The organism is Rhodobacter capsulatus (assembly GCF_005144475.1).
Taxonomy (GTDB): domain Bacteria; phylum Pseudomonadota; class Alphaproteobacteria; order Rhodobacterales; family Rhodobacteraceae; genus Rhodobacter; species Rhodobacter capsulatus_C.
Genome location: NZ_SWJZ01000050.1, coordinates 1 through 56,575, shown reverse-complemented (window position 1 = coordinate 56,575; position 56,575 = coordinate 1). Strand labels below are relative to the sequence as shown.

Genomic DNA, 56,575 nt, shown 5'->3' with positions numbered 1-56,575 from the left:
CGCTGGTTTTCAAGACCAGAGCCTTAAACCACTCGGCCACACTTCCTTCGCCCCTGCCCTAACCGCTCTCACGCGATTCTGAAAGCATCCGGCCGATGAAATCCGCAGCCGCCGCCCGCACGCGCTTTTCTTGCCGCGACGAACCCGCTACAGTCGGTGCGAAACGCCGGGGCGGCGGCGCCTGACCCCGGTTTGGGACGGTCCCGCCAAGGGGCTGCGGCAACAACGGCCGAGGCCGGACGACGGGCCGAGACGGCCTGCGGTCGGGACTGGCGGAACGAACGGGCAGGGGCAGACGGGCATGACAGGATCGATGCGGTGGGTCTTGGCGCTGGGAGCGGCGCTGACGATGGCAGGATGCCAATTGACGGGGGACGGCGCCGACCCGGCCGAAGCCCCGAAAGACGGCGCGACACCCGCCGCCACCTCGGCCCGCATCGTCGAGCGCGATGTCGAAGCCCCCGAGGTGTTTTCCGCCAATGATGCGGGGCTTTGGGACGGGCGTCCCTCGCTTGGCGGGGTCTGGGTTGCGCATCCGACGGTGAAAGACCCCGAACGGGTGATCATCCGCAACCCGGCCAATGGCAAGTTCGTCATCGGCGCGCTGTTCCGCCGCGAGCGCGAAAACCCGGGGCCGAAGCTGCAGGTCTCCTCGGATGCCGCCGCGGCGCTGGACATGCTGGCGGGGGCGCCGACGAAGCTCTCGGTCGTGGCGCTGCGTCGCGAGGAACAGGCCGATCCGGCCGCCACCGCCGCCCCGGTCAAGGACGCCCTGCCCCCGGCCGAGGATATCGCCGCGACGCCGCTGGCCAGCGCGCCGCCGCGACCGGGCGCGAAACCCGCGGCCACGCCGCCGAAGGGCGCGGGCAAACCGGGTGCCGAGATCGCCGCCGCGGCAGGCGCTGCCATCGCCGCGACCGCGCCCGCGCCGCAAAAACCCGCCGCAACCCCGGCCAAGCCCGCCGCGGCGGGCAAGGGCTTCGTGCAGATCGGCATCTTCTCGCAGGAGGCGAATGCCAAACGCGCCGCCGACCAGCTGAAGAAATCGGGCATCGCCAGCACGATCCGCACCGAGACCGCCAAGGGCAAGACCTTCTGGCGCGTGGTCGCCGGAACGACCGGATCGGCCGCCGACAAGGCCGCGCTGCTTGCCAAGATCAAGGGCCTCGGCTTCCCCGACGCCTATGCCGTCTCAAGATAAGGACGCAACCGCCATGTCGCCCCTTCGACTGCTTGCCCTTGCCGCGCTTGCGGCGCTGACCGCCCTGCCCGCCGCGGCCTTCGACACCCGCGCCCGCACCGCCTGGGTCTATGATCTGACGACACAGACGGTGCTTTTGGAGAAGGACGCCGGTATCGCGGTGCCGCCCGCCTCGATGTCGAAGCTGATGACGCTGAACATGCTGTTCGAGGCGCTGTCCGAGGGGCGGGTGACGCTGGACACCACCTTTGCCGTCTCGACCAAGGCCAAGCAGATGGGCGGCTCGACGATGTTCCTCAACGAGATGGACCGGCCGAGCGTGCGCGAGCTGATGCAGGGCGTGGTGATCAATTCGGGCAATGACGCCTGCGTCGTCGTGGCCGAGGGGCTGGCGGGCTCGGAAGGCGCCTTTGCCGCGGCGATGACCGAACGGGCGAAGATGCTGGGCATGACGCGCTCGACCTTTGCCAATGCTTCGGGCTGGCCGCATCCCGATCAGCGCATGTCGATGCATGATCTGGGCATTCTGGCGGTGCGGCTGATCACGCAATTCCCGCAATATTACCCGCTGTTTTCGGAAACCCAGTTCAACTACAAGAACCGCGCCCCGGCCAATGCCCACAACCGCAACCCGCTGTTGAAGATCGCCGCCGCCGACTGGCATGCCGACGGGCTGAAGACCGGCCACACCGAAGAGGCGGGCTATGGCCTTGTCGGCTCGGCGGTGATGGGCGATCGGCGCATCGTCTTCGTGATCTCGGGGCTGGCGTCGGAGGCCGACCGGGCGTCCGAAGCCGAAGCGGTGGCGAACTGGGCGTTTCGGCAATTCGTGATGAAGACGGTGGCGCAAAAGGGCACGCGGCTGGCCGAGGCGCCGGTCTGGCTGGGCACCGACGACCGCGTCGGGCTGGTCCCTGCGGCCGATGTCGCGATGCTGATCCCGGCGGGCGCGGCCGAGGGGGTGAAGGCCGAGGCGGTCTTTGACGGCCCGGTCACCGCGCCGGTGACGGCGGGGACCGAGCTTGGGCGGCTGGAAATCACCGTGCCGGGGCTGGGCCTGCGCACGGTGCCGCTGGTGGCGGAAGCCGACGTGGCCGAGGGCGGTTTCTTCGTCCGCTTCGCCGCGGCGGCCAGCCGGTTGTTGACGCAGACCCGCCAGATGGTGGCCGGCTGAGCCGATGTTCATCACCTTCGAGGGCATCGACGGCTCGGGCAAATCCACCCAGGCGCGGCTTTTGGCCGAGGCGCTGACCGGGCTTGGCCGCGATGTCCTTTGCACACGCGAGCCGGGCGGCAGCCCGGGGGCCGAGGAAATCCGCGCCCTCGTGCTGCAGGGCGATCCCGACCGGTGGTCGGCGAAGACCGAGATCCTGCTCTTTACCGCGGCGCGGCGCGACCATCTGGAACGCACGATCACCCCGGCGCTGGCTGCGGGCAAGGTGGTCATTTGCGACCGTTTCGCCGACAGCACGCGGATGTATCAGGGGCTGTCGCGCGGCGATCTGCGCGGGCTCGTCGATGATCTGCACCGGCTGATGATCGGGCGCGAGCCGGACCTGACCTTCCTGATCGACATCGATCCCGAAGTGGGCCTTGCCCGCGCCAAGGGGCGGCGCGGCCATGAGGAACGTTTCGAGGATATGGGGCTGGCGATGCAGGCCCGGATGCGCGACGGTTTTCTGACCCTTGCGCAGGAATTTTCCAGCCGTTTCAAGGTGATCGAAGGCGATCATGCGCCCGGTGCCGTCGCCGCCGAGGTTCTGGCCCTTACCCTTGCCGCGCTTCGGGCCCGCGCATGAGCCGCGACGAGCTTCCCGATCCGACCCAGGTCGAGGGCGCCCCCCATCCGCGCCAGACCCTGCATCTTTACGGCCAGGACAAGGCCGAGGCGGATTTCCTGAGCGCTTTCACCTCGCATCGGCTGCATCACGCCTGGATGATGACCGGCCCGCGCGGCGTCGGCAAGGCGACGCTGGCCTGGCGCCTTGCGCGGTTCTTGCTGAGCCAGCCGCTCGACGATGGCGGCGGGCTCTTCGGCGCCCCCGAGCCGGCGCGCAGTCTGGAGTCTGACCCCGATCACCCGGTCTGCCGCCGGATTCTGGCGGGGGCAGAGCCGCGGCTGTTCCACCTCAAACGTGGGCCGAATGACAAGGAAACCGCGCTCTCCGAAGACATCCGCGTGGTCGAGGTGCGCAAGCTGACCTCGTTCCTGCATCTGTCTGCGGCGGACGGCGGGCGGCGCGTGGTGATCGTGGATGCGGCCGACGAACTCGCCACGGCCGGGGCGAATGCGCTGTTGAAACTGCTCGAAGAGCCGCCGCCCTTGGTCACCTTCCTTCTGGTCACGCATCAACCGGCGCGGCTTTTGCCCACCATCCGCTCGCGCTGCCGCGAATTGCGGCTGGCGGCACTTGCCCCCGAGGATCTGGCGCAGGCCTTGGCGGGGGCCGGTGCGGAAACCGAAGACACCCTCGCCCTCTCGGCCCTTGCCGGCGGCTCGGTCGGCGAGGCGATCCGGCTGATCAATCTCGACGGGCTCGACGCCTATCGCGCGCTCGTCGGGCTGATGAGTGGCCTGCCGCGGATCGACCGGCAAAAGGCCTGGGCCCTGGCCGAGGGGATGACCGGGCGTGGCAACGAGGCGCGGTTTGATCTGATGCTCGGCCTGATGGACCTGTTTCTGGCCCGCCTTGCCCGTGCGGGCCTGACCGGGGCGCCGCAACCCGAGGCCGCCCCGGGCGAGGCGGCGTTGCTCACCCGGCTCTGCCCCGATGGCGCGGCGGCGCAGAAATGGGCCGGGCTGCATCAGGATCTGGGCGCGCGGGCGCGGCATGGCAAGGCGGTCAACCTTGACCCGGCGACGCTGGTCATGGATATGGTTCTTGCCATCAACGCCGCGCCCTAGGCGGCAGGAGAGTCCCTTGACCGCGCCGCTTCCGCTTCTTGTCGACAGCCATTGTCACCTCGATTTCCCCGACTTTGCCGAGGAACTGCCCGAGGTCGTCGCCCGCGCCCGTGCCGCCGGGGTGACGCGGATGGTGACGATCTGTACCCGCCTGCGCAGCGTGCCGCAGGTGCGCGCGATTGCCGAGGCGCATGAGGGCGTGTTCTGGGCCGCGGGCACCCATCCGATGAGCGCCGCCGAGGAACCCCTCGCCACGCTCGAGGAGCTGGTCGCGCTTGCCGCGCATCCGAAATTTGTGGGGATCGGCGAGACCGGGCTCGACTATCACTACACCGCCGAAAGCGCTGAAATTCAAAAGGTTTCGCTGCGGCTGCATATCGAGGCGGCGCAGGAAACCGGCCTGCCGCTGATCATCCATTCCCGCGCCGCCGATGACGACATGGCCGCGATCCTGACCGAGGCGATGGCGCGCCAGCCTTTTGGCTGCGTGATGCATTGCTTTTCCTCCGGGCCGGAGCTGGCGCGGGTGACGCTCGAACTCGGCTGCTATCTTTCCATGTCCGGCGTCGCCACCTTCCCGAAATCGCAAGAGATCCGCGACATCTTCAAGACCGCGCCCTTGGACCGGATCCTCTTGGAAACCGACGCGCCCTATCTTGCCCCGCCGCCCTTCCGGGGCCGCCGCAACGAGCCCGCCTATACCGCCCATACCGCGAGGATCGGCGCCGAGGTCTTCGGGCTGAGCCTGCCCGATTTCGCCGCCGCCACGACCGCGAATTTCGACCGTCTTTTCGCAAAGGCCCGCCATGGCTGACCGGCTGCGCTTCACCATCCTTGGCTGCGGCTCCTCGGGCGGCGTGCCGCGCATCGGCGGCCATTGGGGCGAATGCGATCCGGCGAACCCGAAAAACCGCCGCACCCGCTGCTCGATGCTGATCGAGCGGATCGGTGCCGCGGGCATCACCCGCGTCCTCATCGACACCTCGCCCGACCTGCGCGAGCAACTGCTGCGCGCCGAGGTGGCGACGCTGGATGCCGTGGCCTTCACCCATCCGCATGCCGATCACATGCACGGGCTCGATGACATCCGGCAGATCACCTTCAACATGCATGCGCGGCTGCCGGTCTGGGCCGATGCACCGACGACCGAGGCGCTGATCAACCGCTTCGGCTATGCGTTCGTGCAGCCCGCGGGCAGCGATTATCCGCCGATTTGCGATCTGCAGACGATCGACGGCCCCTTCAGCGTGACGGGGGCGGGCGGGCCGGTGCGGCTGACCCCCTTCCGCGTCGCGCATGGCAATATCCCGGCGCTGGGCTTTCGCATCGGCGGGCTGGCTTATCTGCCCGATGTCTCGGCCATCCCCGAGGCGGCCTGGCCGGTGCTGCAGGGCCTCGACATCTGGGTACTCGATGCGCTGCGCCGCAAGCCGCATCCGAGCCACGCGCATCTGGCGCTGTCGCTCGACTGGATCGCCCGGGCGGCGCCAAGGGAAGCGGTGCTGACCAACATGCATATCGACCTTGATCATTCGGATGTGGAGCGCGAGACCCCCGCCCATGTCCGCGCCGCCTATGACGGGATGGTGCTGGACCTTCCCGCCGCATGAGCACGCTGATCGACGTCATCCTGCCGGTCTTTCTGGTGATCGGCTTTGGCTATGTGGTTGCGTGGAAAGGGCTTTTCAACGCCGCCGCGGTCGAGGGGCTGATGCGCTTCGCACAGAATTTCGCCGTGCCGGTGCTGTTGGCGCGCTCGATCGCGACGCTCGATCTCTCCGCCAGCTACGACCCCGGGCCGATGATCTCGTTCTACACGGGCGCGCTGGCCTGCTTTGCGATCGGCAGCCTTGCGGCGCGGCTCTGGCTGGGCCGCACCGGCCCCGATGCGGTGGCGATCGGCTTTGCGGCGATGTTTTCGAATTCGCTGCTTCTGGGCGTGCCGATCACCGAACGCGCCTATGGCCCCGACGCGCTGGCGGGCAATTTCGCGATCATCTCGTTTCACTCGCCCTTCTTCTACACGGTGGGCATCGTGGCGATGGAATGGGTGCGCAGCCACGGCACCGGCGCGGGGCTCTCGCGCGTGGGGTGGAACGCGCTGACGGGCATCCTGCGCACGCCGCTGGTGATCGGGATCCTTTGCGGCTTCGCGCTGCAGGCCTTTTCGGCGCTGAGCGGTCAGCCGGTGCCCGGGCCCCTGATGGCGGCGATGGACATGATCGCCAAGGCCGCGCTGCCCGCGGCGCTCTTCGGTCTGGGCGGGGTGCTGCTGCGCTACCGCCCCGAGGGCGACGGCCGCGCCATCGCCATGGTCACGGGGCTTTCGCTGATCGTTCATCCGGGCATCGCCTACAGCCTCGCGCATTTCGTCTTCGACGTGCCGACGGCGGGCCTGCGCTCGGCGGTGCTGACGGCGGCGATGGCGCCGGGCGTCAACGCCTATCTGTTCGCCAACCTTTACGGCACGGCGCAGCGGGTGGCGGCCTCAAGCGTGCTGATTGCCACCGCGCTCTCGATCCTGTCGATCTGGGTCTGGCTCGCGATCCTGCCGTAAGCCGCCGCAAACCAAGGGGGGGGCGCTGCCCCCCGTCCCTGCGGGACTCCCCCCGGGATATTTGCACCAAGGTGAAAGGGGAGGCGCGGCCCCTTGCCCTTCTGGTTTCACCTTGGCGCAAATATCCTCGGGGGGTGAATTTTGCGCAGCAAAAGAGGGGGGCAGACAGCCCCCCTTTTCTGCGGTTCGGATCTGGCAGGCCGTGTCAGGCCGGGCTCACGCCGCGCAGCCGTTCCGAGCGGCGGCGCAGCAGTTCCACCACCGTCAGAAGCGCCACCGAGATGATCACCAGCAGCGTCGCCACCGCCAGGATCGCCGGGCTGATCTGTTCGCGGATGCCGTTCCACATCTGCCGCGGGATCGTCTGCTGATCGTTCGCCGCGATGAAGAGCACCGCCACCACCTCGTCGAACGAGGTGACGAAGGCGAAAAGCCCGCCCGAAACCACGCCCGGCATGATCAGCGGCATCTGCACCCGAAAGAAGGCCGTGCGCGGATTGGCGCCCAGCGAGGCCGCCGCCCGCACCAGCGACTGATCGAAGCCCGAGAGCGTCGCCGTCACCGTGATGATCACGAAGGGAATGCCCAGCGCCGCATGGGCGAGGATGATGCCCGGATAGGTGCCCGCCAGACGGCCCCATTCGAACCGGCCCTGCGCATCGATCCCCGGCACCCATTGCCCGGAGTAGAAGAAGAACATGCCGGTGGCCGAGATGATTATCGGCACGATCATCGGCGAGATCAGGACGGCGGTGATCTGCTTGCGCCAGGGCATTTCGGGCCGCGTCAGGCCCAGCGCCGCGATGGTGCCAAGCCCGGCCGAGATCAGCGTGGCGAACACCCCGATGATCACCGAATGTTTCGTCACCTGCACCCAGGTCGCATTCTGCCAGAAATCCCACCAGAAGGCCATGTCGCGCGGCGCCTCGGGGTTCTGCATCCCGAAGGTGATCAGGCTGTCATACCAGCGCAGCGAATAGCCCGCGGGGTCGAGCGTCATCATCTTCTCGGTGAAGGTGAAATAGGGCTCGGCGTTGAACGACAGCGGGATCACGATGATGATCGGCGCGATCAGGAACAGAAGGATCAGCGCGCAAAGCACCAGATAGGTGTAGTGCCACAGCTTTTCGAGCGGGCTTGCGTAGACGGGAAGGGCCATGGGTGCGTCCTCTCAGCCGAGCTTCATCTTGTCGATGCCGACGATGCGGTCGTAGATCCAGAAGAAGATCAGCACGACGATCAGCAGCTGCGCGGCCAAGGCGGCGGCCAGCGACCAGTTCAGCGATTTCTGCATGTGGAAGGCGATCAGGTTCGAGATCATCTGACCGTCCGCCCCGCCGACCAGCGCCGGGGTGATGTAATAGCCCATCGCCAGGATGAAGACCAAAAGCCCCCCTGCCCCCACGCCCGGCAGCGTCTGCGGCAGATAGACCCGGCGGAAGGCGGTCCACGAGGTCGCCCCCAGCGACCGGGCGGCGCGGACATAGCTGGGCGGGATCGTCTTCATCACCGAATAAAGCGGCAGGATGGTGAAGGGCAACAGGATATGGGTCATCGCGATGATCGTCCCCATCTCGTTGTAGATCATCTGGATGCGGCCCTTGTCATCGATCACGCCCAGCCAGACCAGCAGATCGTTCAGCACGCCCTGTTGCTGCAACAGCACCATCCAGGCGGTCGTGCGCACCAGAAGCGAGGTCCAGAACGGCAAGAGCACGAAGATCATCAACAGCATCGCCTTGCGCATCGGCAGGGTGGCCAGCAGATGGGCGATCGGAAAGCCGATCAAAAGGCAGATCGCGGTGATTTCCAAAGACAGCGTCAGCGTGCGCAGCATCAGCTTCTTGTAGACCGCCTGCCCCTCGGGGACCGCGACGATCGCGCCCGCCTCGTCGCGCTTGAGATCGTTCGCGGCCAGATAGAAATCCATCGTGAAGGGCGAGGCGGCCGAGCGCATCGCGCGCCAGACATTCGGATCGGCCCATTTCTTGTCCAGCTTGAGGAAGGCCTCCTTGTAGGGCGGCTTCATCTTGTCGGCGCCGCGCGCCCCCGCGGTGAAGAGCGAGCGCGTCCCGGCGACGTCGTAATTGATCCGGGTGCCCGCGACGCCCGCGGTCTTGGTGCGCTTCATCTCGACCAGATCGGCCTGCAGCGCGGCATAGGCGGTCTCGTCGATGGCGCTGCCGGGCGGATGGGCGTCGAACCAGGCGCTCAGCGCGGGGACATTGGCGGAAAAGCCGTCATTGTAGACGGATTTGAACAGCATCTGTCCGATCGGCACGATGAAGCTGATCAGGATGAACAGAAAGAGCGGCGCAACGAGCAGGAAGGCACGGCGGCGGCGCACGGCCAGGGATTCGGCCAGCGCCGCCTTGAGCGGGCGGCCGTCGGCGGTGGTCAGAGGCGCATGGGAAAGGTCAGCGGTTGCGTCGGTCATTCGGTTCCCCGGTCATGGAACGATGCCCCGCCGCAGCGGACTGCGGTCGGCGGCAGGACAGGACGGGGTTGCCCCCGTCCTGAAACACTGAGATCAGGCGATCAGCCGGCGAGCCAGGCGTTGAACTTTTCGTTCAGCTCGGTGTCGTGGTCGGCCCAGAAGGTCGGGTCGGTCCAGATCGGCGCCTTCATGTTTTCCGGGCTGGTCGGCATGTAGGGCGCCATTTCGGTCTTGCCGTCCTGGTAAAGCCCGACGAGCGCGTTCGAGGATTTCCGCGCCGGACCGTAGGAGATCCATTTCGCCTGATCGGCCAGACGCTGGGTGTCGGTCGAGAAGGCGAGGAATTTCTTCGCATCTTCCAGGTTCGGCGCGCCCTTCGGGATCACCCAGAGGTCGTAATCCATGTAGGAGCCGTCCCAGACCGTGCCGAAGGGCTTGCCCTCGGCGACTTCGGCGGCGAAGAAGCGGCCGTTGTAGCCGTTCGTCATCACCACTTCGCCATCGGCCAGAAGTTGCGGCGGCTGCGCCCCGGCTTCCCACCAGACGATGTCCTTCTTGATCGTGTCGAGCTTCGCCAGAGCGCGTTTCACGCCCTCGTCGGTGCCCAGCACTTCATAGATCTGGTCGGGGGCGACGCCATCGGCGTAAAGCGCCAGTTCCAGCGTGCGCTTGGCCGCTTTCAGCATGCCGCGCTTGCCCGGGTATTTCGTGGTGTCGAAGAAATCCGCCACCGTCGTCGGCATGACATCGCCGACCTTGGTCTTGTCATAGGCGATGACGGTCGCCCAGACGATGCTGGCCACGGCGCAATCCTGGATCGCGCCCGGCACGAAGTCCTCGGTGGCCGGGGTGCCATCGGGGGCGGCGGGCAGCGTCGCCGGGTCGATCGGCTCGAGCAGGCCCTCGTCGCACATCTTGATCGCATCCGACAGTTCGACATCGGCCAGATCGATGGTGACGTTGCCGGCTTCGGCCTGCGCCTTCAGCGGCGTCGCCGGGTTGTCGGCGTCGATCGAGTTGATCTTGACGCCGGTCATCGCGGTGAAGGGCTTGTGATAGGCCTCGACCTGCGAAACCGTGTAGGCGCCGCCCCAGGAGACGACGTTGAGTTCCCCCGCCTGCGCGGCGGCGGAAACGCCGGCCAGCGCGGTGGTCACGATCAGAAGTTTCTTCATGAGGTTACTCCCTTGTTGGTTGCTCTGTTGGTGGTTCCGCCTGCGGATGTTTCCCCGCTTTGCGGTGATGCGGCGGGGCCGCCGCATCGAAATCTGTCCCCCGGCCCGGTCTTACATCGGATCCAGCGCCCGGGCATCGGCCGGATGCCAGCCGATCTTCACGTGCTGACCGGGATGCAGCTTGGTCTGGCCGATCGTGTTGCGCGATTTCATCACGAAATCGGTGCTGCCCGCAACCTTCATCCGGGTGCGGAAGATGTCGCCCATGTAGATCACTTCCAGCACTTCGGCACCGATCATATGGGCGCCCGGCGGCATCATCTCGGGCTTGAATTCCACCCGTTCGGGGCGGATCGAGACCAGTGTCTGCTGCCCCTTGTGGCGGATGTTGACCGGCGTCGCGTCGATGATCTCGCCCGTCGCCAGCCGCACCAGACATTTCTCGCCGTCCAGCTCCTCGACGATGCCGGGCAGCTTGTTGTTCTCGCCGATGAAGCCCGCAACGAAGCTGTTCTTCGGCCGTTCGTAAAGTTCATCCGGCGGGGCGAGCTGCTGGATCCGGCCATCGTTGAACACCGCGACGCGGTCCGACATCGTCAGCGCCTCGCCCTGGTCATGCGTCACGTAAACGACGGTCAGGCCCAGGCTGTCATGCAGGTGCTTGATTTCGAACTGCATGTGTTCGCGCAGCTGCTTGTCGAGCGCGCCCAGCGGTTCGTCCATCAAGACCAGCGCCGGATCGAACACCAGCGCGCGGGCCAGCGCCACACGCTGCTGCTGCCCGCCCGACATCTGCGCCGGACGGCGGTGGGCGAACTTGCCCATCTGCACCATGTCGAGCGCGCGCATCACTTTGGCCTCGCGCTCGGCCTTGCCCATGCCCCGCACTTCCAGTGGAAAGGACAGGTTTTCCGCCACCGTCATATGCGGGAACAGCGCATAGTTCTGGAACACCATCCCGATGCCGCGCTTGTGCGGCGGCAGGTCGTTGATGTTCGTGCCATCGAGCAGGATGCGCCCGTTCGTCGCCGTCTCGAAGCCCGCAAGCATCATCAGGCAGGTGGTTTTGCCCGAACCCGAAGGCCCGAGCATGGTCAGAAATTCGCCCTTCGCAATCGACAGGTTCAGGTCTTTGACGACGAGCGTCTCGCCGTCATAGCTTTTCTGCACATGGTCGAAGACGACGAATCCCTCGTCGGTCGTTGTCGCAGTCAATGCGGGCTCCCCGTGGTTTTTCTGGTTCGTTAGCTCCCGTGGGGCTGACTAAAACAGTGCCGCCCCCGGATTTCAACCGCGATTTCCCATTCCCGTGAAAGCCGTGCGCGTCGCCGCCGCTTCGGTCACAAAACCGTCAGAATGCGTCAAATCGCGGGTGATGTGCGACCAGTTCGCACAGAGCGCACGATCAATTTGGCAGCGCCGCAAAAACTTGCCCGCGGGGGGGCCATAGGCCTTTTGGACAGGCTCCCCGGCCCAGACCACCCCGGCCAGGGCCGGAAGCGCCCGAATCAGGGTCGCTTTCGCCGCCAGATCCAGGGCGGCGAGTCCGATGGGGCCAGGCCAGAAACTCTCGACCCAGAGCCCCTCGACCGAGAGCAGCGCATGCCGGGGCAGCAGCAGATGCAGATAAAGCACCCCGCCCTGCGCGCGCGACCGGCCGTGGCGCACCCGCGCGCCGCCCCAGCCCGTCGCCGCCAGATGCCCCGCCCGCGCCAGAAAACCGCCCGGCACCGCGATGCCGTGCAGCGCCGAAAGCCGCACCGGCCCGGCATTGCCAAGCCGCCCGGCCCCGATCTCGACCGGGCGCAGCTGCGGATCGGCGGCCAGCTGCGCCGCGCCGACCCGGCGCGTGCCGATCCAGAGCACCGGCAGCGGCGGGCCGTCGCGCACCGTGACCAGATCGCCCGGGCGCAGATCCTCGACCGGCACCGGGCCGCGCGGCGTGGCGACGCGACTGCCCGCGACCAGACAGGGCACGCCCATCGCATGCAGCATCCCGGGCGCCTGCACCGTGGCGGGCGCGATCCCCACAAGCGTGACCGAGGTGCCGTCGGGGAAGGTCAGCCGCGCATTGCCCAGCCCGTCATCGGTGACCGTCACATCGCGGACCGTGACCGGGCTGTCCGACCCGTCGTGCAGCTCCGTGACATCGAGCTGGTCGGCGGTCAGCGCGCCGTTCAGCGACAGGTTGAAATCGGTGATGAAATCGTTGCCCGCGCCATCGGCCATGACGATCGTGTCGGCGCCAAGCCCGGCCGAAAGACTGTCATTCCCGGCGCCGCCGGTCAGCCGGTCGTCTCCCGCGCCGCCGATCAGGCTGTCGCCAAAGGCCGAGCCGAGGATCGTGTCGGCCCCTCCCCCGCCATCCAGCGTGACCTCTGTCAGCGCTTCGGCGGCGTTGAACTCATCGGCGGCGTCGGTCCCGTTGACCCGCTCGATCTCGGTGAAATACATCGAGGCGGTGTCGCCCGCATAGGTCGCCGAAGCCGCCCCCCAGTCCAGCCAGGTGATCTGCGCCCCCGGCCCGGACAGCTGCAAGACATCGACATCGGACCCGCTTTCGCCGCCAAAGATCAGCCCGCTGCCATCGCCGTGGGAATAAAGAAACGTGTCGGACCCGCCCTCGCCGTGAAGCTCGTTGCCGCCGGTCCCGCCCGACAGCGTGTCATCGCCCGCCCCGCCCGACAGGGTGTCGTCCCCTGCCCCGCCCGACAGCACATCCGCGCCGGAACCGCCGGTCAGGCTGTCATTGCCCCCCGCCCCGTCGATCATCAGCCCCGAGGCGTCGGCGGCCGCATCCACCGTGTCGGCGAAGCCGGTGCCGTAAATCCCCTCGATATTGTCGAAGCTGACGGAATTGTTGCCCTGGGTGGCCGTGCCGTCCTCGGAGCCGGTGAAGGTGACGCGCACCCCGCCCAGCGTGTCAGAGCTGAAGTCGAGCACGTCGAAATCGGTCCCGCCCGCAGTGGTGGTCCCACCGCCAAAGACGGTGTCGCTGCCCCAGTCGGTTTCGAAATAGATCCGGTCGGCATCGGCCTCGCCGTAGATCAGATCGTTGCCGCCGTTGCCCGCCAGCAGATCGGCGCCGTCCCCGCCATGCAGCGTGTCCTGACCGGTCCCGCCCGACAGCACGTCGACACCCGCGCCGCCATCGAGGCTGTCATCCCCGGCGCAGCCCTGGATCGTGTCGGCGCCCGTGCCGCCAAGCAGCGTGTCATTTCCGCCCTCGCCGAGGATCGAGTCGTTGTCGGCGCCGCCATCCACCAGATCATTGCCCGATCCGGCCCAGATCGTGTCATTGCCCGCATCGCCGAAAAGCTTGTCATTCCAGACATATCCGGCCGCGCCGACATAATCGTCGATGTAATCGTCGCCAAGGCCGCCCCGCACGCTGTCGCCGCCGGCGCCGAAGGTGATCGAATCATTGCCCGCGCCGCCATCGATCGTGTCGGCCCCGTCGCCCGTGGCGATCGTGTCATTGCCCGCCCCGGCCGCGATGCTGTCGTTGTAGGCGCCGCCCTGGATCACGTTGACCAGATCGGGATCGAAGGTCATCGAGGCCAGCGCATCGTACAGCGGCCCGCTCGACACGTCGGCGCCGTTCATCCCGTCGTTGACGCCCGAGACGTGGTAGGTCACGCCCGGCGTCAGCGGCCGTGTCGCCACCTCGCCGATGATCGTGCCGCCGATCTCCAGCGTGAACATGTGCACCACCGTGCCCGAGGGGTCGGTGAAGGTCGAAGACCATTCGACATAGACTTGCCCGGAATAAAGCAGCGTGCCGCCCGCGTCATAGACCGCGACGCTCTGGGTCGAATCGTTGCCGTGCTCGTCGGCCATGTAATTGCTGTCGCCGGAGAGCGAGCTGTCGTCATCGGAAAAGACGAACGTCCGCCGCGAGGTCGAATAATCCCAGGCGGGATCGACCTTGAACTGCGCCCCCGGCCAGAGCGTCGAGCCTCCGCCCTCGACCTGGAACTGGGCCCCATACAATCCCTGAACAGTCCAGGTCGTCATCTTCCGCCGCCTCACCCGACCCGACGTCGCCGCCGGGCATCCGCGCGAGCGTGCCGCAATTTCCTCAATGCAGGCTTAACGCTGACGGGAAATCACCCTGTTCTCAGGCCGATGCCCGGGGGCCGAAAATCCGGGGGCGGAAAATGACGAAGCCCGGGGGTGTGCCCCGGGCTTGCGGCCATCCGGCCATTGGTGCGGTTGAAAAGACTCGAACTTTCACGGGAGTTACCCCACAGCGACCTCAACGCTGCGCGTCTACCAATTCCGCCACAACCGCATGTTCTGGCTTGGTGAGGGGCGATTTAGCCGAGCCTGCGGGGAATGAAAAGCCCCAATTTGCGGGTTTCGAAAAATCTCTTGCGCGACCCCGGGCAGGACCGCCCCGCAACCGCCCCGCCCCGCAACCGGCCCGAAATCCGGCTTGAGCCGCGGGCGCGATTGTTTTACCCCCAAGGCAGGAGAGCTGCGCATGCCTGAATGGATCACCTCGGACCGTCCCGTGCCCTACCCCGAGGCGCTGGCCTTCATGGAGGCGCGGGTGGCCGCGATCGCCGCGGGCACCGCGCCCGAGGCGATCTGGCTGCTCGAACATCCCGCCCTTTACACCGCGGGCACCTCGGCGCGGGCCGCCGACCTGACCGATCCGGACCGCTTCCCGGTCTACGCGGCCGGACGCGGCGGCCAATACACCTATCACGGCCCCGGCCAGCGCGTCGTCTATGTCATGCTTGATCTGAACACGCGCGGCCGCGACGTGCGCTGCTTCGTGCAGGCGCTGGAAACCTGGGTGATCGGCGCGCTGGCCGAATTCAACGTCAAGGGCGAGATCCGCGACGGCCGCGTCGGCGTCTGGGTCGCGCGCCCGGAAAAGCCGCCGATGCCCGACGGATCGCTGCGCGAGGACAAGATCGCCGCGATCGGGGTGAAGCTGCGGCGCTGGATCAGCTTTCACGGCCTGTCGATCAACGTCGATCCGGATCTGAGCCATTTTTCCGGCATCGTGCCCTGCGGCATCCGCGAGCATGGCGTGACCTCGCTTGTCGATCTGGGACTGCCGGTGACGATGGCCGATCTGGACCTGGCGCTGCGGGCGCGGTTCGAGACCGATTTCACCCCGCGCTGCGGCGGCTGAGCCCGCCCCCGCCCCGGACCGCCGCAAGGGCCGCATTTCATCTGGCATTCACTTTGCGTCCGGATTCTTGCCCTGCGGGTCATGGAATTGAAACAAAGGGATATGCGCGACCTTTTGCCTTGTGGTAAAGCGTGGACCGGGTAAGGAATCTGCCCCTTGGCCCCGGCCTGAGACCGGGCAAGCAAACAGACCAAGGATACAGCGATGAAGATCAGCCTCACTGCCGCCACTGTCGCCGCGCTCGTGCTCGCCGCCCCCGCTTTCGCGGGCGACGCCGCGAAGGGCGAAAAAGAATTCAACAAGTGCAAGACCTGCCACTCGATCATCGCCCCCGACGGGACCGAGATCGTGAAAGGCGCGAAGACCGGCCCGAACCTCTACGGCGTCGTCGGCCGCACCGCCGGCACCTACCCGGAGTTCAAATACAAGGACTCGATCGTCGCGCTCGGCGCCTCGGGCTTCGCCTGGACCGAGGAAGACATCGCGACCTATGTGAAAGACCCGGGCGCCTTCCTGAAGGAAAAGCTTGACGACAAGAAAGCCAAGTCGGGCATGGCGTTCAAACTCGCCAAGGGCGGCGAAGACGTCGCGGCCTATCTGGCTTCGGTGGTGAAATAAGCCTTCCGCAGCTGCGGACCCGGGCCCGGTCGGTACCCCCGACCGGGCCTTTTCATTTGGCCAAGGCGGCAAAGAGGCGTAGCCTGCACGGATCAACCGGAGGTTTCCGATGCAGCTGCGCTATGTCATCCTTTATGTCCCCGATGTCGCCGCCACGATGGCCTTCTATGCCGAAGCCTTCGGGCTCGAGCGCGGCTTCCTGCACGACAGCGGCACCTTCGGCGAAATGGTCACCGGGGCGACGAAGCTCTGTTTCACCGCGATCACGCTGATGGAACAGATCGGCAAACAGGTCGCCACCACGCCCCCCGCCCTGCCCTCTTTCGAACTCGCCTTCGAAACCGGGGATGTCGCCGCCGCCCTTGCCCGGGCGCTGGCCGCGGGCGCAACCCTCGTGCAGGGGGTCGAGCGGATGGACTGGGGCCAGACCACGGCCTATGTCCGCAGCCCCGAAGGCACGCTGGTCGAGATCTGCACCCCGGTCGCGGCCTAGGCCCGCCGCGGCTGACCCCGGTCGCCCTTTCACCTTGGACCAAATATCCCGGGGGGAGTCCGCAGGACGGGGGGCAGCGCCCCCCTCCCGGCCAGACAGTGCGCAACCTTTTGATTTACAACAATATCTTATTCCACCCCGCAGGCCTTGACCAATTCCGCCCCTCCCCGTAGGTTCGGCCGGATTTTGCCCCGGAGAGTCGCGCCATGCCCATGAGCCCCCAGTCGTCGGAAAAACCCACCGCGCTCATCGCCACCGCTGACGGACAACTCTTTTACGGGCGCGGCTTTGGCGCCACCGGCGAGACGGTGGCCGAACTGGTCTTCAACACCGCGATGACCGGCTATCAGGAAATCATGACCGATCCCTCCTACGCCGGGCAGGTTGTCACCTTCACCTTCCCCCATATCGGCAATGTCGGCGTCACCCCCGAGGATGACGAGACCGCCGAGCCCGTTGCCGCGGGTCTGGTGGTGAAATGGGACCCGACCGAGCCCTCGAACTGGCGCGCGGTGGAAGATCTGGTCGGCTGGCTGGAAAAACGCGGCCGCATCGGCGTCGGCGGCATCGACACCCGCCGCCTGACCCGGGCGATCCGGCAACAGGGCGCGCCGCATGTGGCGATCGCCCACAATCCCGACGGTGTCTTCGACATCGAAGCGCTGGTGAAAAAGGCCCGCGACTGGAAGGGGCTTGTCGGCCTTGATCTGGCCAAGGACGTCACCTGCGCGCAAAGCTACACTTGGGACGAACAGCGCTGGGCCTGGCCCGAGGGCTACACCCGCCGCACCGGCCCCGGCTTCAAGGTCGTCGCCATCGATTATGGCGCGAAACGCAACATCCTGCGCTGCCTCGCCTCGGCGGGGTGCGACGTCACCGTGCTGCCCGCCACCGCCACCGCCGAAGAGGTGCTGGCGCTGAACCCCGAGGGCGTGTTCCTGTCGAACGGTCCGGGGGATCCGGCCGCGACCGGCACCTATGCCGTGCCGATGATCCAGGGCGTGCTGAAAACCGATCTGCCGCTCTTCGGGATCTGCCTTGGCCATCAGATGCTGGCGCTGGCGCTGGGCGCGAAGACGATCAAGATGAACCACGGCCATCACGGCGCGAACCATCCGGTCAAGGATCTCACCACCGGCAAGGTCGAGATCACCTCGATGAACCACGGCTTCGCCGTCGATGCCCAGACCCTGCCCAAGGGCGTGACCGAAACGCATGTCAGCCTGTTCGACGGCTCGAACTGCGGCATCGCGGTCGAGAATCGCCCCGTCTTCTCGGTGCAATATCACCCCGAAGCCAGCCCGGGGCCGCAAGACAGCCTTTATCTTTTCGAGCGGTTCGCCGCCGCAATGGCCGCCCGCCGCGCCGCCTGAGCGCTTTATCCACAGATGTTCGCGCTGTGTTCCGGCCGCCTCAGGGCGGCCGAAAAAAATGAATCCTGGAATCCGCTTCAACAGGCGTTTTGGTTAACCCAAGATTAACCAAAAAGGCGAAACTGTGACCCCGTACTCTACCAGGGGGCGAAATGCGCGGTTCCAGTCACCTCAAGACAAGGCTCGTCGAGGCTGTGGCCCCCTGGCCGAAAGCCTGCATCACCGGCGCGGCGCCCCCGCAGGAGGGCGCCCCCGAGACGACGGAGGATCAGGTGACGATCGGGCGGCCGCAGCGACCGCAGCCGGATCGTCGGCAACTGGGACAGATCCTGCTGGAGATGGGCGCGGTGCGGCCGGGCGATCTGCTCAAGGCGGTGGCGCTGCGCCGCCGGCAGGACGTGCGGCTGGGCGACATCCTGCTGACGCATGGCTGGGTGTCCGAGGCCGATCTGATGGCGGCGCTGGCGAAGCAGTCGAACGCAGGGGTGATCGACCTTCTGGCAGAGCCCCCCGACCCCCGGCTGATCGACACGCTCGGCCCCGAGCTTTGCCTCAAGGAGGCGATGGTGCCCTGGCGGCGGATCGGCGGTGTCACCCTGATCGCCACCGCCCGGCCCGAGCATTTCACCCGTCTTGCCGCCGAATTGCCCGCCGAATTCGGCCCCTACCGGATGGCGCTGGCGCCCGAACGCGACGTGCATGCGGCGCTGCTGGCGCGGCGCCAGACCGCCCTGATCCGCCGCGCCGAGGTGAAGGTCGATCCCGACCGCTCCTGCCGCACCCATAACGAGAAACTGGCGGCGCGGCTGGTCCTTGCGGTCACCGCCGTCTCGGTCGCGGGGCTGATCCTCGTGCCGGTCGCGGTCTTCGCGGTGCTGTTCCTTTGGGCCATGATCACGCTTTACGCGACGATGGGGCTCAAGCTGGCGGCCTGGATCGCCGAGATGCGGGCGCAACGCCGCGCCCGGGCCGCGGCCGCGCTGCGGGCGTTGCGCCCCGCGCCGATGCAGCGGTTGCCGATCATCTCGATCATGGTGCCGCTTTACAAGGAACGCGACATCGCCACGCGGCTGGTCGAGCGGCTGTCGCGGCTGAACTGGCCGCGCGAATTGCTCGATATCCTGCTGGTGGTGGAACAGACCGACCTGACCACGCGCGAGGCGCTGTCGGGGGCCACGCTGCCGCGCTGGATGCGCGTCGTCACCGTGCCCGCGGGGCCGATCCAGACCAAGCCGCGGGCGCTGAATTACGCGCTGAACTTCTGCCGCGGCTCGGTGATCGGGGTCTATGACGCCGAGGACATGCCCGAGCCCGAGCAGCTGCACATCGTTGCCCGCCGCTTCGCCGAAAGCCCGCCCGAGGTCGCCTGCCTGCAGGGCATCCTGGATTATTACAACCCGCGCACGAACTGGCTCGCGCGTTGTTTCACCTTCGAATATGCGGCCTGGTTCCGCGCCATGCTGCCGGGCCTGGCGCGGCTGGGCCTTGTGGTGCCGCTGGGGGGGACCACGCTGTTCTTCCGCCGCGGCCCGCTGGAAGAGCTGGGCGGCTGGGATGCCCACAACGTCACCGAAGACGCCGATCTGGGCATCCGTCTGGCGCGGGCGGGCTATCGGACCGAGCTGATCCCGGCGGTGACGCACGAGGAAGCCAATTGCCGCGCCGTGCCCTGGGTCAAGCAGCGCTCGCGCTGGCTCAAGGGCTATGCGATGACCTGGGCCGTGCACATGCGTGACCCGGCGCGGCTCTGGCGCGACCTTGGCCCGAAGCGGTTCTTCGGCGTGCAGATCCTGATCCTGGGGGCGCTATCACAATATCTGCTGGCACCGCTTCTGTGGACCTGCTGGCTGATCCTGTTCGGGATCTGGCATCCGATCTCGGCGATCATGTCGGAAAGCCTTGAAAACCTGCTGCTGTTCACCTTCGTTCTGACCGAAATCGTCAATATCACCGTCGGCGCCTGGGCGGTGCGCGGCAAGGATCACCGCCATCTGATCCCCTGGGTGCCGACGCTGAACCTGTATTTTCCCCTGGGCGCGCTGGCGGGCTGGAAGGCGATCTACGAGGTGATCACCAAGCCTTTCTACTGGGACAAGACCGTGCATGGCGTCTTTGACGGCGTGCATCACATGTCCGCCCCGGCGCTGCGCTCGGATCTGGTGACGGCGATCAGCGACGCCGCGCCCGGTCCCGCCGCGCCGATCCGCACCCCCCGGGCACCGCTGATCGACTGAACCGGCTCAGGGATGTTCCGTCCGCGCCTCGGCATCCAGCTTCAGCCGGGTCTCGAAAGCCTGCGAAATATGATGGCGCAGCGCCCCCGCCGCCGCATCGGCATCGCCCGCGCCGATCGCATCGACAATCGCCTGATGTTCGTCGAGCGCCTTTTCCCCCCGCCCCTCGGCCGCCAGCGACGTCGTCGCCAGAAGCGCCATCGAGCGGTGCACAAGGTCAAGCTGCTGCACCAGATAGCGGTTGTGCGAGGCCAGATGCAGCTGCCGGTGAAAGCGCTTGTTCGCCCGCGCCAGCGCGATCGGGTCATCCTGTTGCGCGCGGTCCAGATCGATCATCTCCTGCAGCACCCGGATTTCTTCGGGCGCGGCATGTTTCGCCGCCAGCCGCGCCGCCAGCGCCTCGAGTTCCGCGCGCACCACGTAAAGCTCGGCCAGCTGGTTGTGATCCAGCGAGGCGACGATCAGCGAGCGCCCGTCGCGCGCCAGCATCGCCTGGGTCTCCAGCCGCTGCATCGCCTCGCGCACCGGCGTGCGCGACACCCCGAAGCGCTCTGCCAGCTCCGATTCGACCAGCCGGTCCCCCGGTCGGTAAAGCCCGGCATCGATCGCTTCGAGAATGAGCGTATAGGCGTCCTTCTGCATCGAAATCCCGACCTTTCCAATTCCGCGCTCCCATTGTATGCCGCAGTATGCGGACTCGGAGCGGGGGGCAGATTAGGCGCAGCCTTGCGCCGTGACAAGCCGCCACAGTTGCAAATCCGACGCTTTGCCCTACCTGCCCGACGCTTCCTGGTGAGATCATGCCCGCATCCGAGTTTTCCCACGTCTGTCACTGGGTCTTCGACCTCGATCACACGCTCTATCCGCCCTCGGCGCGGCTCTTCGATCAGATCGAGGTGCGGATGACCGCCTATGTGATGCGCGCGCTTGGGGTCGGGCAGCAGGAAGCCGACCGGCTGCGCGATCAGTATTGGCGCAGCCACGGCACCACGCTGGCCGGGCTGATGCAGGTGCATGGGGTCGATCCGACGCCCTATCTGCACGAGGTGCATGACATCGACTTTTCGGCGCTGACGCCCGATCCGGACCTGCGCGCGGCGATCGCCGCGCTGCCGGGGCAGAAGATCGTCTTCACCAACGGCTCGGCGCCCTATGCGCAAAAAGTGCTGGCGGTGCGGGGGCTTGACGGGCTTTTCGACGGCATTTTCGGGGTCGAACATGCCGGGTATCACCCCAAACCCGCCGCCCGCGCCTTTGCCACCGTCTTTGACCGCGCCGGGGTCGATCCCGCCCGCGCCGCGATGTTCGAAGACGATCCGCGCAATCTGGCCGTGCCGCATGCGCTGGGCATGCGGACCATACATGTGGCAGAGCATCCCGCGCCCGCCCCCCATATCCAGCATCACACCGCCGACCTGCCCCGCTTCCTGCGCAGCCTGCGCGCCGCGCGCCATCACTGAGGGCCTGCTGTCTCGTTCTCGGGACAGGTCGGGTTAAAATAATTCTAACCTTCTTGCGCGCGACAACTTGACGCGAATCCGGGCGCCCGTATACAAGCGTATGCAGATTTGGCCGTCCGGGGGGATGGCCCTGGGAGACAGCAGCATGACCATGACCACCGCCGCCGGCGCTTTCTCGGGTTCCGACCACGGCCACGCCGAGAAAAAGGACTACACCCTTGCGATGTATCTGATCGCGGCCGTGGTGATCGGGATTGTCGCCGTTGCGGTGGCGACGATGGGTCTGGGCGGGCTGATCCTGTGTGGCGTCGGCGCGACCTGGTTCATGCTGGCGCTTCTTGTCGTGATGACCGCGGGCGGCTGAGCCCCTCCACCTCGCACCGCACCAAGGCCCGGGTCGCAGCCCGGGCCTTTTGTCTCAGCGACCATTTGCTGGCTCGTTTTTTGCTTGCAGTGCGCAGATTTTCCCGGGGTTCGACTCGCAACCGCCCTTCCCCGGCGAAAGGAACCCCCATGAGCACCACGCAACCCTCCAATGACACCGGCGCCGCCCTCACCCTGTATCTGATCGCCGTCGCGATCTTTGCGGTGATCGTCGCCTCCTATCTGATCGGCGGCCTTGGCGGGCTGATCACCTGCGGCGTCGGCCTGACCGCCGTCGTGATGGTGGCCATGGCGATCGGCGCCCGGACCTGACGCCCCCCGGGGCCGGGTGATCCCGGGCCCCGGCCCGATCCCGGCTGCGGCGAAATGCGATCTGGCCGCCCTGCCCGCCGCATGGCCTGCTTGGCCGGACGCGCCCGTCGCGACAGCCCCATCGGAAGGGATCGACCATGAGCACTGCGCAGCCGACGTCCAACACCGGGGCGACGCTTTTTCTGTTTCTGATCGCGGCGCTGTTTCTCGGCGGGGCGGCTGCGGGCTTTGTGCTTGCCGGGCTTGGCGGGGTGATCCTCTGGTTCGTCCTGATGAGCTTCGTGATGCTCGGGCTGCTGGTGGTCCTCTCGATCGCATAAAAGGATGTGCGGCGGCGGTTGAAACCGGCCCCGGTTGTGCCATCTTGAGATCTGACCTCAGGGGAGAGCGCCATGACCGAGACCGCACCGCGTCTTTCGACAGATATCCTGATTTCCGGCGGCGGCGTCGCGGGCCTGGTGGCGGCGGCGGCCTTCGGCTCGGCCGGGTTCACCACGATCTGCGTCGATCCCGACCCGCCGGTGACCGCCGAAACCGATGCGGGCGCCGACATGCGGACGACCGCCTTCCTGCATCCCTCGCGCGCGATGCTGGAGCGTGCGGGGCTTTGGGCGCGGCTGGCGCCGCATGCGGCCCCGCTGCAGGTGATGCGGATCATCGACGCGGGCGGCGCCCGGCCCGAGGCGCGGATCGTGCGCGATTTCGATGCCGCCGACATCTCGGACGAACCCTTCGGCTGGAACTTCCCGAACTGGCTTTTGCGCCGGGAAATGGTCGCGCGTCTGGCCGAAATCCCGCAGGTCGATTTCCGCCCCGGCGTGGCGACAGTGGGGCTTTTGACCCGCGAAAGCGGCGCCGAGGTGCGGCTCTCGGATGGCACGCTGGTCACGGCGAAACTGGTGATCGGCGCGGACGGGCGCAATTCCTTTGTCCGCGAGGCGGCGGGGATCGGCACGAAAACAACGCATTACGGACAAAAGGCGCTGGTCTGCGCGGTCACCCACCCCAGCCCGCATGGCAATGTCTCGACCGAGGTGCACCGCACCGGCGGCCCCTTCACGCTGGTGCCCCTGCCCGACCGCGACGGCAAGCCCTCCTCGGCGATCGTCTGGATGGAACGCGGCCCGGAAGCCGAGCGTCTGGCGGCGCTCGCCCCGGCCGACTTCGAACGCGAGATGACGGAGCGCTCGACCGGGGTGCTGGGCCCGCTGACGCTGGTCACCCGCCGCGCGCTTTGGCCGATGATCACGCAGATCGCCTGCAGCTTCTCGGCCGAGCGCGTCGCGCTGATCGCCGAGGCCGCGCATGTGATCCCGCCGATCGGCGCGCAGGGGCTGAACATGAGCCTGGCCGATCTGCGCTGCCTGCTGGATCTGGCCGAGAAGGACCCGGCGCATCTGGGCGGCCCGGCGATGCTGGCGACCTACAACCGCCGCCGCTGGCCCGAGGTGAAGGCGCGCGAGGTGGGGATCGATTTCCTCAACCGCGCCTCGATGGTGGCACCGCGGCCGCTGCGCGATCTGCGCGCCGCGGCGCTCGGCGCGCTTTATGCGTTCAAGCCGGTGCGCAAGACCCTGATGCGGGCGGGCTTGGGGATGCGCTAAGGGGCTTGCGGGCCTGCGGCCCGCCCCGAAAAGGGGGGCGCTGCCCCCCTCTTGGCCTCTCGGCCAATTCACCCCCCGGGATATTTGAGCCAAGGTGAAACGAAACCCGGATCGGCTTTCACCTTGGCTCAAATATCCCGGGGGTGAGGCGAAGCCGAGGGGGCAGAGCCCCCCCTTTCAGACGCTGACCACGGCGCGCAAGGCGTCACGCGAGAGGCTGTCTTTCGTGCCTTCCATCGCCACCGCGCCGCGCTTGAGCACATAGAAGCGGTCGCCCAGATCATGCGCGAAGTCGAAATACTGCTCGACCAGAATGATCGCCATCCCCTTGGTATCGCGCAGATATTTGATCACCCGGCCGATCTGGGCAATGATGTTGGGCTGAATCCCCTCGGTCGGTTCGTCGAGCAGCAGCAGTTTCGGCTTCATCAGCATCGCCCGCGCGATGGCGAGTTGCTGTTGCTGCCCGCCCGACAGATCGCCGCCGCGGCGGTTCAGAAACTCTTTCAGGATCGGAAACAGCTCGTAGATCTCGTCGGGGATGAAACGCTCCGCCCGCGGCAGCACGGCAAAGGCCGTTTCCATGTTTTCCCGCACCGTCAGCAGCGGAAAGATCATCCGTCCCTGCGGCACATAGGCCAATCCGCGCCGCGCCATCGCCTGCGGCGCGACGCGCCCGACCGCTTCGCCATCGAGCGTCAGACCGCCGCCCGAACGCGGATGCGTGCCCGCAATCGCCTTGAGAAGCGAGGTCTTGCCGACCCCGTTCGTGCCCATGATGCAGGTCACCTCGCCCGCCCGCGCCGCGATGCTGACCCCATGCAGGATCTGCGAGCCGCCGTAATGCAGCGTAAGTCCTTCGGTTTTCAGCATTTCAGCGCCCCAGATAAACGTCGATGACCTGCTGGTTCGCCGTCACGTGATCCAGCGAGCCTTCGGCCAGAACCGCGCCTTCATGCAGCACGGTGACCTTGCAATTCAGCCGCCGCACGAAGTCCATGTCATGCTCGACCACCACGACAGCATGGGTTTTCGCCAGCTCGACCAGCAGCGCGGTGGTCTGTTCGCGCTCGGCCAGCGTCATCCCCGCCGCCGGTTCATCGACCAGCAAAAGCCGCGGCTCCTGCGCCAGCAACATGCCGATTTCCAGCCATTGTTTCTGCCCATGCGACAATTCCCCGGATTTGCGCGCGAGGCTGTCGCCCAGCCCCACCTGCGCCGCCAGCGCCTCGACCCGCGCATGATCGGTAGCCGCGGGGCGCCAGACCAGCACACGCCAGGGGCTGCGCTGGGCTTTCAAGGCCATCATCAGGTTTTCCGCCACGGTCTGATCCTCGAACACCGTCGGGCGCTGGAACTTGCGCCCCACGCCCTGCCGGGCGATCTGCGCCTCGTCGAGTTTCAAGAGGTCGATCGAGCGCTCGCCCCAGAGCACCCGGCCTTCGTCGGGGCGGGTCTTGCCGGTGACGATGTCCATGAAGGTGGTTTTCCCCGCCCCGTTCGGGCCGATCACCGCGCGCATCTCGGCCGGGCCGATGGAGAAGGACAGGTTGTTGATCGCGCGAAAGCCGTCAAAACTGACGGAAATGCCCGAGACTTCCAGCAGTTCCCTCATTCGCGGGCCTCCTTTTCCAGCAAGGCGCCCGCATCCGGGCCAAGCGCCGCGCCGCGCCGTTGTGGCGGGCGCAGACCGGCGAGCCCGTCGACCAGCCCCGACAGACCCTTCGGCGCGAAGAGCGTGACGAGAACGAAGGAGAGGCCCAAAAGCACCTGCCACCAATCGACCCATTTCACCGTGTAAAAGCCGAGCGGCAGATCGGGCGCGCGCCCGCCGGTGAACCAGGTCGAGACCAGCGAGACGAAGGCCGCGCCGATCACCGCGCCCCAAAGCCGCCCCCGGCCGCCGATCGCCACCCAGACCGCAAGATAGATCGAGGCGATGGGCGCGACCTCGGCCGGGTTGATGATGCCCGCCTGCGGATAGTACAGCGCCCCGGCCACAGCGGCGATCAGCGCGGTCAGGGTGAAGACGAAAAGCTTGTAGCCCTCGACCGGGTAACCAAGGAAACGCACCCGGGCCTCGTCATCACGGATCGCGCGCATCACCGAGCCGAACTTGCCCGAAACGGTGAAGGCGCAGGCGAGATAGCCAAGGCCAAGCGCGAGGGCCGAGGCCCAGAGGAACCAGACCGAGAGCCGGTCCTGTCCGGCCCAATCGAGCCCGGGGATGTTCTGCAGCCCCGAAAGGCCGTTGTTGCCACGCAGGCCGGAGTCGTTCTGATAAAGATAAAGCGCCAGCGCGAGGGTCATCGCCTGGGTCAGGATCGAGAGGTAAACTCCGGTGACGCGGGACCGGAAGGCGAGCCAGCCGAAGCCGAGCGCCAGAAGGCCGGGCACCAGCACGACCAGCGCCAGCTGCGCCGGAAGCGACCCGGCAAAGGCCCAGATCGCGGGCATCTCGGAGGCGCCGACGACGCCGAAGATCTGCGCCGCGATGGCGTCGTTCAGCTCTTGCGGGGTCATCGGCAAGCCATGGGCCGAGGCCAGAACGATCTCGCGGCTGCGCGCCACCATCAGCCACATGCCGATCATGTAGCCGCCCAGCCCGAAGAAGGCGAAATGGCCGAGGCTGAGGATCCCCATATAGCCCCAGACCAGATCCATGGCGAGGGCGATCAGGCACAGGCAAAGCGTCTTGCCGAGCGTCTTCACCATCGAGGTGGAGACGAGGTCGAGCCCGTAGGCAGTCGAGAGTACTGTCACGGTCAGGGTGAAAAGGGCCAGAAGGCCGAGGAAGATCAGCGCCGATGGGTTTTTGACAAGGAACCCTTGGGTCATTGGGGTCTCCGGGATCTGGCGGCGCCGGGGGCTTCGCGCCCCCGGACCCCCGCGGGATATTTCGGCCAAGGTGAAAGGGCGGCGGGGGGCATGGGGTCAATCTCCGGCGGCGCGGCCGCGCAAGGCGATGATGCCGCGCGGGCGGAACTGGATGAAGACGATGATGAAGAGGATCATCCAGGTCTGTGCGGCGAGCGTGTTGGCGGGGTTGAGCGCCTCGATCCCCTTTTGCAGCCCGCCGACGAGGGAGGCGCCCGCCAGCGTGCCCCAGATATTGCCGACGCCGCCGACGACCACGGTCATGAAGCTTTGCACGATGTAATCGGCGCCCAGTTCGGAGGTGACCTTCGCAAAAAGCCCGATGGCGACGCCCGCAATCCCCGCGATGCCCGAGCCAAGCCCGAAGGTCAGCATGTTGATGCGGTCGGGGTTGATCCCCATCGAGGCGGCCATCGCGGGGTTTTGCGTCACGGCGCGGACTTCAAGGCCAAGGCGGGTGCGTTTCATCACGATAAGGAAGAGGCCGAGGAACGTCAAGGCAAGCCCGAAGATCGCGATGCGGATATAGCTGATCGACACGATGTCGTTGAGCACGAAGGCGCCATCGAGCCATTCGGGCGCGGTCAGCGGCCGGGCCTGGGTGCCGAAGATGTTCTTGAACAGCTGCTGCAGCGCGATCGAGATCCCGAAGGTGGCGAGCAGGGTTTCGAGCGGGCGGCGGGCGAGGTGGCGGATCACCAGCCGCTCCATCGCCACACCGGCGGCGAAGGTGACGGCAAAGGCGAGCGGCAGTGCGACAACAATCGAGATCGTGTAGTCCGAGATGAATTGCTGCACCACATAGCCGGTATAGGCGCCCATGGTGATGAATTCGCCATGCGCCATGTTGATCACCCGCATTACCCCGAAGGTGATCGCAAGGCCGATGGCCGCAAGGAAATAGATCGAGGCGAGCGAGAGCGCATCCAGTGTCAGATCGGCGCCCTGCATCGCGCCGACCTTGAGCGAGACCGATTTCAGCGCGGCTTTCGCGGCATCGGTGACGTTGGCCTCGGGCTCGGCGTAAACGTCGGCAAAGCGATGCGCGGCGACGGCGGCGGTCACCTCGGCCGGGGTGGCGGCGGCGGGCACCTGGCCCGCGGCTTCCAGCGCCGCATAGGCGGTTTCGCGTTTGGCCGGGTCGGAGAGATCGGCCAGCGGCACGCCGCCGACGGCGCCGTTTTCAAGATGGGCCTCAAGCGTCGCGCGCAGATCGGCACGTGCCAGCCGCTTCGGCGCAAGCCCCTGATCCACCAGCAGATCATAGGCCTCGGTCTCGGTGAACCCGGGTTTTCCGGGGGTAAGGATCGCGGCGAGATTTCCGCTGGGCGCCGCGTCAAAGACCTGGCGCGAGGTGGTCAGGATCGGGTTCAGGCTCGCGCGGAAATCCAGCCCCAGATCGGCGCCGAAGCTCTTGATCGCGGCGACGCGGGCCGCGGGCGTGGCACCGAAACGGATCGTCAGCAGGCCCAGCAGCCGTTCCTTTTGCGCCTTGATCGCCGGGTCGGGCTCAGCGTCGAGCGAGGCCGCCAAGGGCGCCAGATGCTCGGCCGCGCCATCGCGGGCAAGTGCCGTCAGCGCGGCCAGACGCTGCGTCGGATCGGGGTCCGACAGTTGAAACTGGATCAGCGCCGAGGCGATCAGGCCGCGGACCCCGGCATTCGGCTTGATCTCGGCAATTTCGGCTTTCGCGGCCGTGCCCCGGTCGGCCCCCGTCGCGGGATCGGCCAGCGCATAACCGCCCGCCGCTTTCGTCACCCGAAAGATCGCGCCATCCGCCTTGCGCGCGCCCAGTTTCTTCTCGGCCCAGGCCTGCAGGAACGCGGGCGCGCCCGCGCCCGCCTGCCCCAGCGCGGCAATCACCGGACCGATGCTCTGGCGCGAGGGTTTGGCGATGGCGGCGGCGTTTTGCGCGATGACGGCGGCAAGGCCGGTCTGCACGCTGGCGACGGCAACGGGTGGTGCGGCGTCTTGGGCGGCGGCGGGCAGGGCAAGCGCAAGGCTGATTGCCAGCACCAGAAAAAGGCTGCGCATGGGAAAATCCGGGCTGCGGGAGGGGGCGTCTCGCCCCCTCGGTTTTCGTTTGAAATCAGCTCAGTAGTTCGATTTCAGCTGCACGCAGGTCTTCGTTTCGGTGTTGTACATGCCGCAGTTCAGATCCTTCCAATCCGAGGTCAGCACGGCGGATTCGGGCAGGAAATCGGTCCAGGCATCGCCCGGCACCGGCTCGGTCTGGCTGATGATGTCGAACTGGCCGTCTTCCTTGATCTCGCCGATCAGCACCGGTTTCGTCAGATGGTGGTTGGGCAGCATTTCCGACATCGTCCCGGTCAGGTTCGGGAATTTCTGCCCGATCATCGCGGCACTGACCTTGTCCACCTCGGTCGTGCCCGCGGCCGTCACCGCATTCACCCACATGTTGAAGCCGATATAGGTGGCCTCCATCGGGTCGTTGGTGGTGCGCTTGTCATTGCCGATGAAGCTGTGCCAGGCCTCGATGAAGGCCTTGTTTTCGGCCGTGTCGGCGCTTTGGAAATAGTTCCAGGCGGCCAGTTGCCCGACGAGGTTCTTCAGATCCCCGGCGCCGAGGCCCGAAAGCTCTTCCTCGCCGACCGAGAAGGCGACAACCGGGATGTCATCGGCGGTGATGCCCGAGGCCGCCAGTTCCTTGTAAAAGCCGATATTCGCATCGCCGTTGATCGTCGAGATCACGCCGACCTTCTTGCCGTCCGCCCCCAGCGCCTTGACGTCGGCGACGATCTTCGACCAGTCCGACTGCCCGAACGGCGTGTAGTTGACGAAAATATCCTCGGCCGGGATGCCCTTCGACTTCAGGTAAGCTTCCAGAATGTTGTTCGTGGTGCGCGGATAGACGTAATCGGTGCCCAGAAGCGCGAATTTCTGCACGCCCAACTCGTTGAGGAAGTAATCCGTCGCCGGGATCGCCTGCTGGTTCGGCGCCGCGCCGGTGTAAAAGACGTTCTTCGAGCTTTCCTCGCCCTCGTATTGCACCGGGTAGAACAGCAGCCCGTTCAGCTCCTCGATCACCGGCAGCACCGATTTGCGCGAAACCGAGGTCCAGCAGCCGAACATCACGTCAACCTTGTCGACGGTCAGCAACTCGCGCGCCTTTTCGGCAAAGAGCGGCCAGTCCGAGGCCGGATCGACCACCACGGCCTCAAGCTGCTTGCCCAGCACCCCGCCCTTCTTGTTCTGCGCGTCGATCAGCATCAGGACCGTGTCCTTCAGCGTCGTTTCCGAAATCGCCATCGTGCCCGAGAGCGAATGCAGCACCCCCACCTTGATCGTCTCGCCCGCGGCAAAGGCGATGCGCCCCGTCATCGACATGGCACCGGCCGCCGCAGCGGTCATCAGCAGATTGCGCCGAGTAATCATGTGTTCCCCTGTTCCTTGATCGCGCGGCCCGGGAGGTGGGCGCGGGTTGCTTCGTGGCGGGCGCGGCCCGCGGGATCAGCAAAACCGGGGCGCCGCGATGCGGCAAGAAGGGCGCAAGCAGGAAAGGGGCCAAGACGCAGAATTGTGCATCACACAGGCAAACGCCCGGTCTCTGCGCAAGAACCGGGCGTTATTGAATCAAATCTGGCGCGACTCTTGCGCGTCAGGCCGGAAGGGCCGCTTGTTCAAGACCGCCCTCCCGGATCAGAAACGCGACGATCTCGTCGATGCCGACGCCATGGCGCAGCCGCGCCATCACATAGGGCCGGGTGCCACGGGCGCGTTGCGTGTCCGCTTCCAGCAGCACCGGATCCACCCCCACATGCGGCGCAAGGTCGGTCTTGTTCACCACCAGAAGGTCGGATCGCGTCACCCCCGGGCCGCGCTTGCGCGGAATGTCCTGCCCGGCGGCCGTGTCGATGACGTAAATCGTCAGATCCGCCAGTTCCGGGCTGAAGGTGGCGGCCAGATTGTCGCCCCCCGACTCGATCAGGATCAGATCGAGGTCGGGATGGGCCCGCGTCAGATCGGCGATGGCGGCAAGGTTGATAGAGGCATCCTCGCGGATGGCGGTATGCGGGCAGCCGCCGGTCTCGACGCCGCGGATCCGGTCGGCGGGCAGCACCTGCGCGCGCATCAGCGCCTCGGCATCCTCGCGGGTGTAGATGTCATTCGTCACCACCGCCATCGAGAGCCGGGGGGCAAGGGCGCGGCAGAGTTGCTCGGTCAGCGTCGTCTTGCCCGCGCCGACCGGGCCGCCGATGCCGACCCGCAAAGGTCCGTGAGAACTGGGGCTGGTCATGTCTTGAAAATCCTCACCTCAAGCGTTTCATGCGCGGCCGAGGCGATCTCGGCGCGAAAGGCGGATTGCGCCAGATCGGCGGTGGTGGCGGTGGCGGCGCGGGCGGAAAGCTCGACGATCTTCGGATGCAGCGCCGCCAGCACCCGCTGCCCCGCCGCCTGTCCGAGCGGGATGAAACGCACCCCGGCCGAGACAAGGCTTGACGCAAAGGCATGTTGGAAAAGGGCAATCACCTGCTCAGGCGCAAGCCTTAAATCCTTGGCCGTTTTCGCCAAGGCCAAGGGCAAAGGCATCGCATTCGTGCAAGTTCCAGTCATTTCCGCCCGGGCCCGCGCAAAGGCGGCGCCCTGCTCCTCGGTCTCTTTCAAGCGCTCGGCCGTGCCCGCCAGCGCCCGCGCCAGATCGGCAAGTGCGCCCAGATCCTCGCCCCGCAAACCGCAAGCCAGAAGCACCGCATCGTTCCACCCCGCGCCATGGTCCAGAATGTCGGAAAGCCACGCGCGCAGGTCCGCCTCGCTCCGCACCTCCCCCGCCACCACCGCCTGTTCCAGCCCGTGGGAATAGGCATAGGCCCCGGTCGGAAAGGCGGGCGACAGCCATTGCACAAGGCGGAGCAGATCCAGTTCAGGCGTGGACATGATAAGGGCCGTGGTCATGCCCCATCGTGCGGCCGCTGCCATAGGCACCGCTTTCAGGGCGGAACGGGGCCATCTGCCGCTCGACCCGCGCGCCAAGGCCGCGCAACATCGCCTCCAGCACGTGATCCTCGCGGATCAAGAGCCGGTCGGGCTCGATCTGGCAGGGCGTGTGGCGGTTGCCGATATGCCAGGCGAGCCGGGTCAGATCGCCCGTCACCACCAGCACCGGTTCCAGCCCGCAGCGCACCTCGATCAGCCGCCCGTCGTCGAGCGCAAAAGCCTCGCCGCCGCGCAGGTTCGTCACCTCTGGCAGATCGACCAGAAATTCCGCGCCCGAGGCCGCGACCAGACGCTTGCGGCGCAGAAACCGCGCCTCGTAATCCAGCGCGATGTGATCGGCGGCGCCGCTCCAGCCGCCCGCAGGCAGAACCTGGCTGGCCCGGTGCATCAGCGACATGATTTTCCTCCGCTATTTAGAGCTTTCTTAAACATGACTTGGCAGCATGGCGAGGACGAAACCCGGAACGGGAGTAACGGATGCAGCTCAAACCCCCTGCCGATGAAGTGGCCGAAATCCGTGCCGAAATCGCCCGGCTGCGCGCCCGCGAGGGCGCGCTGCGCGAGATCTTGTTGCGCGATGCGGAGATGCCGAAGATCGGCCGGTTTCACACCGTCGATCTGGTGACAAGCCGCCAGCGTATCTTCGATCCGCGGCTTCTGCCCGAAGCGATCCGGCTTGATCCGGCCTATACGCGCGAAAAGGTGACCCGCGTGTTGCGCGCCACGCGCAAGGGTCCCGTCCAACCGGCCGAAAGCGCCGATCGGCTGGCGCTCCCCCCGCGCAACGCCCCGCAGGCAAGGCTTTTTGCCGGTCAGCAACCGCATTGACGCATCAATACAGGAAGTAGCGCTGCGCCAGCGGCAGGGTTTCCGCCGGTTCGCAGGTCAGGATCTCGCCATCGGCCCGCACCTCATAGGTTTCCGGGTCCACCTCGATCTGCGGCGTCGCGGTGTTCAGCTGCATCGAGGCCTTGCCGATCGTCCGCGTGCCCTTGACCGCCAGAACCTGCTTCGACAGGCCCAGTTTCCCGGCCACGCCTTCGGCCTCGGCGGCCGCCGAGACGAAGGTGACGGCGCTGTTCGACACCGCCTTGCCGAAGGCGCCGAACATCGGCCGGGTATAGAAGGGCTGCGCCGGGATCGAGCCGTTCGGATCGCCCATCTGCGCCGCGACGATCATCCCGCCCATCAGCACCATCTCGGGCTTGGCGCCAAAAAACGCCGGATGCCAGAGCACCAGATCGGCGCGTTTGCCGACCTCGACCGAGCCGACATGCGCGGACAGCCCATGCGTGATCGCCGGGTTGATCGTGTATTTCGCGATGTAGCGGCGCACCCGGAAATTGTCGTTCGCGCCCGTCTCCTCGGCCAGCCGCCCGCGCTGTTTGCGCATCTTGTCAGCGGTTTGCCAGCACCGGATGATGACTTCGCCCACCCGCCCCATCGCCTGACTGTCGGACGAAATCACCGCCATCGCGCCGATGTCGTGCAAGATGTCCTCGGCCGCGATCGTCTCCTTGCGGATCCGGCTTTCGGCAAAGGCCACGTCCTCGGGCACCTTGTTGTCAAGGTGGTGGCAGACCATCAGCATGTCGAGATGTTCCTCGACCGTGTTCTTCGTATAGGGCCGCGTCGGGTTCGTCGAAGACGGGATAACGTTCTGGGAAGAAACGACTTTCAGGATGTCGGGCGCATGCCCGCCCCCCGCCCCCTCGGTGTGGAAGGCATGGATCGTGCGCCCCTTGAAGGCCGCCAGCGTGTTTTCGACAAAGCCCGATTCATTCAGCGTGTCGGTGTGGATCATCACCTGCACGTCCATGTCGTCCGCCACCGTCAGACAGCAGTCGATCGCGGCCGGGGTCGTGCCCCAATCCTCGTGCAATTTCAACGCGCAAGCGCCCGCCTTGACCTGCTCGACCAGGCCTTCGGGCAGGCTTGCGTTGCCCTTGCCCGCAAGGGCGAGGTTCATCGGGAAGGCCTCGAAGCTTTGCAGCATGCGCGAAATGTGCCAGGGCCCCGGGGTGCAGGTGGTGGCGAGCGTGCCATGCGCCGGGCCGGTGCCGCCCCCCAGCATCGTGGTGATGCCGGAGGCGAGGGCATCCTCGATCTGCTGCGGGCAGATGAAATGGATATGCGTGTCGATCCCACCCGCGGTCAGGATTTTTCCTTCGCCCGCAATGATTTCCGTGCCGGGCCCGATGATCAGCGTCACCCCCGGCTGGGTGTCGGGGTTGCCCGCCTTGCCGATCCCCGCAATGCGCCCGTCGCGCAGACCGACATCCGCCTTGAAGATGCCGGTGTGATCGACGATCAGCGCATTGGTGATGACGGTGTCCATCGCCCCGCCCGACCGCGGGATTTGCGATTGCCCCATGCCGTCGCGGATCACCTTGCCGCCGCCGAATTTCACCTCTTCTCCGTAGGTTGTAAGGTCTTGTTCAACCTCGATGATCAGATCGGTATCGGCCAGACGCAGCTTGTCGCCGGTCGTCGGGCCGAACATGTCGGCATAGGTGGCGCGGGAAATGAGACGCGGCATCAGAGGTCTCCCATCACTTTGGCATTGAAGCCGAAGACGCGGCGGGCACCCGCAAACGGCACAAGCTGCACTTCGCGGCTCTGGCCGGGTTCGAAACGGACGGCGGTTCCGGCTGCGATATCAAGGCGATAGCCACGGGCAGCGGCGCGATCAAAGGCAAGCCCCGGGTTCGTTTCGGCAAAATGGTAATGCGAGCCCACCTGCACCGGCCGATCACCGGTATTGGCGACCATCAGCGTGATCGCGACGGCACCGGCATTCAGCTCGATGTCCCCATCAGCAGGGAAGATTTCACCAGGAATCATCTTGGGAATCATGGGCTTACCTCAGCGGATCGGGTGGTGGACGGTGACAAGCTTGGTGCCGTCGGGGAAGGTCGCCTCGACCTGGATCGAATGGATCATCTCGGCGATCCCCTCCATGCACTGCGCGCGGGTGATGACCTCGGCGCCCGCCTCCATCAGATCGGCGACCGTGCGCCCCTCGCGCGCCCCTTCGACGACGAAATCGGAAATGATCGCAATGGCTTCCGGGTGGTTCAGCTTCACCCCCCGCGCCAGCCGGTTGCGCGCCACCATGGCGGCCAGGCTGACGAGCAGCTTTTCCTTTTCACGCGGGCTCAGGTTCATCTTGTCCCCTCAGGTTTGCCAGACGCGCGGCGGGGGCGCGCCCCGCCGCAATGCGCCCATCAGTTGCAGGATCTGTTTGCGCAAGGGCCAGCCGTCCTCGGCCAGCAGGCGCACCACGCATTTGCCGTCAAAGCCCGAGGCCGCAGCCTGAACGCCGGGCACGGTCAGCGCGGCGCGGGCCGGGCCGACCGCATCTTCGGCGCCCTGCGCGCACAGAACCAGCGTTGCAAAAGCGCGCGCAGGCCCGAGCAGCGCGACCCGCGGCCCCTTGGCGATAATGTTCGAATTGTGCAGGAATGGCTCCAGAAAGATTGATTTTCCCGCCTTGTTGATCCTGCGAATGTCGCAAAAGTGCAGGTCTTGCACGGTCTCGCCCATGGCGGCACGGCCCAGGACCACCGCCTCGAGCAGAAGGCATCCGGCATCTTCGGCCAGATCCACCGTGGTCTCGCGGCTCAGGCGCGCGTGGTCGAACAGGATGGTTTCCTGCGGCAGCCAGTCAAGCCAACCGCCCTGCCCCACCCGATGCGCCACCGTCACCCGGGCGGCGTCGCCTTCGGCGCGATAAGCACGTTCGGCCGCCTGCGTCGTCGCCACGACCTTGGCGCCTCCGTCCAGATCAAGCCCATACTGCAGCGTATCGCCCGCCGTCAGCCCGCCCGAGGTGTTCAGAAACACCACCTCCGGCACGCCGCGGACATGCGGCAGCAGCGCCTTGGCCGAGCCGCGCTGCGCAAGCCCTGTCAGACGCGCGCCTTCGAAGGCCACGGCCGCATGGCCATGGCTGCGCTGAAAGCGGGGCGTGGTCGCAGAATCGAACATGATCGCAGCAAACGCCCGGCGCGGCCGCGCGTCCATGTCGGGGCAGGCACGCGGGCGCAGCAAGATCGCGGCCAGCGCGGAGACGCACAAATCCGCGCCACCTTGCCCGCAAATTCATCATCGCGATAATCAGCCCAGCGGCCCCGGACGGCGTTCCTCGGACAGCATCACATTCGCCTCGATCTGCCCGACCCCGGGCAGGGTCATGATCCGGCGGCGCAGCACACGTTCGAAATCGGCGATGTCGCGGGCCCCGACCCGCAGCCGGTAGTCGAAGCGGCCAAGAACGTGCTGCACCACCTGCACCTCGGGGATCGCCTGCACGGCGCGCTCGAAATCCTCGAACGAAATCCGGCCCTTGGTGGCCAGCTTGATGCCCAGAAACACGGTGACGCCAAAGCCGAGCGCCTGCCGGTCGAGCACCAGCCGCCGCCCGGCAATCACCCCGGCCTCCTCGAGCCGCTTCACCCGCCGCCAGGCCGCAGGCTGCGACAGCCCGAAGCGGCGGCCAAGCTCGCCCGCGCCCAGCGTCGCGTCCTGCGCCAAAGCCCGCAAAATCGCCCGGTCGAGATCATCCAGCGCGATCACAGCGGCAGCTCCGCCGTGTCCTTCAGCGTCGAAATCAGCATCAAGGCATCGGTGTCGGCAATATGCGGCAGCGCCAGGATGCGTTCGCGGTAGATCTCCTGATAATGCGCCATGTCGCGGGCGATGACGTTCAGCCGCACATCGACCTGCCCCAAAAAGGTCTGGATTTCCGTGACTTCCGGCACTTTCCGTGCGGCGTCGAGGAATTCGTCGAAGAACCCCGGCTGCGTCTTGTCCAGCGTGAAGCGCACCGAGACCTCGATCTCCCAACCCAGTTTGCGCCAATCGATCACCGCTTCCTCGGCGCGGATGATGCCCGCCTCGCGCATGCGTTCGATCCGCCGCCAGAGACTTGCGGCCGTCACCCCGGCCCGCTCGGCCAATGCAGCGCGCGCCAGCCCGGGGTCGGCCTGCATCTGCCGCAGGATGCGTCGGTCGATATCATCCACCTGCATGATTTTTTCCGTTTTCCACCCTGTGACGCATGATCTTTATTCATCTGATGCATATTCCATGAAGTTTGAATGCGCAATCGCCGCAAATCCCCTATCCTGCCTCCATCACAACTGGAGGAACGCCATGCGCGTGTTTTATGATCGCGATTGCGATGTGAACCTGATCAAGGACAAGAAAGTCGCCATTCTGGGCTACGGCTCGCAAGGCCACGCCCATGCGCTGAACCTGCGCGATTCGGGGGCGAAAAACGTCGTCGTCGCGCTGCGCGAGGGCTCGCCCTCGGCGAAGAAAGCTGAAGGCGAAGGGCTGAAGGTGATGGGGATCGCCGAAGCCGCCGCCTGGTGCGACGTGATCATGTTCACCATGCCCGACGAGCTGCAGGCCGAGACCTACAAGAAATACGTGCATGACAACCTGCGCGAGGGTGCTGCGATCGCCTTTGCCCACGGCCTGAACGTGCATTTCGGCCTGATCGAGCCGAAGCCGGGCATCGACGTGATCATGATGGCGCCGAAAGGCCCGGGCCACACCGTGCGCGGCGAATACACCAAGGGCGGCGGCGTGCCCTGCCTGTTCGCCGTCCACAATGACGCGACCGGCAAGGCGCAGGACATCGCGCTGTCCTATTGCTCGGCCATCGGCGGCGGCCGCTCGGGCATCATCGAGACCAACTTCCGTCAGGAATGCGAAACCGACCTGTTCGGCGAACAAGCGGTTCTGTGTGGTGGTCTGGTCGAGCTGATCCGCATGGGCTTCGAGACCCTGGTCGAAGCCGGTTACGAGCCGGAAATGGCCTATTTCGAATGCCTGCACGAAGTGAAGCTGATCGTGGACCTGATCTACGAAGGCGGCATCGCGAACATGAACTACTCGATCTCGAACACCGCCGAATATGGCGAATACGTTTCGGGCCCGCGCATCCTGCCCTATGACGAGACGAAAGCCCGGATGAAAGCCGTGCTGACCGACATCCAGACCGGCAAATTCGTGCGGGATTTCATGCAGGAAAACGCCGTCGGCCAGCCGTTCTTCAAGGCCACCCGTCGCATCAACGACGAGCATCAGATCGAGCAAGTCGGCGCGAAGCTGCGCGCGATGATGCCCTGGATCGCCAAGGGCAAGATGGTCGATCGCTCGCGCAACTGACCCGCGCGACAGAGTTCGGGGGGCGCCTTGCGGGGCGCCCCTTTTTCGGTCAGGGTCGGGACAAAGGAGAGCCCGATGAGCGAATTGAACGAAAAGCAGCTTGCGGCGCTGGCGCGCGAGCGCGCCAAGATCTTCACACCCGGCTGGTTTGCCGATCTTGTCAGTGCAAGGCTTGGATTTGGCGACACATTCTGGCTTGGCCTGTTTGGCGTGATGCTGTTTGTCGTGCCCGCCGTGGTGCTGATCGGGGGCTTGCTTTACGCGCAGGCGCCCGGGGCCCTGCGGCCGTTCTTCCGCCTTGTCGCCGGGCTTTACGGGCTTTGGACGCTGGGCGTGTTGCAGGCGCTTTTGCGGATCGGCCCCCGCGGCGGCTATCCGATCGCGGGGCTGCTGCTGACGGCCGGACTGGCGCTTTCCGGGCTCGGCACGGCCGTCATGCTGTGATCCTCAGGCGGTGGCCTGTTCCACCGCCGCCACGATCCCCTCGACCGTTTCGGCCAGAAGCCCGGCATCCTCGCATTCGGCCATCACCCGGATCAGCGGCTCGGTTCCCGATTTCCGGATCAGGATACGGCCCTGACCGGCGATCCGGCCTTCGGCATCCGCGATCACTTTTCGAACATTCTCGTTCTCAAGCGGCGCCTGATCGGCCTTGAACTTTACGTTTTTCAACATCTGCGGCACGGTCTCGAATTGCCGCGTCAGCTCCGAGGCGGGCTTTCCGGTCTCGGCCATCGCGGCCAGAAACTGCAGCCCGGCCATCAGACCATCGCCGGTGGTGGCGTAATCGGTCATCACGATATGTCCCGATTGCTCGCCGCCCAGGTTGAAGCCCCCCGCGCGCATCCGCTCGACGACGTAGCGATCGCCCACCGCCGTGCGCTCCAGCTGCAGCCCCCGCCCGGTCAGGAAACGTTCCAGACCCAGGTTCGACATCACCGTGGCCACCAGCGCGCCGCCGCGCAAAAGCCCGGCCTCGGCCCAACGCGCGGCAAACAGCGCCATGATCTGATCGCCATCGGCCACCATGCCGTTTTCGTCGAGGATCATCACCCGGTCGGCGTCGCCATCCAGCGAAATCCCCAGATCCGCGCCATGCGCCACCACCGCCTCGGCCGCGGTGCGGGTATGGGTCGAGCCGCATTTCTCGTTGATGTTCAGACCGTTGGGCTTGGTGCCGACCTCGATCACCTCGCAGCCCAGCTCCCACAGCACCTGCGGCGCGGCCTTGTAGGCGGCGCCATTCGCGCAATCGATCACCACCTTCAGCCCGGCCAGCCGATCGCGCGCCGGAAAGGTGGTCTTGGCATATTCGACATAGCGGCCAAGCCCGTCGTCGATCCGCTTCGCCCGGCCAATGTTCATCGGCTGCGCCAGACGGATTTCCCCCGCGACAAGCGCCTCGATTTCCAGTTCGGCCTCGTCGGACAGCTTGAAGCCATCGGGACCGAAGAACTTGATTCCATTGTCCTTTGCCGGGTTGTGGCTGGCCGAGATCATGATCCCCAGATCCGCCCGCATCGAGCGGGTCAGATAGCCCACCGCCGGCGTCGGCACCGGACCCAGCAGCAGCACGTTCATCCCCGTCGAGGTCAGCCCCGCGGTCAGCGCGTTTTCCAGCATGTAGCCCGAGAGCCGGGTGTCCTTGCCGATCACCACCCGATGCCCGTTGCGACCGTCGCGGCGGAAATACCGCCCCGCCGCGGCGCCAAGTTTCAGCGCCATCTCGGCCGTCATCGGCCAGCAGTTGGCTTCGCCGCGCACCCCGTCGGTGCCGAAAAGTTTCCGCGTCATGGCGTATAACCCCTTGTGATGGCATCAAAAAGCCGGATGCCCTGGGCGATCTCGGCGACATCGTGAACCCGGTGCATCTGCACCCCCTGCGTCAGCCCCGCCAGCGTCACCGCCAGCGTGCCCGGCGCGCGGGCATCGGCCTGATCGACCCCGGCGATGGTGCCGATGAAGCGCTTGCGCGAGACGCCCAAAAGGATCGGGCAGCCCAGACCATGAAACAGCGACAGCCCGCGCAGCAGCGTCAGATTATGCGCGACGGTCTTGCCAAAGCCGATGCCCGGATCCAGCAGCACTCGGGCACGGGCGATCCCCGCCGCCTCGGCGGCCAGCAACCGCGCCTCCAGATGGTCGTAAACATCCAGCAAAACATCGTCATAGCGTGGCTCGGCCTGCATCGTCGTGGGCGTGCCCTGCGCGTGCATCAGGCACAAAGCCGCGTCCGAGCCCGCGACCGTCGCCGCCATCGCCGGATCGAACAGCATCGCCGAGACGTCATTCACCAGCCCCGCCCCCGCCGCCACCGCGGCCGCAGCCACCGGGGCCTTGCGGGTATCGATGGAAACGGGCAGCGCGAAGCCTTGCGCCCGCAGCGCGGCAATCACCGGGGCGGTGCGGGAAATCTCTGCCGCAACAGCCACTTCCGCGGCGCCGGGGCGGGTCGACTCGCCGCCGATATCCAGAATGTCGGCCCCCGCGGCCGCCAAAGCCTGCGCCTGGGCGAGCGCCGCCTCGGGCGCGTCGAACCGGCCGCCGTCGGAGAAACTGTCGGGCGTCACGTTCAGGATGCCCATGACCGAGGGGCGCTCAAAACCCACCCCGGCCAAGGCCGGGCGCGGCGCGGTCAGGCGCTCCAGCAGCGCGGGCGGGATGTCAGAGGCCGCAACCAGCCCCTGCGAGCCGGTCCGCGTCAGCGCCTCGGCATGGGTGAACCAGCACCAGCCCCCCGCCAGCGGCTGCGCCGCTTCGGGCCGGACGGCATCGGTCTGGGCAATCGGGCGATAATAGATCTTCATGCGTCTCTCTTCGCGAAAGAGCCGCCGCTTGGCAAGGTGAAGCGATGCTTAACGGTCGATCGCAACAACCGGCACGCGACTTCCCGCCGGGGCTGAAACATCGCCGTGAAGTTCGAGCCGGGTCGCGGCCATCTGCTCGGCCAGCCACAGGATCAGCGTGCCGGTGTCGCGCACCGCGCCCTTCGGGCCATCGACCGCGTCCAGAACGATCTTCGAGGGCGCCCAGACCAGCATCTGGCCCCGCCGCATCGCCCAGTCGATCTCGGTCCGGGTCGCGACGACGACACAGCGCACATCGCGCGCCGCCAGCACCCAGGCGTTCTGCTCGATCGCCAGAAGATCGATGCGCCGCTGCGTCGGCCGGTGCCCGGTCTCGGGCGGGGCGTTCGCGGGCATCCCCACCGCCAGAATCACCGGCGCCCCCGAAGCCGCCAGCCGGTCAAGCCGCGCCGAGAGATCCGGCGCCGCGATGACATCATTCGACAGATAGGCGACGACCGGATGCAGCGTCGCATCCTCGTCGAGCGCCGTCACCGGCACCGCGGCGCGCGCGCGCACGATCTCTACCCCCAGCGCGCCGGGGCCACGGTCAAGCTTCTCGATCCGCACGAAAACCCGCATCGCGCGGGGCTGCGCCAGGATCCGCTCCGCCACCCGTTCGGCCAGCGTTTCCAGAAGGTTGAGCCGCTCGGCCGCAAGTTCCGCGGCAATCGCCTCGGTGATGCGGTCATAAGACAGGATCCGGTCCACATCGTCTTCGAGCGGTCCGGTTTCCGGCGTCACCTCGACCACGACGTTGAAATTCAGCCGCTGGCCATGGCCGCGTTCCTGCTGAAAGGCGCCGATATCGGCCAGCACGACATGGTCGCGCAGGCTGATCCGGTCGCGCGGATCGGCGGGCGCCGAGGCCAGCGCGCGCTCTTCGGGATGGGCAAAGGCAAGAGACGTGTCGGAGTGCATGAAGGCCACCTTTCGCCCCCAGATATAGAAACGGGGCACACCGAAGCCCACCCCGAAACGTCATGCGCGCACGCGGTTGCGACCTTACTGGATCGCCGCGGTCTGCAGCGGACGCCGGTAGAACGTGTGCGCGCCGATCTGCGCGGTGCGCTGATAGCTGCGCGTCCAGGTCGGGCGCACGCCGATCGTGTGGAAAAAGGTGGCGCCATCGGTCAGCCGCCGCGGGGCGCCGTCGATCATCGCCCGGGCGATTTTCGCCGCCTGATCCCAGGCCTCGCGGTCGCCCGCCTGATCGGGGCGCCCGTCACAGGTCCAGCTGAAGGCGCAGCCGCCACGCCCGCCCTGCCCGACCACGCCGCAGATCGTCTTCGGAAACCGCGGATCGTCGAGCCGGTTCAGCACCACCTCGGCCACCGCGACCTGGCCTTGCAGGGTCTCGCCGCGGGCCTCGTGATAGATCGTCTGGGCCAGACATTCGAATTGCGCATCGCCGCGGGCGCGGGGTTGCAGCGCCAGCCAGCTTGCGTTGATCACCGTGGGGGCCACCACGGTCTTTTCGCGCTGCCACGGCCAGCTGCGCGGCACCGGCGCGGCGGCGATGGCGGCGACCCGGTCGGGCGGAACCGACTGCAGACCGACCCGTTCCTGAAACAGAAGCTGCATCAGCCCCTGCTCGGCGACCGCCGTGGGATCGTTCGACTGGCTTACCGTCGTTTCGGCACGCGAGCCTCCGGCGAGGGCCAGGAGGATAAGCATCCCCCCCGTCCAGCTTTTCAGCACTGACATGATCTTCTTTCGATAAGGACAATCGCCCCGGCCCAGGGCCGCGACGGCACGGGCATAGCCCAGCCGGGCAGGATTTGTCCACCACACGAAAGCACGCGGACCATTTCCACCGCGAAAGCGGCGGAAATCCGCGCAAGAGAGGGGCACGACTCACCCCTCGGGTTACTGAATGCGACTAAAGGTAACGCAAAGAAAACGCCAGAGCTTTTGTTCTGTTAACCCTAAATTCACGCAACATTTTGCGTCAGAATCGATTCCGTGGCGCCAGAAGCGCGAAATGTGCGCCTGCCAACCGGGCGACCGGCACCCTGAAAGGTGAACAGGACACGTAATCGAATCCGGCGGCCCGGCAGAAGGCGATTGATTCGGGGTTGCCGCCATGTTCGCCGCAGACCGAGATCGTCACATCCTGCCGCGCCGCCTTGCCCCGCGACGCCCCCATCAGCAGCAATTCCCCCACCCCTTCGACGTCCAGGATGTGGAACGGGTCTTCGGCATAGACATGCTGGTTGACATAGGTCGACATGAACCGGCCCGCATCGTCGCGCGACAGGCCATAGGTCATCTGCGTCAGGTCATTCGTCCCGAAGGACAGGAAATTCGCATGTTGCGCGATCTCGCCCGCCCGCAGCGCGGCCCGCGGCGTCTCCACCATCACCCCCAGACGATAGGCAAAATCGGCCTTCATCTCGGTGCGCACGGCGCTGGCGACGGCATCGATCCGGGTCTTGACGATCTCGACCTCGCGCGCGGCGGACACCAGCGGGATCATCACCTCGGGCACCACCGGGGCGCCGCGACGGCTGGCCTCGACCGTCGCCTCAAAGATCGCGCGGGCCTGCATGTCGTAGATTTCCGGCACCGTGATGCCCAGCCGCACGCCGCGCATCCCCAGCATCGGGTTGAATTCCGAAAGTGCCTCGACCCGGCGGGTGACTTCGGACAGCGGCCGGTCGAGCGCCTCGGCCAGCTCGCGCATCCCCTCGCGGTCATGCGGCAGGAATTCGTGCAGCGGCGGGTCGAACAGCCGGATGCAGACGGGCAGCCCCGCCATGATGTCGAAAAGCGCGATGAAATCCGCGCGTTGCATCGGCAGCAGACGATCAAGCGCCACCCGCCGGTCATTCGGCGTGTCGGCAAAGATCATCTCGCGCATCACCGTCAGGCGGTCTTCGTCAAAGAACATGTGCTCGGTCCGGCACAGCCCGATGCCGTCGGCGTTGAACATCCGCGCGGTGCGGGCGTCGTCGGGCGTGTCGGCGTTCGCCCGGATGCCGATGTCGCAGACCGTCTCGGCCCAGCGCAAAAGCGTGCGGAACCCGTCATCCAGCGCCGGTTCCAGCATTTCCGCCGTGCCCGCCAGAACCTCGCCATTGCTGCCGTCCAGCGTGATCAGCTCGCCTTCCAGAAAGGTCCGCCCGTCCGGGCCGCGCAAGGACCGGTCGCGGGAATTGATCTGCACCTCGGTGCAGCCGACGATGCAGGGCAGCCCGAGACCGCGGGCGATCACCGCGGCGTGCGAGGTCATGCCGCCGCGTTCCGTCAAGACGGCGACGGCCGCATGCATGCCGCGGATGTCCTCGGGCCCGGTTTCGCGCCGCACGAGGATACAGGGCTCGCCGCGGGCGGCACTGGCCTGCGCGGCGGCAGCGGTGAAGACGATCCGGCCCACGGCGGCGCCCGGACTTGCCGCGATGCCACGCGCAAAGCGGTCGCGCGGCGCGCGCGGATCCACTTGATAATGCAGAAGTTCCGTCAGCGCCCGCGGTTCCACCCGCAACAGCGCATCTTCGCGGGTGATGATCCCGTTCTCGGCCAGCGCCACCGCGATCTTCACCGTCGCCCGGGCCGAGCGCGCCACCCGCACCGCATCGATCACCGAAATCCGCCCACCCTCGACGGCGAATTCCAGCTGCATCTCCTCGCGCAGCCGCGCCCGGCAGCTGGCGCCATAGCCGCACAGCACCGCGAACAGCTCGGGCGCCAGTTCCTCAAGCGACAGCCCGCGCGGATCGCGGGTCAGAAACAGCGTGTCATCAGAGCGCGCGCGCCCCTGCGACTGGCCGCGAAACCGCCCCATGATCCGCGGCGCCCCGGTCACGCTGTCGACGAATTGCATCGTGCCCGAACCGGAAATGCCGGGCCCGATCCCCAGCGCCATGCGCTGCACCAAAAGCCCCAGCACCGCATCGGGCGGCGCCCCCTTGGCCTGACGCAGCAGCCGCGCCGTCGTGCCCTCCCAGGCGCGCGCCATCGAGCGCAGCACCTCGGCCAGTTGCCGGGCGGGGTCTTGCGGGAAGGGCTCGTCGGTTTCGGCGTGATAGGCGGACAGGGCGGCGGCCAGCGCGCCTTCGCCGGGGCCGGCGTGGAACATGTCGGGATCAAGCCGCGCGACATGGGTGGCGTAGCTTTGCACGAAGCGCAGGTAGAGCGCATCGGCGGCCTCGCGCCCGTGGCTGTCGGAGAGCCGCGCATGCATCGCGTCGTTCATGCCGACATTCAAGACCGTGCCCGGCCCGCCCCATTCGGGGTTTTCCGGGGAAGACCGCACCGAAACAAGGAAATCATTGCCGAAAACGGCGGCGATGCGGGCGGTGTCGGGCATCTGCCCGGCGGCGATGGCGCGCACGGTTTCGACCGGCAGGGCGACGGTGGTCGGCACCGGCAGGTCAAGCCGGATCAGCCGTTGCAGACATTTCGCCCGCCAACCGTGCCGGGTGGCCTGCACCGGCGCGGCGGGAGAGAGTTTCACGAACTCGGAGAAGTCGGCGATTTTCTGCATTGCGGCAATTCCCTGACGTCAGCAGGATAGGCCGAATTGTGACGGGCGCAAGCGTGACCTTGGGGCGCGACCGTCAGACCTTCGTGCGGGGGGCCGCCGGAGGAGCCTCCGGCGGGGATATTTGCGGCAAGATAAAGCTCAACCGTCGAGTTTCGTCAGATCGGCGACGCTTTGGCAGATCTGCCGGATGCGCGAGAGCAGGTTGAGCCGGTTGCGCCGCACGATCGGGTTTTCGGCGTTGATCTGCACCGCGGTGAAAAAGGCGTCGATGGGCGCGCGCAGCTTCGCCATTTCGGCCATGGCCGCGGCGAAATCCTCCGCGGCCATCGCCGGGGCGAGCGCCGCTTCGGCGGCATCGAGCGCGGCGAAAAGGGCGCGTTCCTCGTCGACCTCGGCGAATTTCACATCGGCGCCGAAGGAATATTCGACGCCATCCTTGGCCTCGGCCTGGGTCAGGATGTTGTTGGCACGCTTGAAGCCCTGAATGAGGTTGGTGCCATCTTCGGTCTTGAGGAAGGCGCTCAGCGCTTCCGCCCGTTTCACCACCAGCGTCAGGTCGTCATTGCCGGGCATGGCGAGAACGGCGTCGATGACATCGTGACGGATGCCCTCGTCCTTCAGGAAGACCTTGAGGCGGTCGTGGAAGAAGGAGAGGAGGTCAAGCTGAACACTGAAAGCTGATGCAAAAGCAGAATGCGATTGCGCGTCACCCGCCATTTCCGCGTCGCCTCTCCTGACAGCAAATACATCAGTCGGGTAAATCTCTTTATGCGATCGCACGAAATCGCCGATCATATCCTTTGGATCGCCAAGCCGCTTGAAAACACGGCCCTGATCAATGAAGTAATTAAGGTAGGGTACTGGGTAATGCTTCAACATCAACTCACCCAGCCCCAATCTCACCCCATTCCCTAGGACCAGCCGGATCACGCCCAAGGCGGCGCGGCGCAGCGCGAAGGGGTCTTTCGAGCCCGTGGGTTTCTCGTCGATGGCCCAGAAGCCCGTCAGCGTGTCGATCTTATCCGCGAGGGCCACCGCCACCGTCACCGGCTCGGACGGCACGGCATCGGACGGACCCAGCGGCGAGTAATGGCGCTTGCAGGCACTGGCGATCTCCTCGGAAAGCCCCTGCGCACGGGCGTAATAGCTGCCCATCAGCCCCTGCAGTTCCGGGAATTCGCCGACCATGGCCGAGCGCAGATCGGATTTCACCACCAGCGCGGCTTTTTCCGCCTGATCGGGGTCGGCCTTCACAAGCGGCGCAATCTCGCGCGCCAGCGCGGCGATGCGGTCGATCCGGGCCTTTTGCGAGCCGAGCTTGTTGTGGAAGGTCACATTCGCCAGCCCGCCACCCATGCCCTGCAGCCCCTCGGTCTTCACCACCCGCAGGTCATGTTCCCAGAAGAAACGCGCGTCCGACAGACGCGCCGACAGCACCTTGAGGTTGCCCTTGAGGATCGTCGCGCCGTGATCCGCGGTTTCGCGGTTCGCCACGGTCACAAAGCCCTCGATCCGGCCGGTTTTCGGGTTCTTCACCGAGAAGAACTTCTGATGTTCCCGCATCGAGGTTTGCAGCACCTCGGGCGGCAGATGCAGGAAATCTTCCGCAATCGCCCCCATCAGCGCGACGGGGAATTCGACCAGCCCCGCCACCTCGGTCAACAGGCCCTTGTCCTCGACCAGCTCCAGCCCCTGTGCGAAGGCAAGCTGGGTCGCGTCGTGCCAGATCATCGCCTCGCGCTCAGACGAGTCCAGCACCACCTTGGCGGCTTTCAGCTTCGCGGCGTAATCGGCAAAGCCGGTGACGGCAAAGCGATCCGGCGCCATGAAGCGATGCCCGGCACTGGTATTGCCCGACTGGATGCCGTCGATGTCCAGATCGACCACCGAAGCCCCGGTGTCATCGGACAGAAGGCACAGGATCGAATGCAGCGGGCGCACCCATTTCAGCGTGCCATTGCCCCAGCGCATCGACTTCGGCCAGGGGAAGCTGCGGATCGTCTTTTCCAGCACCTCGGCGACGATTTCGGGCGCGGCGCGGCCGGGCTTTTCGATCACCGCAAACCAGACCTGGCCCTTCTTGTCGTCGCGCTTTTCGAGCTGTTCAAGCGTGAGGCCCGTGGAGCGCAAAAAGCCCTGCACCGCGGCCTCGGGCGCGGTGACGGCCGGGCCCTTGCGTTCCTCGCGCAAAGTCGGGCTTTCGGTCGACAGCCCGTCCAGCACCAGCACCAGACGGCGCGGCGTCGAAAACGCCTGCGCATGGCCATAGGTCAGACCGGCCTCGACCAGACCGTCGGTGACCATCTTGCGCAGGGTATCGCGGGCAAAGCCCTGCATGCGCGCCGGGATTTCTTCCGAGAAAAGTTCGATCAGCAGTTCGGGCATGTCAGTTTTTCCCCGCAAGGTCATTCGGTTGCTGCCAGACATAGGCCCGGCCATCGGGATAGACGGCGACGACGCGATCGACGCCGGGGGTGATGTTGCGCGCGCCAAGGAAGGCTATCGCCGTGCCCGCGGCCAGATCGGCGCCGATCCGCGCGGCGTCGAAACAGGCGGGCGCCTGCGGTGCGGGCCGGGGCGCGGCGGCGTCGTAAAGCGCGAAGGTCTCGGTCAGCAACGCGAGCGACAGCGGCGTGCGGAAACAGCCCAGCGCCCCCGGCCCCGCCTGCCAGTCCTCGGTCAGGATCGGCTCGGGCTGGCCGGTTTCGATCGCCGTCAGCGCGACCTCGGCAGGAACCGCGCCCGTCACCAGCGCCAGCACCGTCGCGGCAGGCAGAAGCGGTGTCACGCCTGCGCCTCCGGGCGCCAGCCGCCCGCGGTGGTGGTGACGAAGGCATCGGCGCATTTCTTCGCCAGCGCGCGGACACGGCCGATATAGGCCTGCCGCTCGGTCACCGAAATCACGCCGCGCGCATCGAGCAGGTTGAACAGATGGCTGGCCTTGATGCACTGGTCATAGGCCGGATGCGCCATGACGATGCGCTTGCCGGAATTCGGATCCTCGGCCGGGAAGGAGAGCAGCCGTTCGCATTCCGCCTCGGCATCGAGGAAATGTTGCAAGAGCACCTCTGTATTCGCGCCGTCGAAATTGTGGCGGGAATATTCCTCTTCGGTCTGCCGGAAAATATCGCCATATTTCAGCGGGATCGGCGATGCGGGATCGTTGAAGGGCAGGTCCATCACGTGATCGATGCCCAGCACATACATCGCCAGACGTTCCAGCCCATAGGTCAGCTCGCCCGAAACCGGCTTGCAATCATGCCCGCCGACCTGCTGGAAATAGGTGAATTGCGACACTTCCATGCCGTCGCACCAGACCTCCCAGCCCAGACCCCAGGCGCCCAAGGTCGGGCTTTCCCAGTCATCCTCGACAAAGCGGATGTCATGCAGGCCCAGATCGATGCCGATCGCCTCGAGCGAACCCAGATACAGCGCCTGCAGATCCGGCGGGCTCGGTTTGATCAGCACCTGATATTGATAATAATGCTGCAGCCGGTTCGGGTTCTCGCCGTAGCGGCCATCGGTCGGGCGGCGCGAGGGCTGGACATAGGCCGCGGCCCAGGGCTGGCTGCCCAGACTGCGCAAGGTGGTGGCCGGGTGGAAGGTGCCCGCGCCGACCTCCATGTCATAGGGCTGCAGGACCGCGCAGCCCTTCGAGGACCAATAGGTCATCAGCCGCAGGATGATCTCCTGAAACGAACGGGGCGCAGCAGGTTTTTCCATGTCACCGACCTTGAGAGCGAAACGCCCCCTCTCTAGGCAAGGGGCGGCACAGGGTCAACCGGATGCGGCCCTGCGGGGCGGAAAATGCGGCGATTGGGGGGTGACGCGGACGCGCATCCTGTTAGTTTGCGCCAAAGCCGTGACGGAAAGAATGCAGGGGGCAGCATGGGGGCGGGGAAACGGTCGGCGCTACGCGCGGGCGTGCTGGGGATGACGCTGACGGTCTGGGCCAGTCTGGCGGCCAGTCTGGCGCCCGGTCTGGCGGCGGCGGAGACCGCCTGGGTGCAGATCGAGGCGCTGCCGACGCTGGATCAGGCGCAGACGCGGCTGCGCGATCTGGCGACAAGCTTCCCCGATGCCGCGGGCTTCACCCTGCCGGGCGGCTGGTATGGCGTGGCGCTTGGTCCCTATGACACGCCCGAAATCGCCGCCGAGGCGCTGCGGCAGATGCGCAACGCGGGCACGATCCCGGCCGACAGCTATGTCGCCGACGGCAGCCGGTACCGGGCGCAGTTCTGGCCCGCGGCCACCATCGGCGCCGCCCCTGCCCCCGAAGCCGCCGCCGAACCCACCGCAGAACCCGCCCCGGTTCCAGCCGCCGAACCCACCGCCGAACCGGCGGCCGAACCGGCGCCGCCGCCGGTCGAGACGCTGGCCGATGCGCGCCGCGCCGAGGAGGCGATGGGCCGCGAGGGGCGGATGCGCGTTCAGGACGCCCTTGAATGGGTGGGGGTCTATTCCGGTGGCGTCGATGGCGCTTTCGGACGCGGCACCCGCGCCTCGATCGCCGCCTGGCAGGACAGCCACGGTTTCGAGCCGACGGGCGTGCTGAAATCGGCCGAGCTGCGGCAATTGCTGGATACGGTGACGGCCGAGAAATCCGCGCTCGGCATCACCCCGGTCGAGGAAACCAAGGCCGGGATCGGGATCGACCTGCCGCTGGGGCTGATCGAGTTCGACCATTACGACCCGCCCTTCGTGCATTACCGCGCCAAGGATGCGTCCGGCGTGCGGGTGCTGCTGATTTCCGAACCGGGCGATCAGAACACGCTTTACGGGCTTTACGACGCGATGGCGTCTTTGGAAATCGTGCCGACGACCGGCCCGCGCAGCCGCGACAAATCCGGCTTTTCGCTGGTGGGCGAGGATGCGCAGATCCATTCCGTGACCGAGGTCCGGCTCTCCAAGGGCCTGATCAAGGGCTTCACGCTGGTCTATCCGGCCGCCGACGCCCCGCGGATGGCCCGCGTGCTGGCGGCGATGAAGGCCAGCTTCACGCCGCTGGGCGAGACCGCGCTCGACCCGACCTTGGGCCAGCCGATGGCGGTCGGACGCGCCGATCTGATCGCCGGGCTTGACGTGCGCCACCCGGAATTTGCCCGTTCGGGGCTGTTCATCGATACGCAAGGCACGGTGCTGACCGCCGCCGAGGGGCTGGGCAGCTGCGGCCGGGTCACGATCGAGGATGCGCCCGCGAAGATCGCCTTTGCCGATCCCCGCCTTGGCATTGCCGTTCTGCAGCCGCTCGAACCCCTCGCCCCGCCCGCCGTGGCGCGGTTCGAGACCGTCACCGCGGGGCGCGGCGCGGCGCTGGCGGTGGCCGGGTTTTCCTATCCCGAGGCGCTGTCGGCGCCGGTGCTCAGCTTCGGCACGCTCTCGGACCTGACCGGCCTTGCGGGCGAGACCGAGCGGGCGCGGCTGGCGGTGAAGACGCTGCCGGGCGATGTCGGCGGCCCGGTGCTGGATGGCGCGGGGGCGGTTCTGGGCGTGGTCCTGCCGCGGGACGGCGAGACGGCGAAACTGCTGCCGCCCGAGATGACGGTGGCGGTGCAGACCTCGGCGCTGGTGCCGGTTCTGACGGCGCAGGGCTTTGCGCCGCTGGCGGCCGAAACGGGGGGCACGCTGGCGGCCGAGGACATCTCGGCGCTCGCGCAGGGCTTCACCGTGCAGATCGCCTGCTGGAAGTAAGGCCCCTTTGCAAACATCGCGAAATTGGCCAGTTAATTTGCCCGATTTCGCAAGTTTTGCCTTGCGCCGCGTTGCGGCGCCGTTAGGTTTCGCCCTGACCTCCCGCTGTGCGGGCTGCGTTTTCGGGGAGACCTCACATGTTCGAAAAGATTCTGGTCGCAAACCGCGGCGAGATTGCCATCCGCGTGCTGCGTGCTGCGAACGAACTCGGCAAGAAGACCGTCGCCGTCTATGCCGAGGAAGACAAGCTGTCGCTGCACCGGTTCAAATCCGACGAGGCCTACCGCATCGGCGCGGGGCTTTCGCCCGTCGGCGCCTATCTGTCGATCGACGAGATCATCCGCGTGGCGCAGGATTCGGGCGCCGACGCGATCCACCCGGGCTATGGGCTTTTGTCGGAAAACCCCGAATTCGTCGAGGCTTGCGACAAGGCGGGCATCACCTTCATCGGCCCGAAAGCGGCCACGATGCGGGCGCTTGGCGACAAGGCCTCGGCGCGCAAGGTGGCGATGGCGGCGGGCGTGCCGGTCATTCCCGCGACCGAGGTTCTGGGCGAGGATTTCGACGCGATCAAGCGCGAGGCGGCCGAGATCGGCTATCCGCTGATGCTCAAGGCCAGCTGGGGCGGCGGCGGGCGCGGCATGCGGCCGATCCTTGGCCCCGACGAGCTGGTTGAAAAGGTGCGCGAGGGCCGGCGCGAGGCCGAGGCCGCCTTTGGCAATGGCGAGGGCTATCTGGAAAAGATGATCCTGCGCGCCCGGCATGTGGAAGTGCAGCTGCTTGGCGACAGCCACGGCGGGCTTTATCACCTGTTTGAGCGTGACTGCACCGTGCAGCGGCGCAACCAGAAGGTCGTCGAACGCGCCCCCGCCCCCTATCTGACCGAAGCCCAACGCGCCGAGGTCTGCGCGCTGGCGCTGAAGATCGGCAATGCGGTCGGCTATCAGAACGCGGGCACGGTCGAATTCCTGATGGATATGGACAGCCAGAAGTTCTACTTCATCGAGGTCAATCCGCGCGTGCAGGTCGAACATACGGTCACCGAACAGGTCACCGGCATCGACATCGTGCAAAGCCAGATCCGCATCGCCGAGGGCGCGACCCTCGCCGAGGCGACCGGGGTCGCCTGTCAGGCGGACATCAAGCTTAATGGCCATGCGCTGCAATGCCGGGTGACGACCGAGGACCCGCAAAACAACTTCATCCCCGATTATGGCCGTCTGACCGCCTATCGCTCGGCCACCGGCATGGGCATTCGTCTGGATGGCGGCACGGCCTATGCGGGCGGCGTGATCACCCGTTACTACGACTCGCTTCTGGTGAAGGTCACCGCCTGGGCGCAGACCCCGGATCAGACGATCAAGCGGATGGACCGGGCGTTGCGCGAATTCCGCATCCGCGGCGTCAGCACGAACATCGATTTCGTCATCAACCTGCTCAAGCATCCGACCTTCCTCGACATGAGCTACACGACGAAGTTCATCGACACGACGCCGGATCTGTTCGCCTTCAAGAAGCGCCGCGACCGGGCGACGAAGATCCTGACCTATATCGCCGACATCTCGGTGAACGGTCACCCCGAGACCGCGGGCCGTCCGAAACCCCATGCCGAGGCGAAGCCGCCGCGCCTGCCCGCCCTGCGCGGCCCGGTCACGCCGGGCACCCGCGACAGGCTCGACCGCGACGGCCCGAAGGCGGTGGCGGACTGGATGCGCGATCAGAAGAAGCTTTTGATCACCGACACGACGATGCGCGACGGCCATCAGTCGCTTCTGGCGACCCGGATGCGCTCGATCGACATGATCAAGGCGGCGCCGGTCTATGCGGCGAACCTGCCCGGGCTCTTCTCGGTCGAATGCTGGGGCGGCGCGACCTTTGACGTGGCTTACCGCTTCTTGCAGGAATGCCCCTGGCAGCGGCTGCGCGACATCCGCACCCGGATGCCCAATATTCTCACGCAGATGCTTTTGCGCGCCTCGAACGGGGTCGGCTACACGAATTACCCCGACAACGTGGTGCAGTTCTTCGTGCGTCAGGCCGCGAGTTCGGGCGTCGATGTCTTCCGCGTCTTCGACAGCCTGAACTGGGTCGAGAACATGCGCGTGGCGATGGATGCGGTGGTGGAAGCGAACAAGATCTGCGAAGGCACGATCTGCTACACCGGCGACATCCTGAACCCGGATCGGGCGAAATACGACCTGAAGTATTACGTCGGCATGGCGAAGGAGCTGGAGGCCGCGGGGGCGCATGTGCTGGGCCTCAAGGACATGGCGGGGCTTTTGAAACCCGCCGCCGCCCGGGCGCTGATCACCGCGCTGAAGGAAGAAGTCGGCCTGCCGATCCACTTCCACACCCATGACACCAGCGGCATTGCGGGCGCCACCGTGCTGGCCGCGGCCGATGCCGGGGTGGATGCGATCGACGCGGCGATGGATGCGTTCTCGGGGGGCACCTCGCAGCCCTGCCTTGGCTCGATCGTCGAGGCGATGGCCCATACCGAGCGCGACACCGGCCTTGATATCGCCGCGATCCGCGCGCTGTCGAACTACTGGGAAGGCGTGCGGCATCAATACGCCGCCTTTGAAAGCGGTCTCGAAGCCCCGGCCTCGGAAGTCTATCTGCACGAAATGCCCGGCGGGCAGTTCACCAACCTGAAGGCGCAGGCGCGCAGCCTTGGCCTTGAGGAACGCTGGCACGAGGTGGCGCAGGCCTATGCCGATGCGAACCAGATCTTCGGCGATATCGTCAAGGTCACGCCGTCGTCGAAAGTCGTGGGCGACATGGCGCTGATGATGGTGGCGCAGAACCTGACGAAAGACGACGTGCTGAACCCGGCCAAGGACATGGCCTTCCCCGACTCGGTGGTGGACATGCTGCGCGGCAACCTTGGCCAACCGCCCGGCGGCTGGCCCGAGGCGATCGTGGCCAAGGTGCTCAAGGGCGAGACCGCCAGCACGGAACGGCCGGGCAAGCATCTGCCGCCGGTCGATCTGGAAGCGGTGCGGGCGAAGCTCTCGGCGGACATGGAGGGCCGCGCCGTCGATGACGAGGATCTGGCGGGCTATCTGATGTATCCCAAGGTCTTCCTCGATTACATGGGGCGGCATCGGAGCTATGGCCCGGTGCGGACCCTGCCCACCCCGGTCTTTTTCTACGGCATGGCGCCCGGCTCGGAAATCACCGCCGAGATCGACCCCGGCAAGACGCTGGAAATCCGGCTGCAGACCGTGGGCGAGACCGACGAGACCGGCGATGCCAAGGTGTTCTTTGAACTGAACGGCCAGCCCCGCGCGGTGCGGGTGCCGAACCGGCAGGTCAAGGCCGCGACCAAGGCGAAACCGAAGGCCGATCCGGCGAATGCGGGCCATGTCGGCGCGCCGATGCCGGGCTCGATCGCCGCGGTGGCGGTGACCGTGGGGCAAAAGCTGCGTCCGGGCGATCTGATGCTGACGATCGAGGCGATGAAGATGGAAACCGGCCTGCATGCCGAGCGCGAGGCCACGGTGAAGGCGCTGCATGTCACCCCGGGCAGCCAGATCGACGCGAAAGACCTGCTGATCGAGCTGGAATAGGCCGCTCCGCGCCAGAACAGGCAGCGGGCGCCCCAAGGGGCGCCCGTTTTCTCAACCGACGCGGCGCCCGCGCACCCAGACCCCGCGCAGCGCCGCCGTGCGCTCCACCCGATGCGCCCGGATCAGATCGGCGCGCAGCCCCGGCGCGATCCGGCCGCGATCGGCCAGCCCCACCGCCTGCGCCGGCGCCGCCGTCACCGTGGAGAGCCCGCGCGCCACATCCCCCCAGATGTCGCCCAGAAGCAGCGCCGCCGACAAAAGCGCCCCCGGCACGTAATCCGACGACAGGATGTCCAGCAGATCCGCCTCGGCCAGCGCCTGCGCCGCGACATTGCCCGAATGCGAGCCGCCGCGGATCAGGTTCGGCGCCCCCATCATCACCGCGATGCCATGATCGCGACAGGCCTGCGCCGCCTCGAAGGTGGTCGGAAACTCGGCAAACCGCACCCCATGGCCGTGCGAGACGGCGACATGCTCGGGCGTGGTGTCGTCATGGCTGGCCAGCGCCGCGCCCAGACGGCGCGCGGCGGCCACCGCCCCCGCCTCATGCGCCGCGCCGTGCCGCGCCTTCAGCGCCTTTTCCTGCTCGACATGGGTCAGAAACTCCGCCTCGCTCAGCCCGTGTTTCTTGCGCACATAATCGCGCAGCTTCGAGAGGTCGCGAAACTGCCGCGCGCCGGGGGTGTGATCCATCAGGCTGACGATGCCCACCCGATCTTCGGGGCCGAATTTCGCCAGCTCGTCGAGCAGCGTTTCCGAACAGATCTCGGCGCGCAGATGCAGGTAATGCGAGATCCGGACCCCGTCCCGCGCCCGCATCTGCAAGATCTCGTCGGCCAGCGCGCGCGCATATTCGCGGTAGTCCGAACGCCCCCCCGACGCCCCGATCGAGCCCACCCGCAGCGCGTCGAAAACCGTGGTGATGCCCACCGAACACAGTTCCGCATCATGGGCGATGATCGCATCGGCATGCGGCCAGGCCACTTTCGGACGCGGCTCGATATGGCGCTCCAGATTGTCGGTGTGCAGCTCGATCAGCCCCGGCGCCAGCAGATCGCCGTCGCAATCGAGCGCGCCTTTCGGCACCGCGCGCCCCGCGCCGATCTCGGCGATCAGCCCGTCGCGCAGCACCAGATGCCCGGGCATCACGCCCTCGGGCAGCACAAGCATGGCATTGGCCAAAATCGTCTCGGTCATCCGTTTCTCCGGGGGTTTTGTTTGCAAACAGGGGTTTGGCAGGCGATTGTCACATTGCGGTGACGCTTCGGTGCGACAGGGGGGCCATGATGATCAAACGCCATGCACTCTATTTCGCCCCCGCCGATGCGGGATTGTGGCAGGCCGGGTCGGGCTGGCTGGGCCGGGATGCCGCGACCGGCCGCCCGGTCGGTCAGCCCGCCATCGCCGGGCTTGCCGCGGCCACCGCGGCGCCGCGCGCCTACGGCTTTCATGCCACGCTGAAAGCGCCGTTCCGGCTGGCCGCCGGAACCACGCCCGGGGCGCTGCACGCCGCGCTCGCAGAGACCGCCGCCCGGCTTGCCCCGGCGCCCCTGCCCGGCCTTGCGGTGACGCGGCTTGGCCGGTTCCTCGCGCTCTGCCCGCAGCCCCAGCCCGCGGCGCTGACCCGCCTCGCCGCCGAGATCGTGACCCGGTTCGAGCCCTTCCGCGCGCCGTTGAGCGCGGCGGAAACCGCCCGCCGCCGCCCCGAGCATCTCAGCGCGCGACAGCGCGAGCTGCTCGCCACCTACGGCTATCCCTTTGTTTTCGAGGAATTCCGCTTTCACATGTCGCTGACCGGCGATCTTGACGCCGAAACGCTCGACCGGCTGGCGCCGCTGGCGCAGGATTTCTTCGCGCCGCATCTGGCACAGCCGCGCTGGCTTGATCGGCTGTGCCTGTTTGGCGAGGATGAGACGGGACGGTTTCATCTGCTGGCGGCTCATGCGCTGTCGGGCTGAAGCGCCGCGATCAGCGCGGCGATCCCGGCCGCGGGCGGGCCGTCGTTCAGCACCCGCACCGCGCCCAGCCCCGGCGGCAGCGCCAGCGCCGCCCGGGCCAGCCG

52 protein-coding genes and 2 tRNA genes (1 of these 54 cut by a window edge) are annotated in these 56,575 nt (G+C 66.7%); 23 read left to right on the top strand and 31 right to left on the bottom strand.

Annotated features, from left to right (window positions below):
* Positions 1-46, bottom strand: a tRNA-Ser gene (locus FBT96_RS12215) (it extends 44 nt beyond the left edge of the window).
* A 267-nt stretch (positions 47-313) separates the two neighbouring features.
* On the opposite strand from FBT96_RS12215, the gene FBT96_RS12210 reads away from it, so the two are divergent.
* Genes FBT96_RS12210 through FBT96_RS12180 form a run of 7 tightly spaced genes read left to right on the top strand, consistent with a single transcriptional unit; the run spans position 314 to position 6,663 of the window.
* Positions 314-1,201, top strand: a complete 888-nt coding sequence (locus FBT96_RS12210) for an SPOR domain-containing protein (RefSeq protein ID WP_249306463.1) — start codon at positions 314-316, stop codon at positions 1,199-1,201.
* A 13-nt stretch (positions 1,202-1,214) separates the two neighbouring features.
* Positions 1,215-2,375: a D-alanyl-D-alanine carboxypeptidase family protein gene (locus tag FBT96_RS12205; RefSeq protein ID WP_136907016.1), complete on the top strand. Its 1,161-nt coding sequence runs from the start codon at positions 1,215-1,217 to the stop codon at positions 2,373-2,375.
* Between the two features lie 4 nt (positions 2,376-2,379).
* The gene (gene tmk / locus FBT96_RS12200; RefSeq protein WP_136907014.1) at positions 2,380-3,000 is read left to right on the top strand and encodes a dTMP kinase; all 621 of its coding nucleotides are present in this window, start codon (positions 2,380-2,382) and stop codon (positions 2,998-3,000) included.
* Positions 2,997-4,106 carry a DNA polymerase III subunit delta' gene (locus tag FBT96_RS12195; RefSeq protein ID WP_136907012.1) on the top strand — a complete coding sequence of 370 codons (1,110 nt, stop codon included), beginning with the start codon at positions 2,997-2,999 and terminating at the stop codon, positions 4,104-4,106. The genes tmk and FBT96_RS12195 overlap by 4 nt, the downstream gene beginning before the upstream one ends.
* Before the next feature lie 16 nt (positions 4,107-4,122).
* Positions 4,123-4,920: a TatD family hydrolase gene (locus tag FBT96_RS12190; RefSeq protein WP_136907010.1), complete on the top strand. Its 798-nt coding sequence runs from the start codon at positions 4,123-4,125 to the stop codon at positions 4,918-4,920.
* Positions 4,913-5,716 (top strand): MBL fold metallo-hydrolase, encoded by an 804-nt coding sequence (locus FBT96_RS12185; RefSeq protein ID WP_136907008.1) that lies wholly within the window; start codon positions 4,913-4,915, stop codon positions 5,714-5,716. The genes FBT96_RS12190 and FBT96_RS12185 overlap by 8 nt, the downstream gene beginning before the upstream one ends.
* Positions 5,713-6,663: an AEC family transporter gene (locus tag FBT96_RS12180; RefSeq protein WP_136907006.1), complete on the top strand. Its 951-nt coding sequence runs from the start codon at positions 5,713-5,715 to the stop codon at positions 6,661-6,663. The genes FBT96_RS12185 and FBT96_RS12180 overlap by 4 nt, the downstream gene beginning before the upstream one ends.
* 205 nt (positions 6,664-6,868) lie before the next feature.
* Here the strand turns inward: FBT96_RS12180 and FBT96_RS12175 are convergent, their stop codons facing one another.
* The 6 genes from FBT96_RS12175 to FBT96_RS12150 form a co-directional block, all read right to left on the bottom strand.
* Positions 6,869-7,822 carry an ABC transporter permease gene (locus tag FBT96_RS12175; protein WP_136907004.1) on the bottom strand — a complete coding sequence of 318 codons (954 nt, stop codon included), beginning with the start codon at positions 7,820-7,822 and terminating at the stop codon, positions 6,869-6,871.
* 12 nt (positions 7,823-7,834) lie between these two features.
* A complete protein-coding gene (locus FBT96_RS12170) occupies positions 7,835-9,100 on the bottom strand; it encodes an ABC transporter permease (protein WP_136907002.1) in 1,266 nt (421 codons plus the stop codon).
* Between the two features lie 101 nt (positions 9,101-9,201).
* Positions 9,202-10,275, bottom strand: a complete 1,074-nt coding sequence (locus FBT96_RS12165; protein WP_136907000.1) for an ABC transporter substrate-binding protein — start codon at positions 10,273-10,275, stop codon at positions 9,202-9,204.
* A gap of 111 nt (positions 10,276-10,386) precedes the next feature.
* Positions 10,387-11,490 carry an ABC transporter ATP-binding protein gene (locus tag FBT96_RS12160; RefSeq protein ID WP_136906998.1) on the bottom strand — a complete coding sequence of 368 codons (1,104 nt, stop codon included), beginning with the start codon at positions 11,488-11,490 and terminating at the stop codon, positions 10,387-10,389.
* Between the two features lie 72 nt (positions 11,491-11,562).
* Positions 11,563-14,292 carry a Hint domain-containing protein gene (locus FBT96_RS12155; protein WP_136906996.1) on the bottom strand — a complete coding sequence of 910 codons (2,730 nt, stop codon included), beginning with the start codon at positions 14,290-14,292 and terminating at the stop codon, positions 11,563-11,565.
* Positions 14,293-14,482: 190 nt separating this feature from the next.
* A tRNA-Leu gene (locus tag FBT96_RS12150) sits at positions 14,483-14,569 on the bottom strand.
* A gap of 192 nt (positions 14,570-14,761) precedes the next feature.
* Here FBT96_RS12150 and lipB point away from each other — a divergent pair.
* The 5 genes from lipB to FBT96_RS12125 all read left to right on the top strand — a co-directional run bounded on the left by lipB (position 14,762) and on the right by FBT96_RS12125 (position 20,142).
* Positions 14,762-15,424, top strand: a complete 663-nt coding sequence (lipB, locus tag FBT96_RS12145) for a lipoyl(octanoyl) transferase LipB (RefSeq protein WP_136906994.1) — start codon at positions 14,762-14,764, stop codon at positions 15,422-15,424.
* A gap of 204 nt (positions 15,425-15,628) precedes the next feature.
* Positions 15,629-16,042 carry a c-type cytochrome gene (locus FBT96_RS12140; RefSeq protein WP_136906992.1) on the top strand — a complete coding sequence of 138 codons (414 nt, stop codon included), beginning with the start codon at positions 15,629-15,631 and terminating at the stop codon, positions 16,040-16,042.
* A 109-nt stretch (positions 16,043-16,151) separates the two neighbouring features.
* Complete coding sequence (locus FBT96_RS12135) at positions 16,152-16,535, top strand: VOC family protein (RefSeq protein WP_136906990.1); 384 nt, start codon at positions 16,152-16,154, stop codon at positions 16,533-16,535.
* Positions 16,536-16,741: 206 nt separating this feature from the next.
* Positions 16,742-17,908, top strand: a complete 1,167-nt coding sequence (gene carA, locus FBT96_RS12130) for a glutamine-hydrolyzing carbamoyl-phosphate synthase small subunit (RefSeq protein WP_394347676.1) — start codon at positions 16,742-16,744, stop codon at positions 17,906-17,908.
* Between the two features lie 152 nt (positions 17,909-18,060).
* Positions 18,061-20,142, top strand: a complete 2,082-nt coding sequence (locus tag FBT96_RS12125) for a glycosyltransferase family 2 protein (RefSeq protein WP_249306461.1) — start codon at positions 18,061-18,063, stop codon at positions 20,140-20,142.
* Between the two features lie 6 nt (positions 20,143-20,148).
* Here FBT96_RS12125 and FBT96_RS12120 read toward each other — a convergent pair whose 3' ends face one another.
* Positions 20,149-20,784, bottom strand: a complete 636-nt coding sequence (locus FBT96_RS12120) for a GntR family transcriptional regulator (RefSeq protein ID WP_136906988.1) — start codon at positions 20,782-20,784, stop codon at positions 20,149-20,151.
* Between the two features lie 158 nt (positions 20,785-20,942).
* On the opposite strand from FBT96_RS12120, the gene FBT96_RS12115 reads away from it, so the two are divergent.
* The 5 genes from FBT96_RS12115 to FBT96_RS12095 all read left to right on the top strand — a co-directional run bounded on the left by FBT96_RS12115 (position 20,943) and on the right by FBT96_RS12095 (position 23,902).
* Positions 20,943-21,602, top strand: coding sequence for a pyrimidine 5'-nucleotidase (locus FBT96_RS12115; RefSeq protein WP_136906986.1), 660 nt, complete (start codon positions 20,943-20,945; stop codon positions 21,600-21,602).
* Positions 21,603-21,747: 145 nt separating this feature from the next.
* Positions 21,748-21,966 carry a hypothetical protein gene (locus FBT96_RS12110; protein WP_023918179.1) on the top strand — a complete coding sequence of 73 codons (219 nt, stop codon included), beginning with the start codon at positions 21,748-21,750 and terminating at the stop codon, positions 21,964-21,966.
* Positions 21,967-22,115: 149 nt separating this feature from the next.
* On the top strand, positions 22,116-22,298 hold the full coding sequence (locus FBT96_RS12105; RefSeq protein WP_136906984.1) for a hypothetical protein: 183 nt from the start codon (positions 22,116-22,118) through the stop codon (positions 22,296-22,298).
* A 137-nt stretch (positions 22,299-22,435) separates the two neighbouring features.
* Positions 22,436-22,618, top strand: a complete 183-nt coding sequence (locus FBT96_RS12100; RefSeq protein ID WP_136906982.1) for a hypothetical protein — start codon at positions 22,436-22,438, stop codon at positions 22,616-22,618.
* A gap of 72 nt (positions 22,619-22,690) precedes the next feature.
* Positions 22,691-23,902: a UbiH/UbiF family hydroxylase gene (locus tag FBT96_RS12095; RefSeq protein WP_136906980.1), complete on the top strand. Its 1,212-nt coding sequence runs from the start codon at positions 22,691-22,693 to the stop codon at positions 23,900-23,902.
* A gap of 177 nt (positions 23,903-24,079) precedes the next feature.
* Here the strand turns inward: FBT96_RS12095 and urtE are convergent, their stop codons facing one another.
* The 8 genes from urtE to FBT96_RS12055 form a co-directional block, all read right to left on the bottom strand.
* Complete coding sequence (urtE, locus tag FBT96_RS12090; protein ID WP_136906978.1) at positions 24,080-24,775, bottom strand: urea ABC transporter ATP-binding subunit UrtE; 696 nt, start codon at positions 24,773-24,775, stop codon at positions 24,080-24,082.
* 1 nt (position 24,776) lies between these two features.
* Positions 24,777-25,517 (bottom strand): urea ABC transporter ATP-binding protein UrtD, encoded by a 741-nt coding sequence (gene urtD / locus FBT96_RS12085; RefSeq protein WP_136906976.1) that lies wholly within the window; start codon positions 25,515-25,517, stop codon positions 24,777-24,779.
* On the bottom strand, positions 25,514-26,740 hold the full coding sequence (urtC, locus tag FBT96_RS12080; protein ID WP_136906974.1) for an urea ABC transporter permease subunit UrtC: 1,227 nt from the start codon (positions 26,738-26,740) through the stop codon (positions 25,514-25,516). The genes urtD and urtC overlap by 4 nt, the downstream gene beginning before the upstream one ends.
* Positions 26,741-26,836: 96 nt before the next feature.
* On the bottom strand, positions 26,837-28,813 hold the full coding sequence (gene urtB, locus FBT96_RS12075; RefSeq protein ID WP_136906972.1) for an urea ABC transporter permease subunit UrtB: 1,977 nt from the start codon (positions 28,811-28,813) through the stop codon (positions 26,837-26,839).
* Positions 28,814-28,873: 60 nt separating this feature from the next.
* Positions 28,874-30,127, bottom strand: coding sequence for an urea ABC transporter substrate-binding protein (gene urtA / locus FBT96_RS12070; RefSeq protein ID WP_249306473.1), 1,254 nt, complete (start codon positions 30,125-30,127; stop codon positions 28,874-28,876).
* A gap of 271 nt (positions 30,128-30,398) precedes the next feature.
* A complete protein-coding gene (gene ureG / locus FBT96_RS12065; protein WP_136906968.1) occupies positions 30,399-31,037 on the bottom strand; it encodes an urease accessory protein UreG in 639 nt (212 codons plus the stop codon).
* Positions 31,034-31,693 (bottom strand): urease accessory protein UreF, encoded by a 660-nt coding sequence (locus tag FBT96_RS12060; RefSeq protein WP_394347675.1) that lies wholly within the window; start codon positions 31,691-31,693, stop codon positions 31,034-31,036. Before FBT96_RS12060 ends, ureG begins: the two co-directional genes overlap by 4 nt.
* Complete coding sequence (locus FBT96_RS12055) at positions 31,662-32,132, bottom strand: urease accessory protein UreE (RefSeq protein ID WP_136906966.1); 471 nt, start codon at positions 32,130-32,132, stop codon at positions 31,662-31,664. The genes FBT96_RS12060 and FBT96_RS12055 overlap by 32 nt, the downstream gene beginning before the upstream one ends.
* Positions 32,133-32,212: 80 nt before the next feature.
* Here FBT96_RS12055 and FBT96_RS12050 point away from each other — a divergent pair, with 80 nt between their 5' ends.
* Entirely contained in the window at positions 32,213-32,563 is a 351-nt protein-coding gene (locus FBT96_RS12050) for a hypothetical protein (RefSeq protein ID WP_136906964.1), read from the top strand.
* 4 nt (positions 32,564-32,567) lie between these two features.
* On the opposite strand, the gene ureC is transcribed toward FBT96_RS12050, so the two are convergent.
* From ureC to FBT96_RS12020, 6 genes are all read right to left on the bottom strand, one after another.
* Positions 32,568-34,274 (bottom strand): urease subunit alpha, encoded by a 1,707-nt coding sequence (gene ureC, locus FBT96_RS12045; protein WP_136906962.1) that lies wholly within the window; start codon positions 34,272-34,274, stop codon positions 32,568-32,570.
* Complete coding sequence (locus tag FBT96_RS12040; RefSeq protein ID WP_136907137.1) at positions 34,274-34,579, bottom strand: urease subunit beta; 306 nt, start codon at positions 34,577-34,579, stop codon at positions 34,274-34,276. Before FBT96_RS12040 ends, ureC begins: the two co-directional genes overlap by 1 nt.
* A gap of 21 nt (positions 34,580-34,600) precedes the next feature.
* Complete coding sequence (locus tag FBT96_RS12035) at positions 34,601-34,903, bottom strand: urease subunit gamma (RefSeq protein WP_136906960.1); 303 nt, start codon at positions 34,901-34,903, stop codon at positions 34,601-34,603.
* Positions 34,904-34,912: 9 nt separating this feature from the next.
* Positions 34,913-35,725 carry an urease accessory protein UreD gene (locus tag FBT96_RS12030; protein ID WP_136906958.1) on the bottom strand — a complete coding sequence of 271 codons (813 nt, stop codon included), beginning with the start codon at positions 35,723-35,725 and terminating at the stop codon, positions 34,913-34,915.
* A gap of 129 nt (positions 35,726-35,854) precedes the next feature.
* Entirely contained in the window at positions 35,855-36,313 is a 459-nt protein-coding gene (locus tag FBT96_RS12025; protein ID WP_136906956.1) for an Lrp/AsnC family transcriptional regulator, read from the bottom strand.
* Positions 36,310-36,768 (bottom strand): Lrp/AsnC family transcriptional regulator, encoded by a 459-nt coding sequence (locus FBT96_RS12020; RefSeq protein WP_136906954.1) that lies wholly within the window; start codon positions 36,766-36,768, stop codon positions 36,310-36,312. Before FBT96_RS12020 ends, FBT96_RS12025 begins: the two co-directional genes overlap by 4 nt.
* Positions 36,769-36,892: 124 nt before the next feature.
* Between FBT96_RS12020 and ilvC the strand changes: the two genes are divergently transcribed.
* Together ilvC and FBT96_RS12010 are read left to right on the top strand one after the other, a co-directional pair.
* Positions 36,893-37,915 carry a ketol-acid reductoisomerase gene (gene ilvC / locus FBT96_RS12015; RefSeq protein ID WP_013066950.1) on the top strand — a complete coding sequence of 341 codons (1,023 nt, stop codon included), beginning with the start codon at positions 36,893-36,895 and terminating at the stop codon, positions 37,913-37,915.
* 75 nt (positions 37,916-37,990) lie between these two features.
* Positions 37,991-38,359: a hypothetical protein gene (locus FBT96_RS12010; RefSeq protein ID WP_136906952.1), complete on the top strand. Its 369-nt coding sequence runs from the start codon at positions 37,991-37,993 to the stop codon at positions 38,357-38,359.
* Positions 38,360-38,362: 3 nt separating this feature from the next.
* Here FBT96_RS12010 and glmM read toward each other — a convergent pair whose 3' ends face one another.
* The 8 genes from glmM to FBT96_RS11970 form a co-directional block, all read right to left on the bottom strand.
* Entirely contained in the window at positions 38,363-39,709 is a 1,347-nt protein-coding gene (glmM, locus tag FBT96_RS12005) for a phosphoglucosamine mutase (protein ID WP_136906950.1), read from the bottom strand.
* Positions 39,706-40,722 carry a dihydropteroate synthase gene (gene folP / locus FBT96_RS12000; RefSeq protein WP_136906949.1) on the bottom strand — a complete coding sequence of 339 codons (1,017 nt, stop codon included), beginning with the start codon at positions 40,720-40,722 and terminating at the stop codon, positions 39,706-39,708. The genes glmM and folP overlap by 4 nt, the downstream gene beginning before the upstream one ends.
* A 48-nt stretch (positions 40,723-40,770) precedes the next feature.
* Positions 40,771-41,682: a dihydroneopterin aldolase gene (locus FBT96_RS11995; RefSeq protein ID WP_136906947.1), complete on the bottom strand. Its 912-nt coding sequence runs from the start codon at positions 41,680-41,682 to the stop codon at positions 40,771-40,773.
* Positions 41,683-41,766: 84 nt separating this feature from the next.
* Positions 41,767-42,468, bottom strand: coding sequence for a cell wall hydrolase (locus FBT96_RS11990; protein WP_136906945.1), 702 nt, complete (start codon positions 42,466-42,468; stop codon positions 41,767-41,769).
* 244 nt (positions 42,469-42,712) lie between these two features.
* Positions 42,713-45,250: a putative PEP-binding protein gene (locus FBT96_RS11985; protein WP_136906943.1), complete on the bottom strand. Its 2,538-nt coding sequence runs from the start codon at positions 45,248-45,250 to the stop codon at positions 42,713-42,715.
* Positions 45,251-45,388: 138 nt separating this feature from the next.
* Positions 45,389-47,635, bottom strand: coding sequence for a glycine--tRNA ligase subunit beta (glyS, locus tag FBT96_RS11980; protein ID WP_136906941.1), 2,247 nt, complete (start codon positions 47,633-47,635; stop codon positions 45,389-45,391).
* Position 47,636: 1 nt separating this feature from the next.
* On the bottom strand, positions 47,637-48,038 hold the full coding sequence (locus FBT96_RS11975; protein WP_136906939.1) for a DUF6446 family protein: 402 nt from the start codon (positions 48,036-48,038) through the stop codon (positions 47,637-47,639).
* Positions 48,035-48,973, bottom strand: coding sequence for a glycine--tRNA ligase subunit alpha (locus FBT96_RS11970; RefSeq protein WP_136906937.1), 939 nt, complete (start codon positions 48,971-48,973; stop codon positions 48,035-48,037). The genes FBT96_RS11975 and FBT96_RS11970 overlap by 4 nt, the downstream gene beginning before the upstream one ends.
* A gap of 165 nt (positions 48,974-49,138) precedes the next feature.
* On the opposite strand from FBT96_RS11970, the gene FBT96_RS11965 reads away from it, so the two are divergent.
* Positions 49,139-50,941, top strand: coding sequence for a trypsin-like peptidase domain-containing protein (locus FBT96_RS11965; RefSeq protein WP_169583409.1), 1,803 nt, complete (start codon positions 49,139-49,141; stop codon positions 50,939-50,941).
* A gap of 137 nt (positions 50,942-51,078) precedes the next feature.
* Positions 51,079-54,513 (top strand): pyruvate carboxylase, encoded by a 3,435-nt coding sequence (locus tag FBT96_RS11960; RefSeq protein WP_136906933.1) that lies wholly within the window; start codon positions 51,079-51,081, stop codon positions 54,511-54,513.
* 51 nt (positions 54,514-54,564) lie between these two features.
* Here FBT96_RS11960 and FBT96_RS11955 read toward each other — a convergent pair whose 3' ends face one another.
* A complete protein-coding gene (locus tag FBT96_RS11955; RefSeq protein WP_136906931.1) occupies positions 54,565-55,710 on the bottom strand; it encodes an alpha-D-ribose 1-methylphosphonate 5-triphosphate diphosphatase in 1,146 nt (381 codons plus the stop codon).
* An 89-nt stretch (positions 55,711-55,799) separates the two neighbouring features.
* Here FBT96_RS11955 and FBT96_RS11950 point away from each other — a divergent pair, with 89 nt between their 5' ends.
* Positions 55,800-56,471, top strand: a complete 672-nt coding sequence (locus FBT96_RS11950) for a DUF1045 domain-containing protein (RefSeq protein ID WP_136906929.1) — start codon at positions 55,800-55,802, stop codon at positions 56,469-56,471.
* Positions 56,472-56,575: the final 104 nt, after the last annotated feature.

Coding starts and splice junctions, on each gene's coding strand:
- FBT96_RS12095 (WP_136906980.1), top strand. CDS start 22,691: ATGACCGAGACCGCACCGCGTCTTTCGACAGATATCCTGATTTCCGGC.
- FBT96_RS11955 (WP_136906931.1), bottom strand. CDS start 55,710: ATGACCGAGACGATTTTGGCCAATGCCATGCTTGTGCTGCCCGAGGGC.
- FBT96_RS11970 (WP_136906937.1), bottom strand. CDS start 48,973: ATGGAAAAACCTGCTGCGCCCCGTTCGTTTCAGGAGATCATCCTGCGG.
- folP (WP_136906949.1), bottom strand. CDS start 40,722: ATGAAGATCTATTATCGCCCGATTGCCCAGACCGATGCCGTCCGGCCC.
- FBT96_RS11950 (WP_136906929.1), top strand. CDS start 55,800: ATGATCAAACGCCATGCACTCTATTTCGCCCCCGCCGATGCGGGATTG.
- urtB (WP_136906972.1), bottom strand. CDS start 28,813: ATGCGCAGCCTTTTTCTGGTGCTGGCAATCAGCCTTGCGCTTGCCCTG.
- FBT96_RS12110 (WP_023918179.1), top strand. CDS start 21,748: ATGACCATGACCACCGCCGCCGGCGCTTTCTCGGGTTCCGACCACGGC.
- urtA (WP_249306473.1), bottom strand. CDS start 30,127: ATGTCGATGACGGGGCGCATCGCCTTTGCCGCGGGCGAGACGATCAAG.
- FBT96_RS12205 (WP_136907016.1), top strand. CDS start 1,215: ATGTCGCCCCTTCGACTGCTTGCCCTTGCCGCGCTTGCGGCGCTGACC.
- FBT96_RS12185 (WP_136907008.1), top strand. CDS start 4,913: ATGGCTGACCGGCTGCGCTTCACCATCCTTGGCTGCGGCTCCTCGGGC.
- tmk (WP_136907014.1), top strand. CDS start 2,380: ATGTTCATCACCTTCGAGGGCATCGACGGCTCGGGCAAATCCACCCAG.
- FBT96_RS11995 (WP_136906947.1), bottom strand. CDS start 41,682: ATGCACTCCGACACGTCTCTTGCCTTTGCCCATCCCGAAGAGCGCGCG.
- FBT96_RS12060 (WP_394347675.1), bottom strand. CDS start 31,693: ATGACCACGGCCCTTATCATGTCCACGCCTGAACTGGATCTGCTCCGC.
- FBT96_RS11990 (WP_136906945.1), bottom strand. CDS start 42,468: ATGTCAGTGCTGAAAAGCTGGACGGGGGGGATGCTTATCCTCCTGGCC.
- FBT96_RS12165 (WP_136907000.1), bottom strand. CDS start 10,275: ATGAAGAAACTTCTGATCGTGACCACCGCGCTGGCCGGCGTTTCCGCC.
- FBT96_RS12170 (WP_136907002.1), bottom strand. CDS start 9,100: ATGACCGACGCAACCGCTGACCTTTCCCATGCGCCTCTGACCACCGCC.
- glmM (WP_136906950.1), bottom strand. CDS start 39,709: ATGACGCGGAAACTTTTCGGCACCGACGGGGTGCGCGGCGAAGCCAAC.
- urtE (WP_136906978.1), bottom strand. CDS start 24,775: ATGCTGAAAACCGAAGGACTTACGCTGCATTACGGCGGCTCGCAGATC.
- carA (WP_394347676.1), top strand. CDS start 16,742: ATGCCCATGAGCCCCCAGTCGTCGGAAAAACCCACCGCGCTCATCGCC.
- FBT96_RS12210 (WP_249306463.1), top strand. CDS start 314: ATGCGGTGGGTCTTGGCGCTGGGAGCGGCGCTGACGATGGCAGGATGC.
- FBT96_RS12140 (WP_136906992.1), top strand. CDS start 15,629: ATGAAGATCAGCCTCACTGCCGCCACTGTCGCCGCGCTCGTGCTCGCC.
- FBT96_RS12125 (WP_249306461.1), top strand. CDS start 18,061: ATGCGCGGTTCCAGTCACCTCAAGACAAGGCTCGTCGAGGCTGTGGCC.
- FBT96_RS12020 (WP_136906954.1), bottom strand. CDS start 36,768: ATGCAGGTGGATGATATCGACCGACGCATCCTGCGGCAGATGCAGGCC.
- urtD (WP_136906976.1), bottom strand. CDS start 25,517: ATGAGGGAACTGCTGGAAGTCTCGGGCATTTCCGTCAGTTTTGACGGC.
- FBT96_RS11985 (WP_136906943.1), bottom strand. CDS start 45,250: ATGCAGAAAATCGCCGACTTCTCCGAGTTCGTGAAACTCTCTCCCGCC.
- FBT96_RS12175 (WP_136907004.1), bottom strand. CDS start 7,822: ATGGCCCTTCCCGTCTACGCAAGCCCGCTCGAAAAGCTGTGGCACTAC.
- FBT96_RS12050 (WP_136906964.1), top strand. CDS start 32,213: ATGCAGCTCAAACCCCCTGCCGATGAAGTGGCCGAAATCCGTGCCGAA.
- FBT96_RS12035 (WP_136906960.1), bottom strand. CDS start 34,903: ATGAACCTGAGCCCGCGTGAAAAGGAAAAGCTGCTCGTCAGCCTGGCC.
- ilvC (WP_013066950.1), top strand. CDS start 36,893: ATGCGCGTGTTTTATGATCGCGATTGCGATGTGAACCTGATCAAGGAC.
- FBT96_RS12010 (WP_136906952.1), top strand. CDS start 37,991: ATGAGCGAATTGAACGAAAAGCAGCTTGCGGCGCTGGCGCGCGAGCGC.
- FBT96_RS12100 (WP_136906982.1), top strand. CDS start 22,436: ATGAGCACTGCGCAGCCGACGTCCAACACCGGGGCGACGCTTTTTCTG.
- FBT96_RS12115 (WP_136906986.1), top strand. CDS start 20,943: ATGCCCGCATCCGAGTTTTCCCACGTCTGTCACTGGGTCTTCGACCTC.
- FBT96_RS12135 (WP_136906990.1), top strand. CDS start 16,152: ATGCAGCTGCGCTATGTCATCCTTTATGTCCCCGATGTCGCCGCCACG.
- FBT96_RS11965 (WP_169583409.1), top strand. CDS start 49,139: ATGGGGGCGGGGAAACGGTCGGCGCTACGCGCGGGCGTGCTGGGGATG.
- FBT96_RS11960 (WP_136906933.1), top strand. CDS start 51,079: ATGTTCGAAAAGATTCTGGTCGCAAACCGCGGCGAGATTGCCATCCGC.
- ureG (WP_136906968.1), bottom strand. CDS start 31,037: ATGACCAGCCCCAGTTCTCACGGACCTTTGCGGGTCGGCATCGGCGGC.
- glyS (WP_136906941.1), bottom strand. CDS start 47,635: ATGCCCGAACTGCTGATCGAACTTTTCTCGGAAGAAATCCCGGCGCGC.
- ureC (WP_136906962.1), bottom strand. CDS start 34,274: ATGCCGCGTCTCATTTCCCGCGCCACCTATGCCGACATGTTCGGCCCG.
- FBT96_RS12040 (WP_136907137.1), bottom strand. CDS start 34,579: ATGATTCCTGGTGAAATCTTCCCTGCTGATGGGGACATCGAGCTGAAT.
- FBT96_RS12155 (WP_136906996.1), bottom strand. CDS start 14,292: ATGACGACCTGGACTGTTCAGGGATTGTATGGGGCCCAGTTCCAGGTC.
- FBT96_RS12105 (WP_136906984.1), top strand. CDS start 22,116: ATGAGCACCACGCAACCCTCCAATGACACCGGCGCCGCCCTCACCCTG.
- lipB (WP_136906994.1), top strand. CDS start 14,762: ATGCCTGAATGGATCACCTCGGACCGTCCCGTGCCCTACCCCGAGGCG.
- FBT96_RS12120 (WP_136906988.1), bottom strand. CDS start 20,784: ATGCAGAAGGACGCCTATACGCTCATTCTCGAAGCGATCGATGCCGGG.
- FBT96_RS12180 (WP_136907006.1), top strand. CDS start 5,713: ATGAGCACGCTGATCGACGTCATCCTGCCGGTCTTTCTGGTGATCGGC.
- FBT96_RS12030 (WP_136906958.1), bottom strand. CDS start 35,725: ATGTTCGATTCTGCGACCACGCCCCGCTTTCAGCGCAGCCATGGCCAT.
- FBT96_RS12195 (WP_136907012.1), top strand. CDS start 2,997: ATGAGCCGCGACGAGCTTCCCGATCCGACCCAGGTCGAGGGCGCCCCC.
- urtC (WP_136906974.1), bottom strand. CDS start 26,740: ATGACCCAAGGGTTCCTTGTCAAAAACCCATCGGCGCTGATCTTCCTC.
- FBT96_RS12055 (WP_136906966.1), bottom strand. CDS start 32,132: ATGTCGCTGATGCACCGGGCCAGCCAGGTTCTGCCTGCGGGCGGCTGG.